General features: G+C 38.1%; 47 protein-coding genes and 1 pseudogene. 20 read left to right on the plus strand and 28 right to left on the minus strand.

What is annotated here, in order from left to right; genetic code table 11:
• The 3 genes from H4J59_RS12915 to H4J59_RS12925 form a co-directional block, all read right to left on the minus strand.
• Positions 1-913: hypothetical protein (locus H4J59_RS12915; protein ID WP_182239988.1), on the minus strand; the 913-nt coding region annotated here is incomplete at its 3' end.
• Between the two features lie 667 nt (positions 914-1580).
• Positions 1581-2768 carry a cystathionine beta-lyase gene (locus H4J59_RS12920; protein ID WP_182239990.1) on the minus strand — a complete coding sequence of 396 codons (1188 nt, stop codon included), beginning with the start codon at positions 2766-2768 and terminating at the stop codon, positions 1581-1583.
• A 619-nt stretch (positions 2769-3387) separates the two neighbouring features.
• Entirely contained in the window at positions 3388-5841 is a 2454-nt protein-coding gene (locus tag H4J59_RS12925) for a DNA polymerase II (RefSeq protein ID WP_182239992.1), read from the minus strand.
• A gap of 83 nt (positions 5842-5924) precedes the next feature.
• On the opposite strand from H4J59_RS12925, the gene dinG reads away from it, so the two are divergent.
• Positions 5925-8033 carry an ATP-dependent DNA helicase DinG gene (gene dinG, locus H4J59_RS12930; RefSeq protein WP_182239994.1) on the plus strand — a complete coding sequence of 703 codons (2109 nt, stop codon included), beginning with the start codon at positions 5925-5927 and terminating at the stop codon, positions 8031-8033.
• Positions 8034-8127: 94 nt separating this feature from the next.
• Here dinG and H4J59_RS12935 read toward each other — a convergent pair whose 3' ends face one another.
• Positions 8128-9099 (minus strand): magnesium transporter CorA family protein, encoded by a 972-nt coding sequence (locus H4J59_RS12935; RefSeq protein WP_220469820.1) that lies wholly within the window; start codon positions 9097-9099, stop codon positions 8128-8130.
• 299 nt (positions 9100-9398) lie between these two features.
• Between H4J59_RS12935 and H4J59_RS12940 the strand changes: the two genes are divergently transcribed.
• Both H4J59_RS12940 and H4J59_RS12945 read left to right on the plus strand, forming a co-directional pair.
• Positions 9399-10751: a magnesium transporter gene (locus H4J59_RS12940; RefSeq protein ID WP_182239998.1), complete on the plus strand. Its 1353-nt coding sequence runs from the start codon at positions 9399-9401 to the stop codon at positions 10749-10751.
• A 23-nt stretch (positions 10752-10774) separates the two neighbouring features.
• Positions 10775-11899 (plus strand): DUF21 domain-containing protein, encoded by a 1125-nt coding sequence (locus tag H4J59_RS12945; protein ID WP_182240000.1) that lies wholly within the window; start codon positions 10775-10777, stop codon positions 11897-11899.
• A 165-nt stretch (positions 11900-12064) separates the two neighbouring features.
• Here the strand turns inward: H4J59_RS12945 and H4J59_RS12950 are convergent, their stop codons facing one another.
• From H4J59_RS12950 to H4J59_RS12965, 4 genes are all read right to left on the minus strand, one after another.
• Positions 12065-12931: a universal stress protein gene (locus H4J59_RS12950; RefSeq protein WP_182240002.1), complete on the minus strand. Its 867-nt coding sequence runs from the start codon at positions 12929-12931 to the stop codon at positions 12065-12067.
• Positions 12932-13123: 192 nt separating this feature from the next.
• Positions 13124-13327 (minus strand): hypothetical protein, encoded by a 204-nt coding sequence (locus tag H4J59_RS12955; protein WP_182240004.1) that lies wholly within the window; start codon positions 13325-13327, stop codon positions 13124-13126.
• A gap of 265 nt (positions 13328-13592) precedes the next feature.
• Entirely contained in the window at positions 13593-14807 is a 1215-nt protein-coding gene (locus H4J59_RS12960) for a CaiB/BaiF CoA-transferase family protein (protein WP_182240005.1), read from the minus strand.
• A gap of 165 nt (positions 14808-14972) precedes the next feature.
• The gene (locus tag H4J59_RS12965) at positions 14973-16217 is read right to left on the minus strand and encodes a bifunctional alpha/beta hydrolase/OsmC family protein (RefSeq protein ID WP_182240007.1); all 1245 of its coding nucleotides are present in this window, start codon (positions 16215-16217) and stop codon (positions 14973-14975) included.
• Between the two features lie 191 nt (positions 16218-16408).
• On the opposite strand from H4J59_RS12965, the gene H4J59_RS12970 reads away from it, so the two are divergent.
• The 4 genes from H4J59_RS12970 to H4J59_RS12985 all read left to right on the plus strand — a co-directional run bounded on the left by H4J59_RS12970 (position 16409) and on the right by H4J59_RS12985 (position 19414).
• Positions 16409-17629 carry a Xaa-Pro peptidase family protein gene (locus H4J59_RS12970; RefSeq protein WP_182240009.1) on the plus strand — a complete coding sequence of 407 codons (1221 nt, stop codon included), beginning with the start codon at positions 16409-16411 and terminating at the stop codon, positions 17627-17629.
• A 373-nt stretch (positions 17630-18002) separates the two neighbouring features.
• Positions 18003-18305 carry a YciI family protein gene (locus H4J59_RS12975; protein WP_182190509.1) on the plus strand — a complete coding sequence of 101 codons (303 nt, stop codon included), beginning with the start codon at positions 18003-18005 and terminating at the stop codon, positions 18303-18305.
• Positions 18306-18330: 25 nt separating this feature from the next.
• On the plus strand, positions 18331-18735 hold the full coding sequence (locus H4J59_RS12980) for a lysozyme inhibitor LprI family protein (protein WP_182240011.1): 405 nt from the start codon (positions 18331-18333) through the stop codon (positions 18733-18735).
• 238 nt (positions 18736-18973) lie between these two features.
• Positions 18974-19414: a GAF domain-containing protein gene (locus tag H4J59_RS12985; RefSeq protein WP_182240013.1), complete on the plus strand. Its 441-nt coding sequence runs from the start codon at positions 18974-18976 to the stop codon at positions 19412-19414.
• A gap of 51 nt (positions 19415-19465) precedes the next feature.
• On the opposite strand, the gene H4J59_RS12990 is transcribed toward H4J59_RS12985, so the two are convergent.
• The 6 genes and pseudogenes from H4J59_RS12990 to H4J59_RS13015 form a co-directional block, all read right to left on the minus strand.
• Positions 19466-20218, minus strand: coding sequence for a DUF1461 domain-containing protein (locus tag H4J59_RS12990; protein WP_182240015.1), 753 nt, complete (start codon positions 20216-20218; stop codon positions 19466-19468).
• A gap of 6 nt (positions 20219-20224) precedes the next feature.
• Complete coding sequence (locus H4J59_RS12995; RefSeq protein WP_259369521.1) at positions 20225-20959, minus strand: hypothetical protein; 735 nt, start codon at positions 20957-20959, stop codon at positions 20225-20227.
• Positions 20959-21771: a hypothetical protein gene (locus H4J59_RS13000; protein ID WP_182240017.1), complete on the minus strand. Its 813-nt coding sequence runs from the start codon at positions 21769-21771 to the stop codon at positions 20959-20961. Before H4J59_RS13000 ends, H4J59_RS12995 begins: the two co-directional genes overlap by 1 nt.
• Positions 21772-21841: 70 nt before the next feature.
• Positions 21842-22207: pseudogene (locus H4J59_RS13005) on the minus strand (cupredoxin domain-containing protein); the annotation flags it as partial.
• Complete coding sequence (locus tag H4J59_RS13010) at positions 22207-23619, minus strand: cell wall metabolism sensor histidine kinase WalK (protein WP_182240021.1); 1413 nt, start codon at positions 23617-23619, stop codon at positions 22207-22209. The pseudogene H4J59_RS13005 and the gene H4J59_RS13010, both read right to left, overlap by 1 nt.
• A gap of 9 nt (positions 23620-23628) precedes the next feature.
• Positions 23629-24288: a response regulator transcription factor gene (locus tag H4J59_RS13015; protein ID WP_182240023.1), complete on the minus strand. Its 660-nt coding sequence runs from the start codon at positions 24286-24288 to the stop codon at positions 23629-23631.
• Positions 24289-24855: 567 nt separating this feature from the next.
• Between H4J59_RS13015 and H4J59_RS13020 the strand changes: the two genes are divergently transcribed.
• Both H4J59_RS13020 and H4J59_RS13025 read left to right on the plus strand, forming a co-directional pair.
• Positions 24856-25326 (plus strand): hypothetical protein, encoded by a 471-nt coding sequence (locus H4J59_RS13020; protein ID WP_182240025.1) that lies wholly within the window; start codon positions 24856-24858, stop codon positions 25324-25326.
• A gap of 192 nt (positions 25327-25518) precedes the next feature.
• Entirely contained in the window at positions 25519-26007 is a 489-nt protein-coding gene (locus tag H4J59_RS13025; protein ID WP_182240027.1) for a YchJ family protein, read from the plus strand.
• Here H4J59_RS13025 and H4J59_RS13030 read toward each other — a convergent pair.
• From H4J59_RS13030 to H4J59_RS13040, 3 genes are all read right to left on the minus strand, one after another.
• On the minus strand, positions 26004-26537 hold the full coding sequence (locus H4J59_RS13030) for a VC2046/SO_2500 family protein (RefSeq protein ID WP_220469821.1): 534 nt from the start codon (positions 26535-26537) through the stop codon (positions 26004-26006). The genes H4J59_RS13025 and H4J59_RS13030 overlap by 4 nt on opposite strands.
• Positions 26538-26660: 123 nt before the next feature.
• Positions 26661-27953 carry an ATP-binding protein gene (locus H4J59_RS13035; protein WP_182240029.1) on the minus strand — a complete coding sequence of 431 codons (1293 nt, stop codon included), beginning with the start codon at positions 27951-27953 and terminating at the stop codon, positions 26661-26663.
• A 75-nt stretch (positions 27954-28028) separates the two neighbouring features.
• Positions 28029-28745 (minus strand): winged helix-turn-helix domain-containing protein, encoded by a 717-nt coding sequence (locus H4J59_RS13040; protein WP_182240031.1) that lies wholly within the window; start codon positions 28743-28745, stop codon positions 28029-28031.
• A 392-nt stretch (positions 28746-29137) separates the two neighbouring features.
• On the opposite strand from H4J59_RS13040, the gene H4J59_RS13045 reads away from it, so the two are divergent.
• Positions 29138-30397 carry an MFS transporter gene (locus H4J59_RS13045; RefSeq protein ID WP_182240033.1) on the plus strand — a complete coding sequence of 420 codons (1260 nt, stop codon included), beginning with the start codon at positions 29138-29140 and terminating at the stop codon, positions 30395-30397.
• A 117-nt stretch (positions 30398-30514) separates the two neighbouring features.
• Here the strand turns inward: H4J59_RS13045 and H4J59_RS13050 are convergent, their stop codons facing one another.
• From H4J59_RS13050 to H4J59_RS13085, 8 genes are all read right to left on the minus strand, one after another.
• Entirely contained in the window at positions 30515-32815 is a 2301-nt protein-coding gene (locus tag H4J59_RS13050; protein ID WP_182240035.1) for a hypothetical protein, read from the minus strand.
• A 2-nt stretch (positions 32816-32817) separates the two neighbouring features.
• On the minus strand, positions 32818-35340 hold the full coding sequence (locus H4J59_RS13055) for a hypothetical protein (protein WP_182240037.1): 2523 nt from the start codon (positions 35338-35340) through the stop codon (positions 32818-32820).
• On the minus strand, positions 35340-37040 hold the full coding sequence (locus tag H4J59_RS13060; protein ID WP_182240039.1) for a BatA domain-containing protein: 1701 nt from the start codon (positions 37038-37040) through the stop codon (positions 35340-35342). Before H4J59_RS13060 ends, H4J59_RS13055 begins: the two co-directional genes overlap by 1 nt.
• Entirely contained in the window at positions 37040-37987 is a 948-nt protein-coding gene (locus H4J59_RS13065) for a DUF58 domain-containing protein (protein WP_182240050.1), read from the minus strand. The genes H4J59_RS13060 and H4J59_RS13065 overlap by 1 nt, the downstream gene beginning before the upstream one ends.
• A 15-nt stretch (positions 37988-38002) precedes the next feature.
• The gene (locus H4J59_RS13070; protein ID WP_182240052.1) at positions 38003-39037 is read right to left on the minus strand and encodes a MoxR family ATPase; all 1035 of its coding nucleotides are present in this window, start codon (positions 39035-39037) and stop codon (positions 38003-38005) included.
• Between the two features lie 73 nt (positions 39038-39110).
• Positions 39111-39818, minus strand: a complete 708-nt coding sequence (locus tag H4J59_RS13075; RefSeq protein WP_182240053.1) for a DUF4159 domain-containing protein — start codon at positions 39816-39818, stop codon at positions 39111-39113.
• A 97-nt stretch (positions 39819-39915) separates the two neighbouring features.
• Complete coding sequence (locus tag H4J59_RS13080; RefSeq protein WP_182240055.1) at positions 39916-41283, minus strand: TldD/PmbA family protein; 1368 nt, start codon at positions 41281-41283, stop codon at positions 39916-39918.
• A gap of 49 nt (positions 41284-41332) precedes the next feature.
• Positions 41333-42961, minus strand: coding sequence for a TldD/PmbA family protein (locus H4J59_RS13085; RefSeq protein WP_182240056.1), 1629 nt, complete (start codon positions 42959-42961; stop codon positions 41333-41335).
• A gap of 376 nt (positions 42962-43337) precedes the next feature.
• Between H4J59_RS13085 and xthA the strand changes: the two genes are divergently transcribed.
• On the plus strand, positions 43338-44147 hold the full coding sequence (gene xthA, locus H4J59_RS13090; RefSeq protein WP_182190530.1) for an exodeoxyribonuclease III: 810 nt from the start codon (positions 43338-43340) through the stop codon (positions 44145-44147).
• A gap of 116 nt (positions 44148-44263) precedes the next feature.
• Complete coding sequence (gene rlmA / locus H4J59_RS13095; RefSeq protein WP_259369524.1) at positions 44264-45088, plus strand: 23S rRNA (guanine(745)-N(1))-methyltransferase; 825 nt, start codon at positions 44264-44266, stop codon at positions 45086-45088.
• A 79-nt stretch (positions 45089-45167) separates the two neighbouring features.
• Here rlmA and yfbV read toward each other — a convergent pair whose 3' ends face one another.
• A complete protein-coding gene (gene yfbV, locus H4J59_RS13100) occupies positions 45168-45599 on the minus strand; it encodes a terminus macrodomain insulation protein YfbV (RefSeq protein WP_182240060.1) in 432 nt (143 codons plus the stop codon).
• A gap of 670 nt (positions 45600-46269) precedes the next feature.
• On the opposite strand from yfbV, the gene H4J59_RS13105 reads away from it, so the two are divergent.
• The 5 genes from H4J59_RS13105 to H4J59_RS13125 all read left to right on the plus strand — a co-directional run bounded on the left by H4J59_RS13105 (position 46270) and on the right by H4J59_RS13125 (position 49200).
• A complete protein-coding gene (locus H4J59_RS13105; protein WP_182240062.1) occupies positions 46270-46650 on the plus strand; it encodes an ACT domain-containing protein in 381 nt (126 codons plus the stop codon).
• A 13-nt stretch (positions 46651-46663) separates the two neighbouring features.
• Positions 46664-47008: an ArsC family reductase gene (locus tag H4J59_RS13110; RefSeq protein WP_182185461.1), complete on the plus strand. Its 345-nt coding sequence runs from the start codon at positions 46664-46666 to the stop codon at positions 47006-47008.
• Positions 47009-47023: 15 nt separating this feature from the next.
• Entirely contained in the window at positions 47024-48172 is a 1149-nt protein-coding gene (gene dapE, locus H4J59_RS13115) for a succinyl-diaminopimelate desuccinylase (RefSeq protein ID WP_182240064.1), read from the plus strand.
• A 1-nt stretch (position 48173) separates the two neighbouring features.
• Complete coding sequence (locus tag H4J59_RS13120) at positions 48174-48851, plus strand: M15 family metallopeptidase (protein WP_259369525.1); 678 nt, start codon at positions 48174-48176, stop codon at positions 48849-48851.
• A gap of 118 nt (positions 48852-48969) precedes the next feature.
• Positions 48970-49200, plus strand: coding sequence for a hypothetical protein (locus tag H4J59_RS13125; RefSeq protein WP_259369526.1), 231 nt, complete (start codon positions 48970-48972; stop codon positions 49198-49200).
• 51 nt (positions 49201-49251) lie between these two features.
• On the opposite strand, the gene bamC is transcribed toward H4J59_RS13125, so the two are convergent.
• Entirely contained in the window at positions 49252-50337 is a 1086-nt protein-coding gene (gene bamC, locus H4J59_RS13130) for an outer membrane protein assembly factor BamC (protein WP_182240068.1), read from the minus strand.
• A gap of 519 nt (positions 50338-50856) precedes the next feature.
• Entirely contained in the window at positions 50857-51096 is a 240-nt protein-coding gene (locus tag H4J59_RS13135) for a CDGSH iron-sulfur domain-containing protein (RefSeq protein ID WP_182240070.1), read from the minus strand.
• A gap of 545 nt (positions 51097-51641) precedes the next feature.
• On the opposite strand from H4J59_RS13135, the gene H4J59_RS13140 reads away from it, so the two are divergent.
• The 3 genes from H4J59_RS13140 (at position 51642) to bcp (ending at position 53169) form a co-directional block, all read left to right on the plus strand.
• On the plus strand, positions 51642-52169 hold the full coding sequence (locus H4J59_RS13140) for a glycine cleavage system protein R (protein ID WP_182240071.1): 528 nt from the start codon (positions 51642-51644) through the stop codon (positions 52167-52169).
• A gap of 131 nt (positions 52170-52300) precedes the next feature.
• Positions 52301-52474 carry a hypothetical protein gene (locus H4J59_RS13145; protein ID WP_182240073.1) on the plus strand — a complete coding sequence of 58 codons (174 nt, stop codon included), beginning with the start codon at positions 52301-52303 and terminating at the stop codon, positions 52472-52474.
• Between the two features lie 230 nt (positions 52475-52704).
• The gene (gene bcp / locus H4J59_RS13150; protein ID WP_182240075.1) at positions 52705-53169 is read left to right on the plus strand and encodes a thioredoxin-dependent thiol peroxidase; all 465 of its coding nucleotides are present in this window, start codon (positions 52705-52707) and stop codon (positions 53167-53169) included.
• Positions 53170-53363: the final 194 nt, after the last annotated feature.

Here is a 53363-nt window from a genome sequence, read left to right on the forward strand (position 1 = left end):
TTGTTTCATCTATACTGTTTGTTTCATCTATACTGCTTGTTTCATCTATACTGCTTGTTAATATTATAGCGAGGTTTTGCCCGTCTTCTGTAAGTTCTGCACTATCATTAAGTGCGAGAATATTTGCTTGTCTGGTTACTTCGGTTTGCTTGTTATTGTTATTCTCATTCACCTCGTCAAACACAGGCTTTGCTGCTATTGCTTTTGGCGCTAGTTTCTCTGTATTTATATTATTGACTAAATTGTTTGTGGGCTGTGTTGAAATATTATAAATATTTGAAAATTTTTCTAGCAAAGGCGCTACTTGCGGGCCTAAAAGTAACCCGGCCATTAAAGCAATGAACAGTTTAAAGTTAATTGATTTGAAGTTAAATAAGGCTATTTTAGACTTAAGGGTGAGGTTTTCATCAAGATTAATAGGGTAAATTTTACTTTGATAATATTGGCTAATTTCCCCTGAGCTATATAATTTTTCTAATAATGTATGACCCCATAATTCAATGGTCAATAATGAGCTACCATAGCGTTGCCATGCCAGTAGTTGTCCTAACAAATGATGTATATCAGTTGAAATCAAATCAGCATTTTCAAATGCCCAAATAGTGATAACTTCTTTGTCTTTGTTCTCAATTAAATATTGCTTGGCATTTTCAAGGAATTGTTCATTAGTTTCTATTGAGGAAAACTGATCGATACCCGCGGTTACTAAGACACGAGTTAAATCATCGAGGTGCTCAATTTTTCCTGGTAAAAAAACAACTTGATGATGTTCAGGGATATTTTCAATATAGGTTTTTTTTAAACTCGCTAACAGCTTTTCAGATTTGCTGGTAATAACGCGGCAAACACCTGTTTCTATCACAGAATATAAAAGTTGAAATAAACCTTTTCTTACGGGTGAATCATTATTCATTCAACTCTCTTATATCAAGTACTATACATAGAACAGGGATCACAACTTACTTTACCATAATGCTGACTATAATTATGATTTCTCACATATTACAACAAGGCGAAGGATGAAAACAAGTAAACTGTTTTGATCATCCCTCACTCGTTATGTTCGGGTATGTTTTAAAAACAGTAAAGCATCAGGCGTTTGATATTTGGCCTTTGATTTTTATAACCCGTATCAGGATCTGTTAGACAATAATATCTGCTGAAAGTAGGGCTAGACTCTGGCTAAACTCTGGCTAAACTCTGACTAAACTCTGGCTAAACTCTGGCTAAATGATAAGGTTCAAAAGTGCTTGCAGGCAAACACTTTATTGTACTTTATCAGCGCACGCCTGAAAAATGCTAACGTGTGCTGTTTTACCCTAATAATTAAGGAAAAAGATAATTCAATGAAAAGTGCTTTATCTTGCGATAAGTTGTAGCGATGCAAAACAGATCATGCAAGTAGCCACTAGAAAACGGCTTTGAATCGATTTAAGATTACATTCAAAGTCCGTTTAAAAGGCTTTATTTAACATCAGCCGTTAGACAAAATTTGCTACTAACGCTTAAGTTAAGTCACTTGCTATTGTTAAGTTCACTACTGTAATACTCAATTGACAGATTGATGATACAAAATGCTCTTAGCTACCTTGTTGCTCAAGCACTTGATTAAAATGCGCAAAGCCTTGTGCTAAATCATCAATTAAATCATCAACATTTTCCAAACCAACATGCAAACGAATCAAGGGAAATTGATATGGCCAAGTGGTTGCAGTGCGCATATTATTAACCTTTGAAATACCTAAAACAAGGCTTTCAAAACCACCCCACGAATAACCCATTTTAAAATGTTCCATGCTGTCTAAAAATGCCGTTAGTGCCGCTTGATTACCCTTGTTTAATACAAACGAAAACAAACCATTTGAGCCGGTAAAATCACGTTCGAATGCTTCATGACCCGGGCAAGATGGTAGCGCTGGATGCAAAATAGTTTCAACTTCTGCGCGCGTTGACAACCAATGCGCGATTTTAAGTGCACTGGCCTGATGCTGCTGTAAACGCACGCTCAATGTTCTAATACCCCGCATGGCTAAGTATAAGTCATCAGGAGAGGTACATTGCCCCATAATATAGCTGCTTTCACGCAATTGTGGCCAATGCTCAGCGTTTGCCGTTGCGGTACCTAACATGACATCTGAATGACCAACAATATATTTTGTTGCTGCTTGTATTGAAACATCAACACCGTAATCAAAAGGTTGAAAATTTACCCCTGCTGACCAAGTGTTATCTAACATCACGATACACTTGTGCCTATGAGCCACTTCAGCGATGGCGGGAACGTCTTGAACTTCCATAGTAACTGAGCCCGGTGATTCAAGAAACACCACTCGGGTATTCGCCTTAATTAACGCTTCAATACCTGAACCAATCAGTGGGTCATAATAAGTCGTTTCAATACCTAACTTAGCTAATATTTTATCGCAATAATCACGGGTGGGTTCATAGGTGCTATCGACCATTAAGATATGATCGCCCGTTTTAACAAAGGCTAATATGGCATTAGTGATTGCCGCCGTACCCGACGGATATATGGCACAACCTGCTCCACCTTCTAACTCTGTCATCGCATCACTAAAAGCAAACGATGTTGAAGTACCACGACGGCCATAAAACAACACCTGATTAGTTTTATTGGCTGTGGCATGCTTCATTTCTTTGACCGAGTTAAATACTACGGTAGATGCGCGCTCTACCGGTGGGTTAACGACACCGCGTGTCCATTGGCTTTTACGGCCAGCATTAATAAGTTTTGTTTCTTTTTTCATCTCTAGGTTACATTCCACGGTTATATTTTTTGGATATCGCTCGATAAGGAACTTATCCTTTTGAAATCAAGCAGCGCTGACCATTCACAAAGCGGCTAACTCATTTTTAATTTCAGCTTGCTAACGTTCACACTTTTCAAATTCATTATAGCTATCTAGCCATCTATAGGTATTTGTATCGCGAATTAAGTAAAGAAGCACGCTTTATTTTGTCATAACATAGTCGTGAACAGTATTAAGCACATAAAAGAGTATCATATGAGTAGTAGCCATTTGATTAATTAATACCAATCTCACTAATTATCTGATCATTTTTACTGGTTAAAATAACCAACTACTGCGTTATTTATTTAATAATTAGAACAACTAGTTATTAAAATAAATGCCTTATATTTGGTCATTTTTCTTGCGTATAAAGTAGACCACCTAATTAATGAAATTGGTATGATCAAATTTTTCTGAACTCAAATAAATACAAGCTATAACCAGTAGTTAGGCGTTATTCACCTTATAAATTTTAACCCTTAAGAACTTTCAATCTTAAGAACACAGCAAGCATTAACTGGGTATAACACTATCGGTTGCCACAAGTGTAAGTCAGTGGGCTCAAGTGTCAGTTTTAGCGCTCAAACAAACTCATTTGGCTATTGGTGATTTCATCAAAACTGGTATTGATAAAAGGTAAAATAGCATCAGCTACCGCGAGCAATTGTCGGTCAATGTAAAATTGATAATCCAAAGCAGCGCTTTGACAGCCTTTCGCTTGTGGGCCATTGGTGGTCATTAGATATTCAATCCACCCTTTATTTTGATACTTAAGAGGTTTTCCCTGTTGCTTATAAATTTCATCGGCTAGCCTTGCTGCTCTCACATGTGGCGGCACATTTTTAACGTAAAGCTCAAGCTTTCTGCGCAAACGTTTACGATAATAAAGTAAGTCATCATGCTTACCTGCTAAGGTATCGGCCACCATTTGCTTGATATAATCCGCAACCGGTTCGTCATTAAAAATTTTCAAATACAAAGTACGTTGAAATTGCTTGGCTAATTCGGTCCAATCGGTGCGAACACTCTCTAACCCTTTAAAAACAAGATGTTGTTGTTCGCCCTTTTGTACTAAGCCTGCATAGCGCTTTTTTGTACCTATATCTTGACCACGAATGGTTGGCATTAAAAATTGACTAAAGTGGGTTTCAAATTCAATATCAAGCTCGCTAACAATATTAAACTGTTCTTTAAGTAATTTTTGCCACTTTTGGTTAATGTAATCTTGTAAAATTTTACCAAGCGCCCTGCTCTGCTCTGCGCTTTGGTGATCACCGACATGGACAAATATTGAGTCGGTGTCGCCGTAAATAACTTGATAACCTTTTGCTTCAATCCATGATTTAGTAGTTTTTAGTATGCTATGGCTGCGTTTCGTAATAGAGCCAGATAACCGGGGATCAAAAAATCGGCAGCCGGTTGAGCCTAAAACACCATAAAATGAATTCATAATAATTTTTATCGCTTGTGACAAGGCGGCATTTTTATCTCTTTTGGCAATATCTCGCTCTTTCCAAAGCTCAGTAATGATATCAGGTAGAAAATGCTGTTCTCTTGAAAAATAAGCCCCGTCAAAACCCTCTATGGCTGTTTCTGGTGATTTTAAACCTTCAATCAAGCCCATAGGGTCAATATTAAAACTGCGGATAATACTGGGATACAGGCTTTTAAAATCTAACACCAGCACATTTTGATACAGCCCAGGGGTAGAGTCCATCACAAAGCCGCCCGGTGATTCAAACCCTTGATCGCCATCGCCCATATTAGGCGCAATATAGCCACTACGATGTAATTTAGGCAAATATAAGTTGGTAAAAGCGGCGACAGAGCCACCGATTCTATCAATGGCTAAACCCGTTAACTGCGCCCTGAGCATGGAAAATTCTAATAACTGCGTATGCTGAAAAATCAACAGCACTAAACGACAATCTTCTAAATTATAAAGCGCCAGCGCTGTTTTATCGTGATGAAAGTTATCAGTTATTTCTTGAATTCGGTGATCTACATCGTCAACTTTTTTGCCAATACCCAGTAAGGTATTCGCGACATTGTCGAGTGAAAAACTGGGAAAGTTATAAGTAGCACTTTTCAGTAAGTCGATACCATCGAGCACTACACGGCCATTAATTTCAATAAATTGCTGTTCACTACTTTGATTTTTACGCCAATGGGGTACTTTTTTATCTCGACCAATTGTAAATTTAAGATTATATAAATCATAACGTTTTTGTAATAAAGCAAAATCAAAATTAATCACGTTCCAACCCATAATAATATCAGGGTCGTGTTGGGTAAACCAAGCGAGCAAACTTACTAATAATGCTTGTTCATTAGCTTGCCAAACAATATCAATGTCGCTGGTAGCTTGTTGCTCGCGGGCTATTTCTTCTGCATTGGCAATCATCAACACTTGCTGACAATGCTCGCTATATAGCCCGATAGAATAGAGTTCACCCGACATTGAACATTCGATATCAAGCGATACGCTCGATAGTGCAATGTCAGTTTGTTGCGCTTTATCAATACGTTTACATTTAACCTGCTCAAAGCGCTGGTAAGCTTGATTATCGGCTGAAGTCAAATTTACTGCCTGACCAGCAAAGGTGAGATCGGCCGTAATAAAACGCTCCATTAAAAAACGATCATCTGGGCGAATGTCGTCTTCATAACACTTAATACCTTTTTGCTTTAGTAGCGCGCGCGCTTGGTAAAAATCACGTAAGGTCAAAAAATATACTGCCGCCACCGCGGCTTGGTTAAATGCTTTTAGCGCAAGTGCTTTTATCTCGTCAAGGTTAATGCCTTGTTTAGCTAAAACGTCTCTAACATGAGTAACATCACTAACTTCAACAAAAAAAACCGCACGTTCGTTATCAATAATCAGCTGCACTGACCCTTGTGGCGTTTTCAACCATAGGGTAATTTCAAGGTGATTGTTTCGGTCTGCCACATTTCGGGTCAACAGAAAACCACGAGTGCTAGCTAACGATTGAACTACGTCAGGAACATTTTCAGGAGAAAGTTGCATTAATGGTTCTAATTACTCATGACAAACTGTTAATATATACAGCAGTGTAAATCATCTTTTGTCGATAGGAAACTATAGCCGCAATGTTAAGCGATAAAATTAAACAAGTTATTAGAACCTCCTATAAAAGCATAGGTGAAAACCTCACCAACTTTAACCCGCGCCAACAGCAAACCTTTTTAATTGCTGAAATTGCCAAAACATTGGCGGGTGATTACGACAAAGTACGTAAAATTATCACTATTGAGGCGGGCACAGGTACGGGTAAGTCTTTAGCTTATGCGCTTGGCGCTATTCCGTTAGCGTTAAATCGCAACAAAAAAGTTTGTATAGCGACCGCGACCGTGGCATTGCAAGAACAACTGGTTGATAAAGACCTGCCCTTTCTAAAAAAACACAGCGGTTTAGACTTTAACTTTACCTTAGCAAAAGGACGCCAACGTTATGTTTGTCGGCAAAAACTCGCGCAAGCGGTGGCGAATGACGACAGCCCGCAAGCCGGTTTTACCTTTGCAGAAAAACCCCAAGCGAGTGATATTCGAACCTTAAATAAGATGCACCAAGCGCTCAATGATAATAGTTGGCCCGGCGATATTGACGCTTGGCCAGAGTCAGTTAATCATCATATTTGGCAACAAATACAAGCCGATAAACATAGTTGCTTAAAGCATGTTTCAGAGCATAGTCATTGTCCATTTCATAAGGCCAGAGAGACCATGGACGCTGCTGATGTGTTAGTAGTTAATCATAGTTTACTCTTGGCTGATTTAGAACTGGGTGGCGGTAAGATATTACCAGCTCCTGAAGACACTTTTTACATTATTGATGAAGCACATCACTTGCCAAAAGTAACACGCGATCACTCTAGTGCAAACCTGACGCTCAAGGGCGCGATTGACTGGCTTAATAAATTGCCAGAAACCGGTGATAAAATCGCAAAATTGGTTAAATCAAATAGTGCGATTTCTCCCTCAATAAAAATGGCTGACGATTGCCAAGATATATTAGCTGACATACAAAAAGTGCTGAGTTTTATTGATAATAATCGCAGCCTTTATTTTCACCAACCAGTGAAAAATAGCAAGCAGATGCAAAACCAACCACTGCAATTTCGTTTTGAAAATGGCATTATTCCGCAATCATTAAAGCATTGGGCCGAAGATTTAACCCAGAGCTCTAAAAAATGTTTAACGCATTTAAATAAGCTTTATAACTTGCTGATGGAATCGGTGAAAGACGGTGATACACAAACATATTTAGCCGAACCCTTGTTGGCCGAATCTGGCTTTATGATCCAACGCTTGGAAAATTTTAATGCCTTATGGCAAATGTATGCCAAAACGGATAGCGACAAAGGTGCCCCTATGGCGCGTTGGCTGGAGCAAATTGAAGGTAAACGTAGTGACTATTTAATTAGTGGCTCGCCTATCGAAGTAGGTTTCACCTTAGAAAATATGCTGTGGTCTAAGTGTGAAGGCGCCGTGTTGTGCTCTGCCACTATTCTTGCTTTAAACTCGTTCGATCATTTTCGCCGACAAGCGGGTTTAAGAACAGATGATGGCAGCCAATACCAAAAAGTTGATTCACCCTTTGATTATCAAAACAACGCGCAGCTGATCGTGCCTAAAATGCAATATGAGCCGAGTGCGGATCAGTTTACTGACGAATTAATTGCCAAGTTGCCTGAACAAATCAAACGCGGTAAAGCGACGCTAGTGCTATTTTCCTCGTATTGGCAAATGGACAAAGTGGTGACCGCCCTGCGAGAACAAACCAAGCTCAGTATTTTGGTGCAAGGTGAACAGTCTCGACAAAAAATCATTGAAACTCATAAAGCCCTTTGTGACAAAAAAGAAGACAGTATTATTTTTGGTACGCAAAGTTTTTCTGAAGGCTTGGACTTACCCGGTGATTATCTCACTAATGTGATTATTACCAAGTTGCCGTTTTCGGTGCCATCATCGCCAGTAGAAGAGGCTCAAGCAGAATATATCACGGCTAAAGGCGGCAATCCGTTTATGTCTATCTCAGTACCTGAAACCTCGAAAAAGCTGATTCAAGCGACTGGACGACTACTGAGAAACGAAAAAGATTATGGTGTTATTATACTAATGGACCGGCGTGTGGTGAATAAACGTTATGGTAAAGACTTATTAAACTCTTTACCGCCATTTAAACGTATTATTGAATAGTTTTTTATTATTATTGAGTGAAACCAGACCTAGTTAAGAAACTATACCGGTTTATTTGGGTATAGTTTCCAATAAATTAGCATTTAACTACTTACTACAACCAACGTTTTTTCTTAAATATCATCAGCAGCACCACTGAAACCAACGCCATTACCCCTAATAAAATAAAGTAACCATTAGCTGCTTTTAGTTCAGGTATATATTCAAAGTTCATCCCATAGATACCGGCAAGAAAGGTTAAAGGTACAAATAATGCTGTGATCACGGTTAGTACCCGCATAGTGGCGTTAAGTTGATGCGAGGTTACAGACATATAGCCATTGATTAAATCACCACAAATATCGTAATACATTTGCGAAAGGCTCAGCAAACGGTCTAAACGCTCGCGTAAATCATTAACCGTATGGATTTCTTTATCTGTGATTATATCCGTATCTTCATCATCTACATAAGCTTTTAGCCTTTCTCCCATGTTGACATGGTAGTTAAAAGTACGCCTTATTTTCACCAGTTGTGAGCGATATGAGGTAATTTGCTTCATCATTTTGTCATTACCACTTAATTGAAAGTCATCTTCAATTTTTTCTAGCTCAGCTTCAAAACTAAACATTTCTTTAAGATAATAACCACAACTGCTGTGGAAAAGCCTCAGTGCCAAATGCACAGGACTGCGCTTAAGGTATTTTTCACTGCTTTCGGAAAATAACTCGTTAATCGCTAATGAGCTTTGTGGGTGACGGGTAATGAGTACACGTTTACCGATAAACATACTGATTTGCAAATGAGCAAATCTTAGGCCATCGTCATTGGCAATAATGCCGCGGTACAGCATAAAAATATAATCGTTAAACAACTCAATTTTAGGCGGATGGCGCTCACGAAGCGCATCATTTATCGCTAAAGGATGGCAATTAAACTGCGTTAATAGCCGTTTCTCTTCTTCTAATTCAACGTTATCAAGATCAATCCACAGTGTAGTATCGTCATTTTCTTGCCATTGCTTGATTAATTCACTGCTACCAAAGATAGTTTTTTTAGTTGCTGATATCAACATACATTTTATCATTATATACTCTCAATATGCCCCGAGTTAAACGGGATGATTATTACCCCTGACCTTTGATTTTATTGTTATAAAGTCAAAAAAGCAGCAACAAGCCAAAGCTAAAAAAATAGTGAACTAAATTAGCATTAAAGCTAACTTATTTCCTCTTGATTGTAATACACTTGTTTTTAAATACGAATATAATTCACCGAATATAGCTCACTAAAAGTAATAACATAAAAGTTAAGCGTAAATGACAAACAGTTACGCTCCCACACAAGGTTATATGCCTTTATTAAAACAACTTTAAGGATAAATAAATGTTAGAAAATCCCATTGATAAATTATCCTTAGTCATTGACGACATTCTCATTGCAGAGCATACGCAAGAAATTGTCCAAGTGATGCACTCGGCCATTGAAACACTCGCGCCAGAACAATTTGCCCTGTTAATTGAAGCACTGCCACAAGATAAGCGTTTAAGTGTTTGGTCTACTTACCCTGAAACAATGCAAAGGTCTGCTTTTGTCGATATGGGACAAGGCACTCGAACCAGCTTAATTCAGGCGTTGAGCGACGAGGAATGTTTTGAGTTACTTGCCCAACTAGATGTTGATGAAGTAATTGAAATTGCAGAGGAAATACCAAGCCGCCTATTAAAATATGCGATAAAAAATTTAGATGACTCACAGCGAAAACTTTATCAACAGGCACAGCAATTTAGTGTTGATGAAGTCGGTCACTGGTTAGATTACAATTATGTTCGCATTTCAGAAAAACTTAAAGTCACTAGTGCGCAGCTACTTTTACAAAAAGGTCTATCGCCCTATACCGAAGACTTTTATGCGGTCAATAAAGAAGGTGTTTTAACCGGTACTGTCGCCATTAATACGCTAATACAAAGTGACGGCGAAAGCACGTTAAAAACACTTTTTTCTGCTGAGATAACAAGACTTAATGCTAATGAAGAGTTAACAACTGCAGCGGAAACGGTCATATTATCAGGTAAAATGTCGCTACCCGTTGTGGATGAAAACGAACATTTTCTTGGCCGATTTACTGTCGAAACCGCCTATCAAGTAAAGCAAGAGTCGCAAACAGAGCAAATGACTACCGCCGCGGGTTTAAGTACCGACGAAGACTTATTCGCTAGTGTACGCACCAGTGCCAAAAACCGTGGCATTTGGCTTGGTATTAACTTACTGACCGCATTTTTGGCGTCTTGGTTTATTGGTTTTTTTGAAGCAACCCTGCAACAAGTGGTAGCCTTGGCGGTATTAATGCCGGTAGTTGCCTCTATGGGAGGCGTATCCGGTAGTCAAACCTTAACGGTTATTGTTCGAGGCTTAGCCCTAGGGCAGATAACAGAACAAAATAGAAAAGTGCTGCTGCGAAAAGAGTTAAAAGTGGGCGGGGTCAATGGCATCATTTGGTCTATTGTTATCGGTGCAATTACTTATTTTTGGTTTGACAGCATCGAACTAAGTTTCGTTATTGCCTTAGCAATTTTATTAAATTTACTGACCGCGTCTGCCTCCGGCGTTATGATCCCGGCATTATTAAACAAATTAAATATCGACCCAGCCTTATCTGGCGCGGTTATTTTAACCACAGTAACCGATATTGTTGGCTTTGTGGTGTTTTTGGGATTAGGTAGCTTGCTGCTACTTTAGAAAAGTAAAAAAAGGAAAGAGTAATGCCCGTAGAAACTATCACCTGGATTGCCATTGCGTTTTGTATTTCACAATCTGCCATTTTTTCTGGATTAAATTTAGCGTTTTTTTCACTCAGTAGGTTACAGCTAGAAGTAGAAGCAAATAAAGGCAATAAAGCCGCCATAACGGTATTAACACTGAGAAACGATTCTAACTTTTTATTAGCGACTATTTTATGGGGCAATGTGGGTATTAATGTTTTGTTAACCATGTTGTCTGACTCGGTACTTGCGGGTGTTGGGGCCTTTTTGTTCTCAACCATAGTGATCACTGTGGTGGGTGAAATTACGCCTCAGGCTTACTTTTCTCGCAATGCCTTAAAAATGGGTAGCATGCTCGCGCCTATTATTCGCTTCTACCAGTTTCTGCTTTACCCCGTTACTCGCCCAAGTGCGCTAATACTTGACGCTTGGTTGGGCAAAGAAGGCATTACCTATTTAGCAGAAAGTGAATTAGGCAGTATTATTAAAGAGCATATTAGCGCTGAGGAAGCCGACTTGAATCATGTTGAGGGTATTGGCGCACTGAATTTTTTTGCTTTAGATGAAATTAGAGTCACAGAAGAAGGTGAAGTTATTGACCCTAACTCCATTATCGCCTTGCCAACAAAGCTTGATTTACCGGTTCTGCCAGATACTTATTCTGGCCCCGACGATCCATTTTTAACTATGCTAAACCATTCTGGTTATAGTTGGGTGGTGTTAACCAACCTCGAAGGTGAACCTTTACTGGTTATTGATGCTGATGGCTTCTTGCGTAGCGCACTATTTCAGTCAGAAAACTTTGACCCTTATAATTTTTGTCATCGTCCGGTTGTTATCACTGATGAAACGACATCGTTAAATGAAGCCATTTTGAAAATGAAAGTAAGTACCTCTATTGATAAAAACTTTGACGGCGTTATTGAACACGATGTACTGCTGGTATGGGGTGAAACTAAACGTATTATTACCGGTGCAGATATATTTGGCCGTTTACTTAAAGGTATGCTGCCCCCTATGCAAGATACCGATAATGCCACGGTAAAAAATAAAACCGAAAAAAGTAAGACTAAGCCCAGCAAAGCCAAGGTAAGTAAAGCTAAACCAAGTAAAGACCAGAATTAAGCATCTAGCGCTGAAGCATCTTTTTTCAGCACCCGTTTCGGCTATTAGTTTTGCCTATAGTTTCGGCTATAAATAGTATAGCCGAAACGCTTGGTGTTAGTTCTGGTCATAGTCCTGATCAAAGTTGTAATAAAATAGTGATAACTAAAGTTAAATACCCGCTAGTTATTCTGGTTTTAGTGCTAGCACGTCTGATTTTAACAAGCTTAAAATTTTCTCAGCGGTATTGCCTAACACTTTTGCTTTCAAACCTTTTCGACCAATAGTGCCAATAACCACTAACCCTGCTTTTTGCCGAGCCGCAATACTGGGAATTACTTTTTCGGGTTCACCGGCTTTAATAAAAAAATTCGCTACAGGAATGTCATATTCTGCCGCTAACTTTTCAATTTTATGCTTTAGGGTTTTCCCTGCTTTAATTTCTAATTCGTCTTTGTATTGTAAACCTAAGTCACGTAAAAACGTTGAAAATTGTAAGGTATAACAGACAAATAATTCTGCGTTGTTCACTTTAGCAAACTCTTTCGCTGCCGTTAATATCTGATGATTTAGTGTTTGTTTACTTTTACGCTTAGTCTCTAAATCAATAGCGGCTAAGACATTTGGCGATTTACGCCATTTATGATCACTGACAATAAATATCGGTGCTGGGCACGCGCGTAATAATTGCCAATCGGTAGATGTGTATAAAAAAGTCTCACTGCGATGGGCCGTTTTCACTACCATTGATAGTGGGTGTTGTTTTGCGTAGTCATTTATCCAATGGTCAATACGTTTTTCCCATACGACTTCATAACTGTAGTCAATATCGTCAGGCACTAAGGTCTTGAGTGATTTTTTTGCGTTATAGGTAACCGCATCGATTACCGCTTGTTTTATATTTTGTGGATCATCTTGAATATGACGTAAACTTTGATAACAAAAATAAACAATATGCAATGATTGGTTTTTAGTTTTAGCCAGTTCACAAGCTCGTTTTATCGCGACTTGTTTGCTGTCTGATATATCGGCAACAACGAATATTTTACTCATAACATCTTCTTTTATTTATAGGTATAAATTAAAAGTAGCATACAAAAATTTATTTACTTTGATATAAAACAACTATCTAAAAAATTAATGATAAGGAGTGATTGATCACGATAAATTTAACATCTGGGCAGATGATTTTAAGAGTTAAGTAGCTAATTATAGACGAGTATCATGCTTAACTTGCCAAGGTATTTAATCTTCAACTTTTGCTTTATGTTTTTTATTAAAATAAAGATATAAAAAGCCAGCAATAACAATATTTAATATACAACGCAATACCTCAGCGAGTTGAATATTTGCGTCTGATAAAGCATATATCAAGTCAACCGCAGAGCCAAACCCTAATATGATCGCTATAATAATAAATATTTTTTCTAAAGACATTGAATTAGACATGGGTTTCTCGATAAACATAATTACATTAAGCGACATAAAATGATGTTGGCTTTTTAAAAAAGTTCTGCTCTTAAATTTCACAATAAAACCGAACTAGCTAACGTCTAAACATACAGGTAATTACCATATAGATTAATGACTTAATTAACCTTATTCTCGATTTATTTAGCGTGAATTAGCGCGATTTATTTAAGATGAAAATAACAGAACCCACTGATTTTAGCTCTTTTTTTTACAAACAATACAAACGATGCAAACCATAAAATTACGCTACAACACCAGCTTGCAATAACGCGGCAACTTTCTCGTCATTATACTGTAAAAACTGCGTTAAAATCTGTTGGCTATGTTGGCCAATATTCGGCGCGGCGTGTTTATATTGTAATGGCGTATCCGATAAGTTAATCGGTGATGCTACGGTTTTAATTAACCTACCATCTTTATCTGGTACTTGTTTTACCATCTCGCGATGGTGTATTTGTGGGTGGTTAAATATCTGCTTTAAGGTATTTACCGGTCCACAAGGTACCGCGATTGCTTCTAATATCGTGACCCAATAATCTGTGCTTTGCTTAGCGATAATAAGCGCTAAAAGCGGCACGAGTTCAATACGATTTTCGACCCTATGTTGATTGGTGTTAAATAAGGCATTGTTTGCTAATTCTAAGCACTGAGCGGCCTGACAAAATCGTTCAAACTGTTGATCATTACCTATCGCTAATATTAAGCTGCCATCATTAGTTGCGAAGGTTTGATAAGGCACAATATTGGGATGAGCATTCCCTAACCGCTTTGGGTTTTCACCTGTGGCTAAATAGTTCATGCCTTGATTAGCCAGCGTTGCCACTTGTACGTCAAGCAAAGCAATATCTATGTGTTGGCCTTTGTTGGTATGCGTTTTAGCGAGTAATGCCGCAAGAATAGCATTAGCGCTATATAGTCCGGTCATCACATCAATCACGGCCACACCAACTTTCATCGGTTCGCCATCAGCAGCACCGGTTAAACTCATTAAGCCACCCTCACCTTGGATCATGGCATCGTAGCCGGCTTTATGTGCGTATGGGCCATGTTGACCAAAGCCTGTGATTGAACAATAAACTAATTTAGGGTTGAGTTTTTTCACTTGCTGATAACTCAAACCATATTTTTCAAGACCGCCCACTTTATAGTTTTCAATTAAGACATCGGCTTTAATAATCATGTCTTTTATCACTTGTTGCCCTTGTCGCTGGGTTATATCAATAGCGATTGACTGTTTGTTGCGGTTTGCACTATGGTAATAGGCAGCTTGGGCAGGTTCATTATCATGCGCCGGTTTAATAAATGGAGGACCCCAATGACGAGTATCATCACCTTTTTTTGGTCTCTCCACCTTAATAACTTCAGCCCCCATATCAGCCAGCATTTGTGATGCCCAAGGCCCAGCCAAAATTCGACTTAAATCAACGACTTTAATACCCTTTAACGCTTCAGACATATCCCAAACTCTATACTTTACATGTTTTTATAACAATGATGATCTTCTATCTGCCAATGATAATTTATCATCAGCAGATAGAACAGCCTAACTTGAAATAAATAACTCAAATTCATTCACTTTAGTGAGTTATTTAGCGTGAGTTATTTCAAGTGAGTCTGATTTTTATGCTTGATTAAGCAATGTACTCACCACTTTGACATTATTGTGCAGCGTTTTATGTACTGGACATTTATCTGCTATGGCTAAAAATCGCGCGTATTGAGCTGTTTCTAGCTCGCCAACAAAGCTAATTTTCCGCACTATGGCTTCAATGCCCTGACTTTCACTTTCACATTCTTGGCAGTCTTGTTGATAATCTCGACTGTGTGTTAGCTCCACTTTAATATGTTTAATGGCCAAATTTTTACGCTCGGCGTACATACGTAAAGTCATGGCGGTACAAGCGCCTAAGCCCGCTAGCAAATGCTCGTAAGGATCAGGTCCCATGTTATTACCACCAACACTTTCTGGTTCATCAGCAAGCCAATAGTGACTATTAGTGCTGACATGTTGAGTAAATTTATGGTTTTTTTCTTCTACAATAACGTGGCCTTTAGCGACCTCATTTTTGTCAGGCTTACTGCTAGCAGTTTCAGCAATAGGGTTAGTATTGTCCGCGTAAGTAATATATCGCCCTGCCCACGCCGCTATTACATCAGCAGCATATTCAGCATCACGTTTATTGGTCAGTAAATGGTCGGCATCATCTAAACTAACAAAGCTCTTAGGATGTAAGGCGGCTTGGTATATTTTTTCCGCTTCACTGATATTTACCGTGCTGTCGATTGGCGAGTGCATGACTAAAAGTGCTTTTTTTAGTTGACCAATATGACGGGTATCGTAGCGCTTTATATCATCTAAAAATTGTTTTTCTATGGTAAATACACGCCCAGCTAAATTAACCTCTGCTTTACCATTTTTTTCAATATCATCAAGCTGCAGGGCAAAGTTTTTCGCGACATGCGCTGCATCTAATGGCGCCCCAATAGTGACCACTGCGCTCGCTTCTTCAACATATTGAGCAACGCTAAGCACAGCTGCACCGCCTAAACTATGGCCAATAAGCAGTCGTGGTGCTTGATATTCTGTGCGAAGAAAATCTGCCGCCGCAATTAAATCTTGTATATTTGAAGAAAAATTACTGTTAGCAAAATCACCATCACTATTACCTAACCCGGTAAAATCAAATCTTAATACCGCAATACCTTTTTGCACTAAAGCTCGGCTAATACGTGATGCCGCCGCGATGTCTTTGCCACAGGTAAAACAATGAGCAAATAAGGCATAAAACTTAACCTCAGATTCAGGACTTTCCAGTAAACCACTTAAGCGGTGTTCACCACTGATAAACTCGACTTTTTTACGCATAGCTATTCCTTGGGTTAATGGAGTTAATTGGGCTTGTGATCTTTCTGGGATTACAATATTTGACCGCTTAATTTGACCGCTTAGCGGTAGGATAAATTTCTTTATCATACCGCTAATTTATTTATTACGATACATGGCTTATTTTTTTGTATAAAATATACCAGTATTAATTAAATTTTTTAAGGAACCATATGACTATAGGTGTTGGCGGCTCTACCGCAAAAATTGAACTTGAGAAGTTAGTCAATATGACGAGCAAAGTGCAAGCAATAACAGAGGCTGAATTAAAACAGCGTATTGTGAAAGCGCAAACAATTATGGCTAAAAATAATATTGAAGCCACCTATATCAACGCCGGAACAAATTTATATTACTTTACAGGTACGCGTTGGTACGCCAGCGAACGTATGGTTGGCGCTATTATTCCTCAACAGGGTGAGATTAAATATATCACGCCATTTTTTGAAGTGAATACGCTTGAGCAATATATGACCATTAAAGGCGAGATAAAAGGCTGGCAAGAACACGAAAGTCCTTATCTGCTATTTAAACAAACCTTGGCTGAGTGTGGCATTAACTCAGGCCAAGTAGCCATAGATGAGTCTACCGCTTTTTTTATTGCCGACGGTATTAAAAAAGCGGCACCGCAGTTTGAACTTGTTGATGCAAAATGTGTAACCGCGGGTTGTCGTGCAGAAAAATCAGACACTGAAATAGCCTTATTGCAACAGGCAAAAAATATGACTATCGAAGTGCATAAAGCTGTTGCTCGGATATTACATGTGGGGATTACTACCCAAGAAGTCACCCACTTTATTGACCAAGCGCACCGCAAAGTGGGCGCTACTGCCGGTTCCTATTTTTGTATTGTGCTATTTGGTGAAGATTCATCTTATCCACACGGCGTAAAATCACCAAAAACACTGGAAACAAATGACATAGTTTTGATTGATACTGGCTGTCAGGTTGAAGGATACAACGCTGATATTACTCGTACTTATGTATTTGGTGAGCCTAATCAACGCCAACGTGAAATGTGGCTTTTCGAAAAGCTAGCACAAAAAGCGGCCTTTGATGCCGCCAAAATTGGCGTAGCTTGCGGTGATGTAGATGTTGCCGCCAGAGCTTATTTAGCCAGCCAAAGTTTAGGACCAGATTACGAAACTCCAGGCTGTCCACATAGAACAGGCCATGGTGTTGGCTTAGATATTCACGAATGGCCTTACCTAGTGCGCAGTGATAGAACGCCACTGACTAAAGGTATGTGTTTCTCAAATGAGCCTATGCTGGTATTGCCGAATGAATTTGGCGTGCGTTTAGAAGATCACTTCTACATGACTGATTCTGGAGCAAAGTGGTTTACTGAGCCTTCTTATTCCATTGACGATCCGTTTGGCTATCAGCAAACTTAAGCCAAGCTATAATCAAAAGATAAATACAAGGCGTTAACTTCAATACCAGTACCATCTAGTAAAAGCTGAGTAACGTTAGGGATAAATGAGCGTTTATCCCTAACTTATCAACACTATTACAACTTATATCCTTAAATAGTTTGGCGTATGACTTAGCTTTGGATAGAATTGTTATCTTATCGTTTTAATACGAGCTTATGCTCGCACTTTTAGAAGATATCCCGTTAGTTATTTTCTTTGTTTTTATTTGCTATTGGCTCAGTGTTGTCTTGGTATAAATACATGCCTGAGATTAGGAAGAAAGAAAATAAACAAGAATAATTTAACTTGGCCGCTACTTGCGGCTTTTAATTAATAATAATTTGGATGTAATATGTTTTATCTTATCTACAGTGAAGATGTTGAAAATAGTTTAGCTCTGCGTATGAGCGTGCGTGAAAATCATTTAGCTCGTTTACGTGTATTGCAAGATCAAGGCAAGCTACTTGTGGCTGGCCCTTGTCCTGCTATTGATAGTGAAAACCCTGGCGACGCAGGTTTTACCGGTTCACTTATTATTGCACAGTTCGACAGTTTAGCTGACGCTCAACAGTGGGCAGATCAAGACCCCTACATAGCAGCGGGTGTTTATAAAAAAGTGACCGTTAAACCTTACAAAAAAGTACTACCGGCATAATGATTAATCATGAATAATATTAATCATGAATAATAACTGTTTTAGTAAATACCTATTGCTTAGCTTGTTGGGGTTTTCTACTGCAGCAATGGCTAAAAATACCATAGCAATGTGTGAAGCCAATATGGAAACTATTGCTCAAGTGTCACTTTGCTTGGATGGTATTAAAAAAAATAAAGATCGTGAGCTGCAAACTTGGGTAAATAATCAGACTTTTATCTTACAAGAATTGGCTAATAATAGCGGACAGAGCACAGCATTAAATATGTTTAAACGCTCACAGCATAATTTTATCCGTTATCGTGAAGATAACTGTCGTTGGCAATATTTAGTGCTAGCGCCTGATGCTAGCGCAGCTATTGCTTATAAAAGATGTTATAATATTGTGACAAAATACCGTATTGAAGAGTTAACCCAACTCAATAAGTAAGTATTTTGACATTAATGACCCATTTTAAAAACGCACAGCAATAAAAATTATGCCTATGTATTAATTTCTTGGCTCATGTCTAAGCGATTTATCTATTTTGTCTTTCAGCATAATTTTTATTGATTTATCTCAACTTACAAACTATTAATTGATGTAACTTATCGAAATATTATCAAACCTATCCCTTTATTTAAGTAATCCGCGTACCTCTTTAAATAATAAACTATTAAAAATTTGCATGTCGATTAAGTCTACTGTTCCTAAATGTGATCGTGTGGGTATTTGGCTATTTCACAGTGACTATTCAGCGATGTTTTCATTAATGTGTGTAGATGAATTTGGCAAACGATCAACAGGTGAACATTTACTTGAAAGTGATTATAAAAATTATTTTTCTCATATAGTAGAGAATGATGTTTTAGTAGCTTGTGATGCAAGAAATGACGAAGTCGCAAAGTGTTTTAACCATGGGTATTTTGACGTCCACAATATTCATTCTTTATTGGATGTTACCTTCAATAAAGACTTTGTTCCATTAGGTATTATTTGCTGTGAACGTACGGGGAATAAAACAGAGTGGCAGCCACAAGATATACAAACACTAAAAAGCATTGCCGTTAAAGCCTCTTTATTTATTAGCAATAATATCTCTGATATGTACGCTAGTAAATCTCAATAAAATAATAAAATGAAGTTGTTAATTTCATATACGTTTAAGATTAATTAAACTTTATTTTTGACGCTGATAACGGCTTAATATTACATCAATAATTAGCGCTAATAGTAAAGCGGTTAAGAGCAGTTGTCCGGCTATAGCAGCAAAAATATCAGGCGCTTTCATAAGCGAAGACATTAACGAGTCTTGGTAATAAAAAAACCACTGATGATCGTTAGGAAATATAACAGTATGTAAATAATAAAAAACTTTTGTAAAACCCCATATCCCCAAGATAGCGATAACCAAAAAAATAAAGCAGGCTAAAGCGATTAACTTCTGCTTTGCTGTCGGCATTGCTCTTATCGACTCTGTTGTTAATTGCTTAGCTTTACGGCTATAAAATATCAATAAGCTGAGCAAAAAAAGTAAGTTACCCCACCACAGTTTAGTTATATTATCGAGTAAATTAGCCACATCTTGCAAATGCTGCACTTCACTTTTAGTTAATAATTTTTGTAATATCCCCTGATGATTTAAATAACTAATTTCTGTTAAACCATCACCGTGATGGTGGATAGACTGCACAATATCGGCAAACTTTTTTTCGTGTAATTTCACATCGTTAATGGGAAAGTCACGCTTACCTTGGGTGTTTTTTGGCACAGTTTTACTAATCAAGGTATTTATTTCTAATGTTTGGTACCAAACATGATATAAAAAGTTTGTCGCTTTACTCACTTGCCAACTAACACCTAAAGAAAAAACCAGTAATGCTAAGGCAAAAACACACCAAAATAATTGTCGAATCAATAAATGTTTCAACATGATTTTTTAAAATTCATATTCAATGGAAGCACGTAAGATATGATCTTTGTCATCACCATTTAAACCGGTTATAAAACCCAATTCCCATTTCAATTGTTTTTGACCATCAAACCTTTGTATGCCCATAAAAGTGGGACCAATACCGGTATAGTCTTCGCCAATATAAATTTCAATAGCTGGCTGAACTTGTGGTAGCCACCGATAGCGGTATTGCAAACGAAACTCTGTTTCAAATTCATTTTTGATATCGCTACCACTTTCATAAATTAAAAACGCATTCAACGCTAAGCTATCACGACCAAATTCTTTTTCAAATAACAAACCGGTAGTGACGTCCCAAATATCCAATTCATGTACTTTTTCGACTTCAAATGACAAGCCCCAATCGGCCCAATATTCGCCTTGATCTGTCATCATCCAGCGCGTTTCAACTTCATAGGCAGACAAGCCAAAGTCACCATCTCTATCTCGCTCACCCACAATATAAAATTCAATCATAACATTGTCGGTTATCGATTTTCCGTAGGCTATTCGTTGCCCTAAACTGTTACCCGCGTCATTTTGATGTGACAGCATACGCCATTCAAATTCTTGCTCGTTAGGTAGTACATAGGGATGATATACCTTATCAACAACAACACCGTCAGCCCGCGCAACTTGACATGTCAGCGCTGAAAAAGCAGATAAAATCAACAGTAATAAGCTAAATCGTGTTGATCTTTTAAAGATTAGAAAGTTCATCAAACCGTCTCCTTATGACTCACTATAGTGCGTGTTGACTTTGAAAGCGTCGAGCAAAAAAAAGTCAAAGCAATGGCAATCACAATGGCCGAAATATAAAGTAATAGTTGCAGTAATGTTGGCGTGGCATCATAGCCAAAAAACACCGTAAACAACTGCCCTAGTTCGGAATTTTCCATTATTAAATAATTAGAGTCCCACAAAAGCCTATTCCCAGGTAAAACATCGATTTGGATCAATAATTTTGTCGCTTTCATCAATAGTCCAACACTAAAAACTATCAATAGTGCTTCACGAATAAGGCGACAATAACGTTCAATAAACGCCATTAAAAAATACAGCAATACAGCGATACTCGCGCAAATACCCACACCAAGAATAACACCTGCCACCAAGGCATTAGATGCATTATTTTGATGCCAAAAGCCAGTGATATAAATTAGAAAATTCGCACCATTGAGTGTCATAACAATAACGGTTAAGGCCACTGCACAAAGTCGAATAAGGGTAAGTTTTCGGACGCTTACTGGTCTTTTTACGATTGAAAGCTGGCTCAATAACAACAGCGATATAAAATAACAAACAATGTAGAGACAAGCATAAAGCCATTCTCGCCCCGTATCATCTAGTGTATGTGCAATTTCATCAAAAGTATTTAATAAAACTAAGCTTAACATTACGCTAGTCAATAACGCGAGGTAATACCACCGCAACTTAATACCTTGTTGCTGTAGCATCGAGATCAAAATAATACTAATGACAAATATCGGTAAAGCATCTCTTAAAAAAAGAATAACGGTATTAATTAACATGTAAAATCTCCTTAAGCAGAAGGCTATTCACTACTAGCGGTGCAGTATAAGCTAGCGCTAAAGTCTCTATATTAGCATCAGCGGCACTCTTTTTAGGGATAACAATAATGGTGCCTTGAGCGCTATTAGGGTTAAATTCACCAAAAAATTTGTAATGACCCGGAGGTAAAGGTCCAATAAAAATCACAGATTTTTTTTGTGGAAAAATCACTTTTTCTCTATTAAGGTCAAAACTATCAAACTCTTCAGGAGTGGTATCTCGATTATAAATAACTAATTTTACTTTCGTGTTGGCTGGAATTTCTATTTCAGCCGGATAAAACAAATGATTTTTAAGTTCTAACTCGAATTCCGGCCGATTTGCCAAGCTAGCAAATGACAATAGCGTGAAAAAGACCATAACGCTTTGCATAAGTTTGACAGAAAATTGGCTCATTAATAATCTCCCTTTGCTGGTGAGCTGGATAATTTATTGCCATTAATAGTTGCACCGCTGTTACTATCCGCCATAGAAAAAACAACCTTTACACATAAGCCAAACAAAGCCTTTGAGCGACTTAAGCTGATGTTTGCTTGATGCAATTCTACAATATGTTTAACAATCGACAAGCCTAACCCACAGCCAATAACTTTTGAATTGTGGCTATCGCCGCCAACACGATAAAAGCGGTCAAATACCCGTGAATATTCTTCCGGCGCAATACCCGGGCCGGAGTCTTCAACACGTAATATAAGCTTATTTTTGTCTTGTACGCACGAAACTAAAATATTGCCATTATCCGGGGTATATTTAGCAGCATTAGCAATCAAATTTTTCAATAGTATACCTATGGCAAACCTGTTGCCCAAAATGTTCAATGGCGCACTATTCAGTTCGATATCATGGCCTCTGCTGGCAATATAAGGATAGAGCTCACTAATACATTCTTGCAATAGCTCTTGTAAATTAAGCACCGCACTTTCAGCCAATATTTGTTCCGGATTAGTCCGGTTCAAGGTCAATATTTGATCAACCACATGTGCCATACGCTCAACACTTTGCTCTAATTGCTGAAAGGGTAATACTGACAGCGCTGTTGAGTTTTTATCACTGTCAACAAGGGTGACATCATTAAAGCTTTGTTGAAGGTTATAAACATTAATTTTCAATACACTTAATGGCGTTCTAAGTTCATGGGCAGCATCTGAGGCAAATTGCTTTTCACGTTCAAACGATAATGACAGTCGCAGAAATAATTCATTTAAGGTTTCAATCACTGGCGCAAGTTCTGTGCTTGAACTAACCGTTAACGAGCTAAGGTCATTTGCTTTTTTATTTTTTAGTGCTCTAGTTAAAAAAGTCAACGGCTTCAAGCCCTGCCGCACCGCCAATGAAATGATTAATGCGAGTAATGGCATGACTAAAATAATGGGGGTAACTGCAGATAAAATTATACCTTCAGCAAGGTCAAATCTTTGTTTTAATGGTTGCGCAATAATGACCCAAGCATTTGTTGCTGAGTTATTTGTTATTTTATCGGTATAAGTGCGCCAGCGTTTACCTAAGAAATTAGTTTCTTTAAAACCAGTATTTAAGGTATTTATTAGTGTATTTGGTGCATTCTCACTACGTGTTACTACCTGGTTATCAAGCACTATTTGATAAGAAAAATTGCTAGTTGCTTGGTGCGTAATGACACCTTTAGGTAGCTTAACGGCCGTTATAACCTGAGCTAAAGAGACTAATTCATTATCAAAGACACTTTCTGCTTTACGCATACTAGCTTTGTAACCCTGAATAGCAGAAACAAAAATGACTAAGGTAATAATTGATAACAGCATTAGCACGAGATAACGACGAATAGGCATAATAAACTTTTAAGCCTTATTTATGGTGTAGCCAACACCACGAACCGTTTGGATAAACTTTTCAGGTAACTTTTTGCGTAAATTGTGAATATGGACTTCTACCGCATTACTCATCACTTCTTCACCCCAATCGTAAAGACGTGATTCAATTTGCTCTCGTGACTGAATTCGGCCAGCATTTTCCATTAATACTTTTAGCACCATATATTCTTTTTTTGAACAGGTCAGTTCTTTATCTTCGACAAACACTTTGTGGGCAGTCGTATCAAGCTTTACCAATGCAATGGAGATTACTGCGCTATCAGCAGTGCCTAATCTGCGTTCAATCACTCGTAAGCGAGCAAGAAGCTCGTTAATATCAAAAGGTTTAATTAAGTAGTCATCGGCGCCAAAGTCTAGTCCTTGAACACGCTGCTCAATAGTGTCTCGCGCGGTCAGCACAATAACCGGCGTAGTTTGCTTTTTAGCTCTAAGCTTTTTTAGCACTAATAAACCATCCATATCAGGCAAGCCTAAATCTAAAATTACCATGTCATGATCAGGGATAGTCAATGACGTTAAAGCGTCTTCGCCGTTATCAACGTGATTAACCAAGAAGCCCTCATGTCGTAACGACTGTTGTAATGCTTGTGCTAATGGCAGATCGTCTTCAACGAGTAAAATTCTCATATTGTTACTTTAGAACCTATTTAACTTATTTAACTTATTTAACTTATTTCAAGCCAGACTGTGGATAAAAATTTAGCTACTGACATATAACGAACCGTAATAGTTTTACCCGGTAAACTCAATGGCTTGGCTATACAGTTCGATATAAAATTAACAACGTAATTGGATATGTATTGGTTAATATCCTTGATTATTGTCGTTAGTTCTGTAGAAGTTTTATTTTAAATCAATTTGCACCAGTAACATAGCAGAATGCGGTGTTTATCTTTTCATCTTTAATGTTTAGAACAATTATTTAGTGTTCAGAGCAATTATTCCTTAAAATTTACCCGTGTCGGTAAGTTACGCGCTGTAATTTAAATAGCGTTGAACAGTATAATTAATCTCTAACTATTAAGCTCTAGCTATGCTTACTTTACACATAAAAAATTAGATTAACTTCGCTAAATTATCGATTAAAAAAAATAATTTTTCTTATAGCTTTGAGCAAATATCAGTAAAATAATGCTTGAAATAGCATCAAAAGCGACATACTGTACATCCATACAGTAAATCGAGGTAGGCACTATGATTAACACTAATAAAATAAACTTAAAATTAAATAACAATAGCTTAGCTATAGCCCCCAGTATTAATTTACCACCTCAAATTAATTTATCTTCTGCTTGGTGTAATATTATTAGTGTAAATAGTCTCGGAGATGTCTCTGAAAAGTATCAGGACATTTGTCAAAATCACCATGATGATAAAAAGTGGATTTTAATGATTAACCCAGAAAATGCTTCTCTAGAACAACTCTCTAACATGGGTAAAATTAATCCAGCAAAAATACTAAAAGTGAATGCAAATAAGGTTAATGTCAGCTTAGAGCATATCAAAAACACGTTATTAAAAGGCACATGTTCTGCGATGATTCTATCAAACGCCAACTATAATCAAGCCGAATTAAAAGAAATATCTCGCTGTGCTGCCTTAGGAAAAACTCAATGTATTTTATTACAAAAAACAGATTTTAAAGCGATAAACCAACTGCATTAAATAACTATATTTAATCAAAGTTTTAAAACAAAAATAAAGCAATAAATTGTGCTGAATCCGACGACTTAATCTAAAACGCAGAAACCCTTGGGTTAAGTTAGATTAACTGCACAATTAAAGCTATAAACCATGCAATGCATAATAACTGTCATGATAAACTAAACATAATTGCCCTTTAAATAGTTTATCTAGATGTTATGTCCATGCGGCTCAGAACGAAGCTTTGCACTGTGTTGCCAACCTTTAATAATGGCAACAAAACCTGCTAACTCTCCAGAACAACTTATGCGGTCACGCTACTCTGCTTACGCAACACAACAGGCCGAGTATATTTACCTTACTTATGCCCAATCAAGCCAAGCTGAACAATCCATTGATGATATCGCACAATGGGCTGCAGAAACAAAATGGCTGAAGCTCATTATTCACTATGCCAGTGATCACGAAAAAGATTTAGCTAACCGTAATAATGCTCAAGTAGAGTTTTCCGCTTTTTATCAAGTTCACAGACAAATTTGGCAAATGCGAGAACAATCTAATTTTGTGCTTGAAGATAGCGCATGGCGATATCTTGATGGTGAGGTGTCAGATAGCAAAGCATTAAATAAACCCAAAAAAAATGAGTTTTGTTTTTGTGGCAGTGAGAAAAAGTTTAAACATTGTTGTGCTAAGATTTTTTAGGCAACCGCTGCCATTAATGGTGCTTTAACAATAGTAGTTTGCACTGCCGCTAACCAAGCCTTAGCATTGAAGTCAGCTCTTTGCTGTGTTTTTGCTAATGATATGTCTTGATTTTTTTGCTGGCAATATAAACTGGTATTAGTCATCACCTGTTGGTCTATATGTTTCACATCATCACGAAACGCTAATGGTTTAGGATTAAGTATGTTTGCTAGTCTTAGGCCTTCTAACTGCTGTTGTTCAAGTAAACTTGCCTGATTATAGCGGCTTATGTCGGCAACATCTTTTAATGCTAAAGGGGCTTCATCAGGTAATTGAAAATATTTTCGTAACTGCTCTGATGAAGTGGTTTTTTCAGGTATTTGTGAAAGTGGTAGTGTAAATTGGCTATGCGCTCGAACATCGTCGGTTAGCATGGCGAGTAACAGCGAAAAATCAGAACGACGCTCATGATGAACACTTTTATTAAGCTGTTCGCCTAACTGAAGTTCATGAACAAGTATGTCGTTTGATAAAGCGTTTAGGGTCAAAATAATCTACTTTTTTGCTACCGATAATATTTTTATCGGCAGCAACACAGTTTACTTTAACGCTATACGTAATTAATTATTAATTTTTATAGTAAATACAAAGTATTGACTGATTTTTATCCACTAAGCAGAAATTTGTTTAATGGGCCAACGAAGTATGAAGCTCGCGCCACCATTTTTGCTATCAACAACAGATGCACTGCCGCCATGCCACTCCATGATTCGACAAACGATGGCTAGACCTAAACCAAAACCTCCTGTTTCACGGTTACGAGATACATCACCACGGGAAAAAGCATCAAATATGGTACATTTGAAATGATCACAGACTCCCTCACCATTGTCTGTAACGCTTATCTGACAGTAATCTTCACTTTTTGTAATTGTGATGTCTATTTCACCGTTACCGTATTTTATGGCATTAGAGATATAATTATTCAACGCTCGACTAATAAAGTGTCGGTCAACCTCAACCCGTTCATTTCCAAGCAGGTTAACAATGTTAAATTTTTGTTCAAACTGTTGGTAATTACTGACCTGTTTTTCGACAATATCCACCAATGATTCTTCACTAAAATTTAGATCGGGTTTGTCATTATCGAAACTAGCGTAAATCAGCATCTCACTAATGAGTTGCTCTAACTCACAAACATCTTTACTAATGGCTTTGCGATATTTCTCTTGTTTGGCTTTATCATCGGTGCAGGCTAGCATTTCTAAGGCAAACTTAGTGCGAGCTAAGGGTGTACGTAATTCATGTGCAACCGCAGTTGATAATTCCTTATGAGCATCGATTAAACGTTTAATACGACTGGCCATAGTATTAAACGCCGTAACCATAGGCGCTGCCATAGTCGATCTTGCTTGTGGTGCAACAACATCAAAACTTTCTTGACCAAACTCTATTGCGGTTTTTTGCAACTGATCCAAGTCTCGAGACAAAGGCCGTAACCAAAAAAATAGTATACAGGCTAAAGTTGCCAGCAAAATAACACGAATGAGTGCCTCTAGCCTCGGCTGGGTTGGCATTTTAGCAGGCCCCAATACAATTACAGTGCCCGCATTATTGATCCTGTGATGAATTTCTACCGCGTTATTATCATAATAAATATGCGTGTTTTTTTCTTTGATGACAGCATGTTTTTGATGGCTGATGGCATTTACTTCTTTTGCTGACATTAACTTTAATGGCAATTGCCACTGTTTTCCAGCTTTCGATAGTATTTCTTGCCATTGATCTTCTGGGTGCTTTTCTAAATAGTTAGATAGCGCCAGCAACATACTTTTATAACCTGTGTAAGACTCTATGTCTTGTTCAATGTATGAACTCCATGCTTCATCGAGCATCCATGAAAATACGATGAAAATAGAAATAATAAGAAAATATAAGCTGAAGAATGAGCGACCAAGTTTCATAAAATGCCTAAATAAAGGAAATAAATACTGATGAGTCGCTATAACAGCTCACCAGCTTACACACTAAAATAATAGTTAACTCCATGCATCTGGAACAAATAAATAGCCTTGTCCCCAAATGGTTTTAATACGAAAAGGAGTTTCATTACTATCGTGTAATTTTTTACGCAAGCGTGATATACGCACATCAACACTTCTATCCATGCCGTCGTATTCGCGACCAACAACCGCTTTGTAAATATAATCACGATTCTGTACTTCGCCTGAACGACTAGCTAATAGCCAGAGTAAGTCAAACTCTTGGCTAGTCAGGTCAACATTTTCTCCGTGCAATGTCACTTGTCTAGAACCACGGCTAATATGTAGTTCACCACAATTAATTTTAGCATTCTCTTTACCATCTGTTGGCAACTGGCCACGACGCAATAGCGCATTAACACGGGCAAGCAATACTCTTGGCTCAACAGGCTTAATCACGTAATCATCCGCACCAATTTCTAAACCTAACACTTGGTCAAAGTCTGTGCCTTTCGCGGTTAGCATTAAAATTGGACCTTTAAAGTTAGGCCGTAAATCTTTACAAACAGCAAATCCATCTTTACCTGGTAGCATAATGTCTAAAATAATCAAATCAGGAACGAATTTATCAACTCGCTTTTCTACCGTGTCGCCTCTAAACTCTTGCTTAACGTGATAACCTTCATTTCCTAAAAACTCAGCGACTAGATCCGACAACTGATGGTCATCCTCAACGAGTAATATTTTTTTAACTAACAATTCACTATCTGACATTAACTGCTCCTACTTTATTACGCTGTATTAACAGCATTTTCATGACTGGTTTACGAACACGGTCAATGTTTAGTCTAGCCAATAAATAACAACCATTGAAAATATGACTTATCGCACAAGCATAAAATGTTTATTATTAATTAACAACACTATGTACAAGGTGTTACGGCAATAGTACAACTTACTGCCCTGAAATTACAATTAATTACACTAGGACTAACAAGTAGAGTTTTATGATACTTTGCTGATAAACAGTGCTTATCGCCCCTATCAATGCGTTGAAAGAAATAGACGGTGCATTGAGAGAAATAGAAACTTTTTACTTAGTTATAAAGCTAACTTATTATATAATCAATAGGCATTATACCCACGGTTTTATATAATAAGTTGTTATGACGATTCACGCTGCTAAAGTTAAAATACCCGCACAAAATACCTTAATTACTGAACAGTTAAAAGCAAAAAAAACCTTATTTTCTGTCATGCTGGTAGTGCTGTTTAGCAGTGCCGGCATTGCCTTACCTTATCCTGTATTAGCACCTCTTTTTCTTAATGAAGTTAGCCCTTTAACCACTTTCGCTGATTTACCCAGTAAAATATTACTCGGCATTATACTGGCGATATATCCTTTAGGGGTTATTCTAGGAAGCTCAGTTTTAGGTGCTGCCTCAGGTATTTACGGTCGCAAAAAAACCTTAATCATCACCCTGATTTTAACTGCTGTTAGTTATGTGTTATCCGCTTTAGCTGTTATGGCTGAAAGTTTTTTACTGCTGATTTTAGCGCGTTTTGTTACGGGCATTTTTTCTGGTAATATCAGCATAGCGAAAGCGATAGCGGTAGATTTATCGCCCACGCTAGATAAGACCCACACCTTTAGTCTAGTAAATGCCACCAGCTATTTAGGTTGGTTGCTCGGCCCTTTAGCCGGTGGATTACTGGCAATATACGGCTTAGATACCGTCTTCTACTTCGCCGCCGTCGCGATAGTTATTGCCCTTATCAGCGTCGCTTGTGTATTACCTGCGGGCAAGAGTAAATCTAATCAGCCAAAGATAAATTTTTCGCAACTTTTTAGTAAGCAAAACTCATTTGCCTTACTCGCTAATAAAAAAATTAGACGTATCTTTTTAATTTATTTATTGGCAACACTTGGCCTAAATGCCTATTACGAATTTTACCCCGTTTGGTTGGTGGAAAATTTTGACTTCACTAGCCCAGGCATTGGTTATATAACGGTTGTTTTAACCTTATTTATGACCATAACCAGTGTGTTTTTTGTTAAGCAATTAAAATACTTATTGGGGCTTAAATTGGGTGCCATTGTTGGCATGATGTTAATGGCATTGTTGTTTAGTTTACACCTTGTATTGTCAGCAACCAGTGTTTGGCCTATTTATGCAGTAATAGGCATCGCCATCGCACTTTTCAATGGCTTATTACCGGTTTATATTTCCGAGCAATATGCTGATATTGAACAAGGACAACTTATGGGCTTAATTACCACCACCTTTAGTTTAGCTAATATGCTGATGGCGCTGATTGGCAGTGTATTAGCCTTATTTGGCGCACACTGGGCCATACTATTTGGCGCGTTTTTGCTTATCATTGCCTCCATCGACTTTCACTTGAGTCAAGAAGATATTCGCTAACTCATTTCACGCTAAAGTTATTCGCTATCTAAGCACTAACCCTATTGTAAATTGATGATTATTGTTAAGAGCAATAGGCCTGCTTAGTGATTTTGTCGCATCAGCGTTTAAGCAAATTTAATTTGTTTGCCATTTACGTTCAATCCACAACAGGCCTAGCGAGATAAACATGAACAGCCAAAGGTAAAGTTTATTTATCGGTTGATAAGTATCGGCTGCACTAAAATCATCACGAGATAAAGCCATACTTTTCATAAAACCTTCACTGGTTTGGTGTTTATCGGCTTGTTGCCAGGCTAAAAAGTTTTCAGCTGGATAAAAATATTGTGCTTGCTTTGCCAATAACGCTTGATTATCGTCCAAAGCCTGAAACATGTACCAACCTGCTTGGTCAGCCGAAAATTGACCACATTTTTTATGGTTTGATAACACCAATGCCATTAGTTGCATTTGCGGAGAAGAAATCGCTTCTAATGGCGAAATTAAACAAATATCTTGATATTGATTTACCTGCGCTAACGTTGTTGGCATGGGTGATAACCAGCGAGTCGTGCTTTCACTGCGAGATATTTTCGACAATATATATTGCCAATAATGACTATAAACCTCGGAGCTTGCTTGCAATGACCATTGGTACGTTTGATTAAGCGATGATATGGCAAGGCTACCGAGTCCTAATGATTGTTTTGCTACTAAGGTTTGCCCTGTTGTTGACTCGACAAGTGGTTCGACAATTATTGAGTTGATATTGCCCCCCACTTTGGCGTTTATCGCAATAGCAGCGGTTTGCGGTGTTATTGTGTGATTTATCTCTACCCTAGGTTTGCCTGGCCAATTGGCCATAATCGCAGTCAAAGATTCATCAACAGGCTTTATGGAAAATAAACTCAACAGTCTATTGAGTTTATTTACCTTAGATTTTTCGAGTTTTAAAAGTGTCGCATCAGCCTTGATCAGCAAACCTAACCCCTGGTTTATCGCACGATATAAAGCTTCAACTTCACTCTCTTCTAAAGCGAGCAACATTCGACTGTCGATTATCAAGACATCATAATTATCTAACAATTTTGTCTGCAAAATATGGGCTTGTTCAGCTACTTTTTGTTGCTTGTTGTTATCTTCATTGTTAATAACAGCGTTACTTTTAGCTACATTATCTTCATGGGTATTTTTGACATTGATGTGCTGCTGCGACCATTTATTTTTACTGATCTGGCTAATAATATGAACTTCACTATTTGCCTGACTTAACCATTGTTTTAAGCGTCGGGTTTCAAATGAAGGTGCTGACTGTTTAATTAACACGCGTGGTTGATTACCCATCACAACGCTAAAAGCGATATCTTCGCTAATATCCACTCGTGCTTTTTTACTCGATAAACCTCCACTTGAAGGACCTTCACTGGCTACACCTTGTTGTAATAAAGTTTTTTCTCGCTCACGCAAGACTAATTGATAATTGAATAAACCAGAAAACTTGCTGGTTGTGGTGAGCGAAAAAGGCTCATTACCAGCAATATTAATGCTGCTGAGCACATTATTATTATTGACTAAACTCAACTGGAACTGAGCATTATTGTCAATAGGTTGCTGCAACTGCCCAGTTACAGTCAATGCTTGCCCTAATATTAATTGCCTTGGCCAAGTTAAATGGCTTAAACCTATGATGGTTTTACTGGCAAAGAACCTAAAGTTGACACTTGCTAATCCTTGATTGTTATTTTCTTGTTGAATGCCTTCTTGTTGAGTACCGTCTTGCCGGCGCTGTTGAATACCTTGTTGTGCATTGAAAGTTTGAAAATGTTGCCATTGTAACTTTGTTAGTCCGTCGCCAAACACCTGTACTAATGACGGAACATTGTTATTGTCTGGAAAAAGCATCAGCTTTTTATCGGATCTTTTTGACCAAAAATCAGTAACTTCTTGCACTGAACTCGTGACAAAAACTTTATGCTGATAATGTTTAGCTAACCATTGATATAGGGGTTCATCAGCGCTTGAATTACCTTGCTCGGCCAACAACCAAATACGTTCAGCAGACGTTAGCGCTTGCAGTATTTTTGCCTTATCTATACCGACAAGATTAAAATCATCACCATTAGCCGTGTGTTTAAAACCTGGGGTAAGGAAAACATCGAATGATGGTGTTTGTGCTTTTTCTTCGAAAGGTAAAACAAATAACAATACACTGATAAAGGCAATAATATTGCCGAACAGCAATAAAAAAAAATGTAACTTTTTTCTAGCACCCAATGGCGCTATTTTTTGTTCATCATGAAAAATATCGTTTTTAAAGCGTCGATAAATCAGTAAACAGCTAATCACCAAACCTATAGATGCCAATATCACTAATGCCCAGTGTAATGGGCTATTAAGTGTTAATCGATAACTAGCCGTTAAGAAATCAGTTAAAAACATAATCACAAATTATCCTTTAAAAATTGACTATAGTTTTTAATTATCGGTTGTTGGTCATAAAAATCTTGCTCTTTACCATTAGGCGCGGCTGTCGCATTAGGTATTAACTGCTCCAACTTTGCGGCTAATAACACAAGACAATTACCGCACTGCGTTAATTTTAGTTGTCGTTCAAGTAATATACGCTCAATTACCACTAGCACCTGAACCAATGCCGGTCGTTTATCAATAAGCTTTTCTATCCCTACCTTAACCATATTAATAAGCGCTAGCTCGTCAACCGCTAACTTTGCATTAATGTTACGGTGATTTTGCTCCGTGTTTAGCTGATTAACATCAGAAAAAACAGGCGATTTTACAAATGAAGGTACAGATAACACAGGTTGGCTAAATTTATTCAATAATTGTAAAAGCTGAAGAAAGGCCAGCTGATCTTGATTAGATAACTGCTCAGTTTCAAAACGAGATACCTGTAAGGTTTTAGCTAAAATATCTGTTTGTTCTCCTTGATAACGGCGCTGCTCGGTCACTGGTGGCGGTTCAAAGCCCAAACGTTTTGTATAGATGCGCTCAGCTGTTTTTGCCAAGTTTAGCAACTTAAGTGCTTGTTGTTCAAAAGGTAAGGCTAGTGCTGGCTCTGACAACATTAAATGCAGCTCTGCTTGCCACATATTGGACAGGCTTTTTTTCATTAAAGCTCGCGGATCTTGGCTGGTCATTACCCCGACATCACTATCTTCATGGTTATGACCATAGCGATTAATCAGCGCTATACGCCCAGAAACATCAGTACTGTTGCGGTTCTCTGCGGTATCACTGGCATGATCATGGTTCGTCATATCGTCATGCTGTTGTTCACCCGCAGCGGTGATCACCGCGTTACTACTGCCACCAAGTTCATCGTGCACTTGTATTTGTGGTCTATGCGGCTCAGCAGTACTATGACTTTCATCAAATGTCACACCAACATTATTTGGCCCTTCAAACTCATCGCCTAAGTATTGGCCATATTTTTGTTTCAGGGCACTTTGCGCTACGCCCAACAACTCTGAGCTTTCAGTAAACGTGCTTGGATCAAGGCCAGTTTTATCTTCAATAAGCGCTATAGTTTCAATAATAATTTGCCGCTGGCTTTTAAAATACGCTGGCATAAAATCAATCAATATACCGTCGGCATTAATGCCTGTTTGATCTTCCTCTAGCCAACGGATAATTTTTGTTGCCGATCGGGTTTTCTGAGGTCTAGGCTGACGATTGTCAGTGGCTAAAATACTAAAATAGAGTTCATCGCCTGGTTCCATAGCCAAGTCAGTCAATGACCAGTTTTTATAATAATGCATTTTGCCATCAAGCAGTTCTCTTCTCTCGAAGCTAAAACTTTGATCTCTAAATTTAACCCCTTCGCCGGAGCCTTTTGCTATTGAGGCTAAAATTTCAACCTTGGTAACGGAAAAATCATCTGATATTTGCACTTGAGCCATTAAGCTCGGTGTACTTTTTTTACCATATTCTGTCACCGTGCTTTTTGGATTAATAAAACGAATTTTTGGTGCTTGATCCGCGGTTAGTTGAATACGTTTAATCGCGGCAAAATTTTCTGACACTGGCTGTGCCGTATTTTCGACAGCTAAATGGTAAACCATACTTTTGATTAATTTACGCTTAGCACTATAGCTGCCGTTTTTTTGTTGAGTTAATTGCTGACGTTCTCCATTAGAGAAAACAATATAATAATCCATTGTTTGCTCTGAAAAATAAAAAACCCAGCTTGCATAACTGCCAACTAAAGCGTCAATATCAAGTGACGCTGACACTGACATAACGGCTTGATTCTTTAATAAGCTATAGCTAGGCGGCTCAATAATGACTTGCTGTGACAAAATATCAACCGGGGGTTTATTGCGCTTAATTTGGCTGTTTCTTTCTACTACAGGCTTAAATTTTACAGCCGGCTGAAACCAAGATGCGGCTTTATCAAACAATTGCAAGCTATCGGCAAGTGCTAGTATTAAGAGTAAAACGGCCAGTAAAATATTGGCTACAACGAATTTTTTCTTCGCAAACTGAGGAGATAATTCGAGATAATTCACTTGAGCTTGTTGTTTTAAAATATGGTCTAAACGGCGCATAATTTTACTGTGTTGTAGTTTTTCTAATGCTGACAACTGCTGTTCAGCACGTAATAACAGTTGTGCACTATCTTCAAGGGCTGCAAAGCGATCATTAAGGTGAACAATAAGATTACTGAGCGTAATACTAGCGTAATTTTTACTTCGAATCGTCAGTACTCGCTTAATAAACAGACCAACAAAAAATGCGCTTAAAAATATCACCACAGCACTTTCAATGCTTAAAAGATTAAAGCTTACTAAAACAAACGCCGCGGTAATGACGACAGCTAAAAGTTTTGGAAAAAATAACAACATCTGCTGCTGTAAAAACTGCCCTCGCCAACGCGCTAACAGATGATTTAAATGGCGATTAATCGCGGATTTGTTCTGGTTATTGTTATTAACATTAGACATTAATCAACAACCTTAGCTGATTTCACTGCCTGCGCGTTTACAACTTGAACATCATCATTTCGCTGATTTTTGCTTTTGCTATCAATAGGCATTCTTGGACGAAAAAACTCACTTAAAACACGCTCTAATGTCCAAAGTAAAATTAATAAAACCACAAGTAATTCAGTCCAAAAATCAGCGTTAGCTTGCTGCTGTACTATTAAGGCGTTAGCCGTTTTTAACTCGGTAATGACTAACGGAGTAGCTTTAGCAAATGCTGCTGATTCAGCGTTTTTGGATTTAGGCAGAGGTGATTTAGTATTTTCTGATTTAGTGCGGTCTGGTGAATAAATCAGCTGACTCATTTGCTCTCTGGTTAGCGTTTTTTGCGCCGCTAAAGTGTCATTTTGCCACTGGCCAAATAATAAGTTTTGTAGAAAAAGTGGGAATTGTTTCGTGACCAATAAATTGCTCCACGATGGCGAGTATCTCGAATAGAGTTGATAGATATAACTTGCTTGCTTGCTGCTTTTTACTGGCCCATTTTCAGTAACTAAATTTTCTCCCTCTTCGTGATGATAATTCATAGTCGATTTAGTCAACATAGGCAACTTTAAGCCATCTTGCTGAGTAAATTGCCAAAGCACTTCATCGCTTTTTGTAAATTTTTTATCCTTGAGTTGCTTAGCTACTGCTAATGGCAAGGCGCGTTGATAAAAAACCGCCTCAGCGCTGAGCAAATAAGTACTGTCTTGATTGATACTCAACGCAGAGCTGAGCATTAAATTAACTTGGGTATTTTCGGCATCAACAAAAAGGTTTGTCCCCGCCGTCATCGCGTTAACAATATAATGATCAACCTGCTTAGAACTTAAATAAAACAACCAATCGGGTTGCTCTTGCATAGCTTGTTGATACGAAACTGAATTTTCTAAACCTTCATTTAGCCAGTGTGATAACAGCAATTTTGGTGCAATTTGTTGCTTAATTAAGCTCAAGGCGTGTTGAAAATATTTCAGATCTGCATAACGGTCTTGGTCATAAACAATCAGCACTTTTATCGCTTTGTTATAATGTTTTTCACTCTGGCTAACAAGGTTTTTTATTTGCCAGTCAATGGTGTTGGTTAGCCTTATGTTTGTCTTTAACTGATTAAGCTGATATTGACTGGCTCGGTCAGTAACAAACAGTTTTATGTCAGTTTCTGGTGCCAGTAACTGACTAAAGTAATCAAGATGTAGCAATATATTTTGCGGCGGTGAAGTTAACTTGTTTTCAGTACTATTTGCTTGTCTTTGCCAAGTCAGTATTTTATCAGCACTGATAAGTTTGGTGTTACGGGCTAACAGGTATATGGGCTTGTTTAAATGCTTGTTTACTAGCTGTTGCCGCTCAGCGTCATCACTTTGGTTTAACCAATCAGGGCTAACCAAAAACACGGTTTCATTTGAAATTAAAGGCTGAGTGATCATAACGTTAGCTAACAGTAATATCGATACAACCAGCAACAAAATGCGTAACAGCAATAACCAAAATTCAGTTAAATGAATATGTCGCATATTTTTTGGCTGCAACGAGTCAATTAATGCAATATTGGCAAATTTAACCAGTTTGGCCTGACTTTTACTGATTAAATGCAGCACCAAGGGTACAGCTAAAGCCAGTAACATGGCAAAAGCCCACGGCGACTGCACGACTATTAATGGCAGATTACTCGCCATCACTGGCGATTTCCTCTGGCTCTGGCCCTTGCTCTTATACCAAGAAACTCCACTAAAGTTTGATCTAAAGCTTGATCAATATTAGCCTTAAAATAATGTATATTTTGCAATAGCAATTGTGCTTTTAAGGCATCATCTGAGCGTTTTTTATTCTCCAGATAACCTGCACGTACTTGCTTTGTTGATACATTACGCTGTTCGCCCGTCTCTAAGTCTTGAAACTTAACTACGCCTTGATAGGGAAAGTTGATCTCATCATCACTGTCCAGATGAAATGCCACGACATCGGTATGCCGATTACTCAATTTTGCAGTTAAGGTCAGTAGTTCATCATTTAATTGATGAAAATCACTAATGACCACAACCAAGCCGTTTTTTCGCACTGCCCCCAGTAGCGTTAATATCGCCTGAGTATCAGGAAAAGTGCCACTGGCTTTTAATTGTGTTAATGCCAGTAATAATTTTTGCCAGTGACGCTCTCCAGGTAAAGCCGCTACTTGCTGTTTTTTTTCGCCAGACAGGGCTAAAAAGCCAACAGCATCACCCTGTTTTTGTGCCAAATAGGCAATAGTGGCCGCTAAGTAGCCAGCATAATCTAATTTATTCCACTGGCCAATTATTGATGACTTTTCTGGGTTTTGTCGGGTTATCGGCGTAGATTGTTGTAGCATAGACTCACTGCAATCTAGCACTAACCAAACATTTACCTCGCTTTCTCGTTCAGCTTCACGCACAAAGTATTTATCTGAGCGCGCAAATAATTTCCAATCAATTTTACTGAGCTCGTCACCCGGTTCGTATGATCTAAATTGGCTAAACTCAACGCCAACACCACGGCGTTGGCTAGCATGGGCGCCATGTAAAAAACCTTGTGCTAGGGTTTTAATTGCCAGCGGCAGATCTTTAATACGTAATAAGGTTTTAGCATCAAAATAAGGTTGTTGCATACGTGATGATCCGCTTTATTGCAGTGGACTTGTTGGCACTGCAACAAATGCCAACAGGTCAGCAATAATATTATCTGGGGTAATATTTAACGCCTCTGCTTGAAAGTTAACTAAAATTCTATGTCGTAATACGGCCGGTGCAACAAAGCGAATATCGGCGATGGTAATAGCATAACGTCCTAACATTAATGCCCGTGCTTTTGCACATAATATAAGAGCTTGTCCTGCTCTAGGACCTGCGCCCCAGCGCACATGCTCATTAACACTTTGGCAAGGCTTTGTCTGTTCATTAATATTTTTATCCTGCTCACCTTGGTGCTTATCAGGCCGTGTCGCTCGCGCTAATCCTGCGGCGTAAACCAGCAATTCATTCGATGCCGTGACACTGCGCACAAGATTTTGCAACGCGATAATATCGTCAGCACTGAGTATAGCGCTAAGTTCATTATGATCGTTGCCTGTGGTACGTTTAATAATTTCAATTTCTTCCTGCTCCGTTGGGTATCCAACACGAATAAACATGACAAAGCGATCAAGCTGAGCTTCAGGCAATGGATAAGTGCCCGCTTGTTCAACTGGATTTTGCGTTGCTAAAACAAAGAAGGGTTTAGGTAGATCATAAGTGGTGCCCGCATAACTTATGCGACGCTCTTGCATCGCTTCTAATAAAGCTGCTTGGGTTTTAGGTGGTGTGCGGTTAATTTCATCCGCTAATAAAATATGGGTAAATACGGGGCCTTTTTGAAATTTAAAAAAGCGTTCACCGGTTTCATGATCCGTTTCCAAAATTTCGGTGCCAACAATATCACTGGGCATTAAATCTGGCGTAAACTGTACGCGTTTAAAATCAAGGGCGAGTGTTTTTGCTAGTGAGCTTACCATCAGGGTTTTGGCGAGACCTGGCACACCTTCCAGTAAACAATGGCCGCCCGCTAATACACTGATCAATAACTCATCAATTATGTCCTGTTGACCCACAATAACTTTAGCTATTTCATCACTAACTTGGCTCAATTTATCGAGTAATACGGTTATTTGTTGTTCTTGCATTGATTTTCCATTTTATAACTTGTTTATTGCTAGGCACCATTAATGCGAGTTCGCTCTGAGTTGATGCTAGCCACTAACTCTTCATTGCATACATGACAATATTAACCGCAAAGCGAGTATTATCGACCTTTAGCCAACGCTTGTTGCGAAAGTCATAATCCCATTCACAGCCTAAATCTTTATTACTGTACAACACCGCAATACGGCCATCTATTTCTATTGCTTTTAGGTGGTTATGCACTAAATCATCCCCCCAACCATTAAGTTCAACTGAGGTTCTAGGTGGGCCTTCAAAGTTAAAAAAGGAGGAATATAGGGGGTGATCGTTAGGAATTTTATTTAATGCTTGCTCACCAAATATATCTCGCATTTGCCGCTCAAAACTTTGAGCAAACATGCCATCAATATCATGATTACAATCATCGACAAAAACAAACCCACCATTTTCTACATAACGTTGAAAATTTTGTTTTTCTTCAATATTAAATTGCACTAAGCGATGGCCCGCTAAATAACAAAAGGGTGCCGTCAGCATTTGAGGGTTCGATAACGCTATAATACGTTCTTTAATATCAACCCGTAAACTTGTGTATTCAATTAAAGAATTCAATACATTCGCAGGCATTCTTTCATCAACCTCCCAATCACCTGACTCATAACTCAAGCGAGTAAAAAAAAAGTCAATTTGCTCTTGCGCACTCAAACGTAAAAACGGTGTGCTAAAAGCGCCAGCAGAAAGTAACGAGAGGGTGCGAATAAAATTACGTCGATTCATAAACATCCGAGAAAAAACAAGGGTAAACGTAACTTACTCGTTTACCCTTTTGCTGGTTAGTCTTTCATTAAGTTTTATGCTTAACCTGAATTATTCAGTTTAACTACACAGCATCTGACAAGCTGCTAAAGGTGAAATCACGTATTTTCATCGGCGGTATCATACTGCCATTAATACGCAGTGGTTTACCTAACGCTTCAATATTATTGAGCATAATGATTGGACTTTCATTGAAACGGAAGTTTTTAATTGGATGTTTTATTTTACCATTTTCAATATAAAAAGTGCCATCGCGCGTAAGCCCAGTGTATAAAAGCGTTTGCGGGTCTAACGCACGAATGTACCATAAACGGGTCACTAGAATTCCGCGACGTGTGTCTTTGATCATATCTTCAATACTGTCATTACCACCTGCCATGATAATTTGCGCTGGACCACCAAATAAACCTGAACCTGTGTAGGCGGTAGGCGCATAATCTACACCGGTTTTATTGGCCCAATAAGGTGAGTTTGGCATATTGATCACTCGACCATCTTTTATCCAGTCAGTTTTAGCAACGCTATGCCCGTTAGCCGCAAATGGCGCTGAGGGTGCCTCACTGTTCATTGGATCTGAATAGATATGAACCCGTTCATCAAAAAGCTTTTCACCTAAGCGATTAGTTGGCCCACCTTCTTTATCTTCTTCTTGCTTTTTGCTTAAAAAACTACGGCCTTCATCAGCTGCACGCTGACTCATGCTGCCAAACATATTACTCAACAGTTGCACACTGGCTGCAGGCTCTAGAATAACGGTGTATTTACCAGGTTCCATTTCTTTTGCATCAGCCGACCCTATTGATTTTTCAATAGCAACTTGCGATGCTTTTTTGGTATTTAAGCGTTTAACGTCACTGTAGTCTCGACTGACCCAACCTGAGCCTTTGCCGTCTTCTGTGCGAATAGTCACGGTAAATTCGACATTGGTTGCTTTGTTATAAGCAAAAAGTCCTTTGTTGTTCATAATCGCCACAAAGGTTGTCGCGTCTTGTAAAAAACCTGACGAGACCAATTTATTCGCTTTAGAGGGTTTAATGCTATTTTGTGCTGCTTGTGCTCTATCATCAGGCGTAACATTTGAGGTTGAGTCAAATGCGCTATCAGGTTTACTGTATGTCTGTTTAGAAAATATTGGCATGTTTTCTGGATTTTCAGGTGCCAATTTTGCCAACTCTTCAGAGCGTTTCACGACTTTCATTAATGAAGCATCGTCAAACTCATTGATGGTGGCAACGCCGGTTTGCTTACCAAATGTAGATTGTACAGCCAAGGTTAAATCGCTTTGTTCACCGGACGTAGAAACCGTATTGCGGGCGGTTCGGATGTTACCACCTACTTGTCCATCTAAACTACACTCACATTCATCCGCTTTAGAAAATGAAAGTACTTTTTGCAATAAATTTTTCGCGTGTTGTTCTGTTAAAATTGTCATGACGCTTTGCTTCCTTATATGCTTATTTTATCGTCAAACATGAGTTGAATTACACGTTACGAGCGGTATTGATCACGTTGATATTATTAAAACGTGTCGTTGGACAACCATGAGAAACCGCGCTTACTTGCGAAGGTTGACCTTTACCGTCAAAAAATGACCCACCTAGGCGATAATCAGACTTACCCGCTAGCTGAGTACAGCTATTCCAAAACTCTTGAGTGTTTGATTGATAAGCAACATCTTCAATTTGATCGGTAATTTTACCGTTCTTTATTTCAAAAAATAATTGACCACCAAATTGAAAGTTATAACGCTGTTGGTCAATTGAAAATGAACCACGCCCTGCGATATAAATGCCATTTTCAACCTCTTTAATCACATCGTCAGCTGACAAATCTTTTTTATTCGGTGTTAAGGAAACATTAGGCATACGTTGAAACTGCACATCACGCCAACTTTGTGAGTAACAACAACCATGGGATTCTTTTTGGTCGATCATATGCACTTGGTCACGAATGGCTTGATAGTTGACCAAGGTACCGTCTTTAACCAGATCCCATTCTTTTGTCTTAACGCCTTCGTCATCATAACCGACATTACCTAATGAATAAGCTTGAGTCTTATCAGCAAATAAATTAACAATATCAGCGCCGTAGTTAAATTTTCCGCTTTTCCATTTATCTAACGTGGCGAAACTGGTGCCGGCAAAATTAGCTTCATAACCTAATACGCGATCAAGCTCTAATGGATGCCCGACAGATTCATGAATAGTTAACATCAAGTGTGCAGGGTCTAACACTAAATCATATTTACCCGGTTCAACAGATTTTGCCTTTAACTTAGCTTGCAGTTGTTTACCCGCTGCTGTTGCATCTTCGAGCATGTCGTAAGAGTTTTTATAACCGACATTAGCACCTGAAATACGTATTTTATCTTCTTCTTTACCGTCTAAGTATTCAAAGCCCATACCCACAGGATTACCTAAACCGGTCCGTTGTTTAAAGCCAGACTTGCCAACCGCAGTAGCAAAAAATGGCGCCCATAAGCGATGCACATCTTGATCAATATATGAGCCGTCTGTTGAAGCAAAATACTTTTGTTCATTGACTAAAAATAAAATAGAGGTGATGTAATTGGCGCCATTAGACATTGCAGCGTCATTAACCGACAACAACAAATCGACTTTATCTTTAATGGGAATTTCAAGCGCATTCTTTTTAATCGGTGTATTCCAGCTGACCTCTCCAACCCCTTTTACAGGGGCAAGTTGCACCGGAACTGTTTGAAATTTAGCGTTAGCCATTGCCACTGCTACAGCTTTCTCCGCTGTTTTAGCAATACTATCAGGAGTCATATTCGATGTTGAAGCGAATCCCCAAGTACCATTGGCGATAACACGAATGCCAATACCAGCAGATTCTGTATTAACAATATTATCAACCCGCTTTTCTTGTGTCGTAACAAATTGATTGAGATAACGACCGATGCGCGCATCAGCATATGACGCACCTTTGGCTTTTGCGGCGTTTAAAGCAATATCTGCTAATTTTTTCTTGTAAGCCACATCCATTGGTTTATCTAACAATTGCTCTGCTGACACCGTGAAGCCAGACATAGGCAACATTAATCCACCCGCGCCTACGCCAGTAAGCTTAATAAAATCACGTCTTTGCATTTCCATTCCCTCGGTTAATTTTTAGTAGATAAAAGCACCACTAATCGAATATAGCGCAATAATGCAGCTTATAACAAGGGTAAAAAACATACTGTAATCGTTCATTACAATTAGGTAAAAAATACTTTGATACTCGAAAATCAGTTTAATTAGGTTTAGATTTGCCAAGCGTCCTTAAAAAATGACTCAAGCTGTAATATATTTACCTCATGAGTGCCTCTTATAATCGGTTGTTGTGCGATGCTTATTCTCACCTTTATTTAAGGACTAATTGTTGATTGAATTTAGCTATACTCATTGAATTTCATCGCAATATGACTACTGCTACTGCTTAAGTTCTGGTAGCATAAGCGCAAAATCATTATCGAGCTTCAATATGAAAATCATCTCATTTAATATTAACGGCCTGCGCGCTCGTTTGCATCAGTTACAAGCTATTATCGATAAACATCAGCCCGATATTATTGGCCTACAAGAAATTAAAGTTCATGATGAAGTATTTCCGCTCGCTGATGTTGAGGCGATGGGCTATCACGTTTATTTTCATGGACAAAAGGCGCATTATGGCGTTGCTATGCTGTGCAAAAAAGCCGCTGACGTGGTCACTAAAGGCTTTCCAACCGATGATGACGAAGCGCAAAAGCGCATGATCATGGTACAAACCACCGATGAGAATGGTGAAAAAGTTACCGTATTAAATGGTTATTTTCCACAAGGTGAAAATATTGCCCATGAAACAAAATATCCTTACAAGCGTCAATTTTATAAAGATTTAATGCAATACTTAAATGAGCACCATACCCCTGATGAAAATATTGTGGTGATCGGTGATATTAATATTTCACCTGCTGATTTAGACATAGGTATTGGTGAGCCAAATAAAAAACGCTGGTTAAAAACCGGGAAATGTAGCTTTCAACCAGAAGAAAGACAATGGTTAGCCACCTTAATGGATTGGGGCTTTATTGATACCTTTAGGTCATTACACCCAACTCGTGAAGAAAGATATTCATGGTTTGATTATCGCTCTCGTGGCTTTGATGATAATCGCGGTTTACGTATTGATGTCGTCTTAGCAACCAAAAAGTTTGCTAGCCGCTGTATTGAATCAGATATTGATTATGAACTTAGGGCTATAGAAAAGCCGTCTGATCATGCACCAATTTGGTCTACGTTCAGTAAATAAAGCTTTCCAAGTAACATACTACTTATAATTTTAAAATCAAACTTATACTGTTAACACCATACTTGTAAAAAGGGGCTAGCCCCCTTTTTTGTTAAAAATAGACATTAATGATCCCTATGACTGCAACCCACTATGCATGCCCTATATGTAGTTTTCCTCTGCAAAATCAAGAAAAGCTGTTTCGCTGTGAGAATAATCATAGCTTTGATCGCGCGAAAGAAAATTACTTAAATTTATTGCCCGTGCAATTTAAGCATTCAAAAAACCCTGGTGATAACAAGGCGATGGTCAATGCTAGACGAGAATTTTTAGAACAAGGTTATTATCAACCCTTGGTTGATAGACTCGTCGCTTTATACCAAGAAAAAGTGCTTACTGATGCTAGCAAGCCAACGATTGTGCTCGACGCCGGTTGTGGTGAAGGTTTTTATACTCATCAACATAAAAATACTGAAAATACTGTTTACGGTGTTGATATTGCTAAAGAAGCAATAAAAAAAGCTGGCAAGAAGTATCAACAATGTCACTTTAGTGTCGCGACGTTATCAAAATTACCTTTTAGTGACAGCCTATTTTCTTGGATTATATCGGTTTATGCGCCTATTTTAGAAAAAGAGTTTACGCGCGTATTATCAGCCGGTGGTTTTTTGTTAACGGTTACGCCAGCAAAACAGCATTTGATGCAACTAAAGCAGCATATTTATCATGACGCTAAAGAGCATGATGAAGAAAAATTGCCCATTGAACATTTAGCACTGGTGCACCAAGAAAACATCTCTTATCAAATGCACTTAAAAACGGGTCAAGACACGCTAAATTTATTGGCTATGACACCCTTTGCTTTTAAGGCGAGTAAGGAAGCCAAAGACAGCTTATTAAGTCAGCATGACTTTATCTGTCAGGCTGACTTTCTGATCAGGCTTTATCAAAAATCGAACTAAAAAAATGCGCTACAGATTAGCTGTATCGCATTATTAGTCATAACCTTTCCTGATAAATTTTACTTATCAGCCTAAAGAATTAAGAGGTTTTATAGCTATTTTTATAGCTTAAGTTTAATAAGTGAGCTAAGTCTAAATAACGTGGACGTTGAGTTGACAACTTGATGTCACCACCGCTTTGGTTAACACGCGCGACACTTTCTTTGTACCAATTAGCTAACGCAGGCGGAAGAAATTTATCGGCTTTAATCCCCATAAAAATCAACGCTTGTAATGGAAAGCTCATAATACAAAGTGTATATAATAGCGCCTGAGGTAAGGCAGCCATAGAGCCAAAATACAACTGTAAGATTAAACAAAACACGGCTAAGCCGGGCATCACTTTACACACCAAACGGCTCACTTTAACCGCATGATACTCCATAAAGTATTCACCGAGTTCAACGCGTGAGGGCCATAAATTCATGTACTTTCGGCCAAGTAAAATAATTTCTAATATAGATAACTTCATAAGCGATACCCTACAACAGCGGTTGATTAAAAGATAGTACCTTTTTATATACGATGGTATTAAGTAAAATGACCACAGTTGATGAGATTTTATTATACAGCATCAGTATTTATCAGCAATTCCTAGTATTTATAAGCTTATATCTGATGTCTTGGTTGGCGATATAACTTACCCCCTTTTATTGGTTGTAATTTCAACACACTTGTAGTCTTCCAACAATATAATCAGTAATTACAAAGATCTGCCCTATAAATAAGTAGATCTTTAGCTGTTTTACTCCTTAATACGGCGTTTTAACAACTTATCTATGACTTTTCACACAGATTATTAGCTGGTATTTTTTAACCAGCAAAATAAATAAATAAAAAACAATTACTTAACTGTTTAAACAATAGTTATACACAATGATACCCACAGCTTATGTGGATACATTAAACGTACAATATTATAATTTATACAATTAATTCGCTTTATATAGCCAAATAGACTTAGAAATACACTAGTTTGATAGCAATAATCAATTTAATGCGCAGTAAACACAGGTTAACCAGTTAACTTAAACCAAATATTTAGTGACTAAATTCAAACCCACGCGAGTATAACCCCTAGAGTTAAACGCTATTAAACGCTATAGTGTCGACATCAGCATTTAAACAAGCAAAGTCGACTTATGAGTAACTTTACCCTACGGCGCTTATCTGAAACGTTTGCTATTCATAGTTTACGACGTGAGGGCTCAATACCCGACGTGGTATTTAATGCCCCGATATTTTTTTTAGCAAAAACCTATGACGAAATTTCAATTGTTATTCCAGAGCATATTGAAATTGACAGTGAAGAAGTCGAACTTGGCTGGCAAGCATTTGAAGTGGTTGGCCCACTCAACTTTACCTTAACTGGTATAATGTCAAATATATCAACAGTGCTAGCAAATGAAAAAATCAGTATTTTTGCCATTTCTACTTTTGACACTGACTACGTTTTAGTAAAATCAGATAAGTTTGCCGCCGCTAAAGCCGCGTTAATAGAACATAACTACCAAGTGATATAATTCAGGAAATAAAATGACAATACTTTATGGCATTAAAAACTGCGATAGCGTAAAAAAAGCAAAAAAATGGTTAGAGCAACAAAATATCCCTTATCAATTCCACGACTTTCGTAGCGATGGCCTCAGCCCACAATTGCTACAGGAGTTTATAAAGTCTGCCGATTTGACTCTGCTGTTAAATAAACGCAGTACTAGCTTTCGTAATTTAACTGACGAGATTAAAAACAACCTCACTGACGATGTGATGACCGAGATTATTTTAGCGCAACCCACGCTAATTAAACGGCCACTACTTAAGCACAACCAAGCATTTTTGGTTGGCTTTAAAGATAGTCAATATCAAGAAATTTTACTTTAGGTATATAGTATTCTCATGATAAAACATAACAATTGCACCATTTCATTAGCACAAGCACTGATTGAACGCCCTTCTGTTACCCCTGAAGATTTTGGCTGCCAACAACTCATGTCTGAGCGTTTAGCCAAGTTAGGTTTTAATAATGAAAGCATGGTATTTGAAGATACCACTAACTTATGGTCTCGAAGAGGCACTTCAGGGCCAGTATTTTGTTTTGCTGGCCACACCGATGTTGTGCCAGCGGGCAATTTAGAAAGCTGGAACACACCGCCATTTGATCCCGTTATCGTTGACGGTATGCTTTATGGCCGCGGGGCCTCTGATATGAAAGGCAGTTTAGCGGCGATGATAGTAGCAACCGAGCGATTTGTTACCGACTATCCTAAACACCATGGCTCTATCGCATTTTTGATCACCAGTGATGAAGAAGGCCCTTTTATTAATGGCACAACACGTGTGATTGATACGCTTGAAGCCCGCAATGAAAAAATTGACTATTGTATTGTTGGTGAGCCTTCTAGTACCAATAAATTAGGCGACATAGTTAAAAACGGCCGTCGTGGTTCAATTTCTGGCGAATTACACGTTCATGGTAAACAAGGGCATGTGGCTTATCCTGATCACGTTATTAATCCCATTCACAAGGCCATGCCGGTTTTAGCCGAGTTAAGCGAAATGCATTGGGATAATGGTAATGAATATTTTCCACCAACGAGTTTTCAAGTGTCTAATATTCAATCTGGCACTGGCGCTACCAATGTCGTGCCGGGTCATTTAACCGCATTATTCAATTTACGATATAGCACTGAATTAACAGCCGAAATGATCGTTGATAAAGTTGAAGCCTTATTAACTCGGCATCAATTAAACTTTGAAATTAACTGGATATTTAACGGCAAGCCATTCATTACAGAACCAGGTACATTGGTTGATTCTGTTGTACAAGCGATTGAAACTTGCTGCAATATAACAACCGAGCTTTCCACCAGTGGCGGCACTTCAGATGGACGATTCATTGCACCTACTGGCGCACAGCTTGTTGAGCTTGGTCCTTGTAATGCTACTATTCATCAAGTTAATGAATGTGTTGCGGTACAAGACTTGATTTTATTAACTGATGTCTACTATCAAACCTTGGTTAATGTTTTAGCCAACGATGCGTAAAATGTCAGAACTTGAGTTAATATTGACCGGGAAAACTGAAAGTCATATTCATTGGCTAGCGCCTAATGTTGGCATTCATACTGAAATGTTGTCGGCATTCAAACAACTACAGCTGGCCGCAAAAAAGGCCGGGATAGAGTTGCGTATTGCCAGTGGCTTTCGCAGCTTTGACCGACAACTCATGATTTGGCAAAATAAGTTTTATGGTAAAACAGCCATTAAAGATGGCTCAAATCAAATTTTAGCGGTTAAACAACTCAGTGAAGCTGAAAAAATACACGCCATTATGTTATTCTCTGCGCTGCCGGGAGCCAGTCGCCATCATTGGGGCTGTGAAATTGACGTTTATGCGAAAAATTTATTACCCGCAGAGCAATCTTTAGCATTAGAGCCATGGGAATACCAAGCTTCAGGGCACTTCTATCCCTTAACCCTTTGGCTAGCTGAACATGCGAAAACGTATGGCTTCTTTTTACCTTACGATAAGTTTCGTGGCGGTGTTGCTCAAGAACCATGGCATCTTTCATACTTGCCATTATCTAAACACTACCAACAGGCTTATACTGAAGCACTTTTAGCAGAAACATTATTAAATAGTGAGATTCAAGGTAAAAATTTACTGCTCGCGTTGTTACCTGAGCTTTATCAACGTTATATTGTCAATGTAGCTGATGCTTAACTCGTATTAGCTATTTACTATTAAGCGCTTTTTGAAACTATCATTAAAGGTTTAATTATCAGTATGATTGAGCGTATTGTAGCCATTTTATTTACACATTTAAGCGGAGCGTTAATTTATGACCAGCATGTTAAATGAAGGCTGGATTGCCCCAGTCATCGTTATTATTGCATTAGCTATTTTAATTGGTAATTTAAGTACTTTTCAAAAAAGTGCAAAAACACCTTTACGTAAGAAAAGTTTAAACGATTTAAAAGAAACCATACCAAGAACACAAAAGTCGCCTCATAAAATGGCAACCGTTGGTAAGACTAATGATATTACCCATAAAATAAAAAACTCCGATTAACGGAGTTTTTTTATTGTTCTATAAGTAACAGTCATTGCTATTATTTGAGTATTAAAAAACGTCTTTAAATGACAAGCCCGCTTCCATTACCTTAAATATTTTCTCTAAAGTTGCCTCAGATAACGCTGTACCTTCACCATCATATAAAGTAACAACAGATTTTTCGGCCATTTTCTCTAGCTGAAATTTATACTTACCATTAGGTAAATCTATAACATCTATACTATCTCCCCAAATACTATCCCACAGACTAGATTCAGGTTTTACGTAATCAACATAATAAATTTTAGTGGTTTCATTAAGGTCGGTAATGCTAAAGCCATGATCTTCAAAAAATAAAGGTAAATTAGACCAGAATAGCTCTATATCCATTTCTACAATATAGGCCGGCTCCCCAGAAGCATTCTCACCTAAGCTAACAAAGGTTTGATTAGCACGTAATAAGCGATTTTCTTGCTGTTTTAAACGATATTGAAAATCAACTTGCGCTATAACTTCATTAAGCATATTCATTTCAGCACGTTGTTGATCGATAATATCGATAACTTTACTGCCACCGGCTGCATCTGTTTTCATGTAATCAAGTAATTCAACAATTAACGCGACACTTCGACCATGCGATTTACTTTCAAGTGTATAGCGATAACGAATACTCTCCGATATTGCTATTGATTTAAAAGGCCAAGTGCCTGTTTCTACTTCTTTGTTATACCAATCAGACTCAAAAACTAAACCTTCATCGTCTACTTGTTTTAATTCAACTTTGTCTGTGGTTAACTGGCTTTTTAAGGCTTTTAAAATAAAACTTTTTAGATCATCGTCATCAATTACTTGGTCAAACCATACTTTTGCTGCAGCAGAAGTGCTCTCTGTGCGTGTTGACGCCGCGATAGGTAAAACGAGTGAAGGTGCACGTACATCTACATCACCACCAATCGGACCTTCATGGTTTATTTCGTCACTAACAAAAAAGGTCTCAACTTGTTTAGGTTTATCTAATCCTGCAGGTATTTTTAACGCTGTTGCTTCTTTTTGTTGCGCGTATTCAAAATCGCCTACCGCTTGCTTATTATTTACAGTACCGCAGCTAGCAACAGCGACACTTAATAATGAAAAATAAAATATCTTGCGATTCATTAACACTCCCGAGGATACAAATCTGAATCTTTCTAATTTAATTTTGCTTGTTTAGTTTTATTAATACCCATTGGTATAAGTATTATTTTTAGTCATTACGACAAACTGATAAGTTAACATCGTAAAGTTCAAGCAATACATCAATAACGTCGTTTTGATTACTGAATCCGGGCTAAGTTCCCCAAAATCATCTCATTTATTTAAAAGCCGTCAAATTCATGGTAATAGGGCTAAATTGAGCAGCGCACCATGGTACTTGCCTGAAAATACAAACACAAGATATTGCCGCATATTTATCATAAAAAATAGTAAAATAGTGACGTATGTTGATGGTTACTGATCTGCACTTCTGATCTTACTAACGGCTTCATTACGGCTAACGGTATTAAAAATATAAGTACTATTAACAACCCCTATGTTCAATTATATGCATCATCATTATAAAGCCCCTTAAATAAAAAGTTGATTACAAAGCAAAGCGAAAATAACCAACTATTCAAAGTGCGACTATAATTAGAATTAATTACTCTTATGGCTACCGTCACACATAGGCTGATTTTTGGTTGATTTACAGCCACAAAAAAAGACTTTACCGGACTCTTTTGCCGTATATTTTACCGGTGTAAAGTCAGAGCCTTTATGTGAACCGTCACAAAAAGGTTGTTTTTCACTTTTACCACATGCACACCAAAAATAATTTTTTTTTGCCTCCACTTCAACGCCATAAGGGGTATCTGAAGCACGTTCTGGTTTACTCATAATATATTCTCCATGATTAATTCTTCAAAATTTAAAAATTCAGTTAGAGTATCAATTCAGTTTGGTCATAATATACCCGGCACCAAGCAACCATGTATCCTGCATAAGCGGGTATATTCTTTTACATTATCGTAAATTCAACGGCATGTACATTAGTTAGCTTTACCTGTTATTTTAACCGTCAAAAATCTCGTTATTTTAAAGTGGAACGGCTATATCGCGAACCCACTTTGTCCTGTTCAGCCTAACACTTTAGATAAACCTATTATCGTTTCAGCGGATATTGCTCTCAGCGCTTTAAGAACATAATTAATTAGAACAGGACTATCACTGGCACTGGCACTGGCAAAATAAAATAAATATACACGCCTAATTACCCCTGATCATTACAGCCTTTTCTCTATATTTTTAGGGTAACTAACTTTATCCTATGTAAATAAATCTAGTTTTTTTAAAAGGTAAAAATAAACACTAAGCATGCTGTTAGCTTTAGTCGCCTGACATGCGTTACAATAGCGTTTTTAATATGATGGCTAGGTTTATTGATGAGCGAATATTTAGTATTAACGGCAATGGGGCCAGATCGCACAGGCAGTGTCAGTGACTTAACCAAATTAGCCAGCGAGTGTGGCTGTAATATCTTAGACAGTAGAATGGCAATATTTGGCCTAGAGTTCACCTTAATTATGCTGCTTACCGGCAGCAACAAAGCTATTCATCAATTAGAAAGTAAATTACCGGCTGTCGCTCATGAACTTGAGTTGATCACTATGATGAAAAGAACCTCAGGTTATCGAGAGCAAGATTATGTTCATCATTACCAGGTTGATTATGCTGGTATCGATCAACCCGGTATTTTAAAGGCTGTTACGGCATTTTTTGCGACGCGTAATATCGATATATCGTCATTGAAATCTGAAATTAATCAGAAAAACAATCACATAAGTGCCTCTATATTAATCGCGCTGATGGAAGAAACCAGTATCGAACATCTTGAAAGCGACTTCTTGCAATTGTGTGAACAATTTGATGTGCAGGGTTGCCTAAAAAAAATTCAATCAAACTTATTGTAGAGGCTTAAATGAAAACATTAATTGCCGGTGATAACGCGCCACTTTTCACTGACGTGGTCAACTAAATTCAGTCCACCTAGTTAAGCAACCATTTATAATTTTCTATCCACTGATTCAAAACCGTTAGGACTTTGATAATCCAGATACAACTGTCGGTAGGTGCTCTTCGTAACCATGAAGATATAAAGGACATGGTGAAGGCTAAATCGCTCGATAACCGTGTTGAGCAGAGCGAGTCAGCTAAAAGCCATAAAACAGCGCTTGCTGCTCAAGCAGCAAGCGCTGTTTTATGGCACAATAGTTAATGAAATACTGCCAGTTTATGAAAGAGAAATGGCTATGGTCAAGGTTGTGAGAACGCGACCAGACAATGTGATTGACGGTAAATTTAGATAAAGATCATCCTACCTAGTGTTTACTCTAGACAAGACATTTTTAACCACCTAAAGTAGCCATCTTTAGCAGATTAAAAATGTACCAAATAGGACGGGGATAAGTCACCGTCTATGCAAACATTGAGATAAGGACAAATTTTATGGCAATCGAACCCGGACAAGCTGCACCAAATTTCACTCTAAATGACCAAGACAATAATCCAGTTACGCTCTCTGAGCTGCAAGGAAAGAAAGTACTAATCTACTTTTATCCACGCGCTTCAACGCCAGGTTGCACTTTTCAGGCTCAAGGGTTACGAGATACTAAAGCTGAATTAGATGCACACAATGTTGTAGTTCTTGGTATTAGCCCTGACACACCAAAGAAACTAACAAACTTCATTAATAAACAAGAGCTGAACTTCACCCTGCTTGCTGATGAAGATCATGCTGTTTGTGAAAAGTACTATGTATGGCAGTTAAAGAAATTTATGGGTAAAGAGAATATGGGCGTGGTAAGAACAAGCTTTCTAATTGATGAACAAGGTAATATTGAGCATGTGTTTAACAAGTTTAAAACAAAAGACCATCATGAAGTTGTTATTGACTACCTAGATAACAAGTAACAGTTTGCCTATATTGGCGTGGAGGCAAATGAATATCAAAGTGAAACACCAAACTTCGGGCTGTATTTTGACCCTGTAACAGATTTTGTGTAACTGCCAGGTTTAAATAACATCTTTCAAACGGTCTTCAAATTCAATCATAAAACGATTCAAGGCCGTTTTCCAATTTCTTATCGGCATCGTCCACTTTTTAG

The sequence above is a fragment of the Colwellia sp. MB02u-10 genome (assembly GCF_014077185.1).
Lineage (GTDB): Bacteria > Pseudomonadota > Gammaproteobacteria > Enterobacterales > Alteromonadaceae > Cognaticolwellia.

Bases quoted from the DNA above. Each gene is read 5' to 3' on its own strand.
- H4J59_RS13035 (WP_182240029.1), bottom strand. From the start codon at position 27,953: ATGAAACTTGGTCGCTCATTCTTCAGCTTATATTTTCTTATTATTTCT.
- H4J59_RS13065 (WP_182240050.1), bottom strand. From the start codon at position 37,987: ATGCAACAACCTTATTTTGATGCTAAAACCTTATTACGTATTAAAGAT.
- H4J59_RS13015 (WP_182240023.1), bottom strand. From the start codon at position 24,288: ATGAGAATTTTACTCGTTGAAGACGATCTGCCATTAGCACAAGCATTA.
- H4J59_RS13070 (WP_182240052.1), bottom strand. From the start codon at position 39,037: ATGCAAGAACAACAAATAACCGTATTACTCGATAAATTGAGCCAAGTT.
- H4J59_RS13075 (WP_182240053.1), bottom strand. From the start codon at position 39,818: ATGTTTATGAATCGACGTAATTTTATTCGCACCCTCTCGTTACTTTCT.
- bamC (WP_182240068.1), bottom strand. From the start codon at position 50,337: ATGAATCGCAAGATATTTTATTTTTCATTATTAAGTGTCGCTGTTGCT.
- H4J59_RS12990 (WP_182240015.1), bottom strand. From the start codon at position 20,218: ATGTTGAAACATTTATTGATTCGACAATTATTTTGGTGTGTTTTTGCC.
- H4J59_RS13045 (WP_182240033.1), top strand. From the start codon at position 29,138: ATGACGATTCACGCTGCTAAAGTTAAAATACCCGCACAAAATACCTTA.
- H4J59_RS12995 (WP_259369521.1), bottom strand. From the start codon at position 20,959: ATGAACTTTCTAATCTTTAAAAGATCAACACGATTTAGCTTATTACTG.
- dapE (WP_182240064.1), top strand. From the start codon at position 47,024: ATGATAAAACATAACAATTGCACCATTTCATTAGCACAAGCACTGATT.
- rlmA (WP_259369524.1), top strand. From the start codon at position 44,264: ATGACTGCAACCCACTATGCATGCCCTATATGTAGTTTTCCTCTGCAA.
- H4J59_RS13010 (WP_182240021.1), bottom strand. From the start codon at position 23,619: ATGCCTATTCGTCGTTATCTCGTGCTAATGCTGTTATCAATTATTACC.
- H4J59_RS12960 (WP_182240005.1), bottom strand. From the start codon at position 14,807: ATGTCTGAAGCGTTAAAGGGTATTAAAGTCGTTGATTTAAGTCGAATT.
- H4J59_RS12925 (WP_182239992.1), bottom strand. From the start codon at position 5,841: ATGCAACTTTCTCCTGAAAATGTTCCTGACGTAGTTCAATCGTTAGCT.
- H4J59_RS13125 (WP_259369526.1), top strand. From the start codon at position 48,970: ATGACCAGCATGTTAAATGAAGGCTGGATTGCCCCAGTCATCGTTATT.
- H4J59_RS12980 (WP_182240011.1), top strand. From the start codon at position 18,331: ATGAATAATAACTGTTTTAGTAAATACCTATTGCTTAGCTTGTTGGGG.
- H4J59_RS13120 (WP_259369525.1), top strand. From the start codon at position 48,174: ATGTCAGAACTTGAGTTAATATTGACCGGGAAAACTGAAAGTCATATT.
- H4J59_RS13080 (WP_182240055.1), bottom strand. From the start codon at position 41,283: ATGACAATTTTAACAGAACAACACGCGAAAAATTTATTGCAAAAAGTA.
- H4J59_RS13050 (WP_182240035.1), bottom strand. From the start codon at position 32,815: ATGTTTTTAACTGATTTCTTAACGGCTAGTTATCGATTAACACTTAAT.
- H4J59_RS13020 (WP_182240025.1), top strand. From the start codon at position 24,856: ATGATTAACACTAATAAAATAAACTTAAAATTAAATAACAATAGCTTA.
- H4J59_RS12935 (WP_220469820.1), bottom strand. From the start codon at position 9,099: ATGATAAAATGTATGTTGATATCAGCAACTAAAAAAACTATCTTTGGT.
- H4J59_RS12945 (WP_182240000.1), top strand. From the start codon at position 10,775: ATGCCCGTAGAAACTATCACCTGGATTGCCATTGCGTTTTGTATTTCA.
- H4J59_RS13040 (WP_182240031.1), bottom strand. From the start codon at position 28,745: ATGTCAGATAGTGAATTGTTAGTTAAAAAAATATTACTCGTTGAGGAT.
- H4J59_RS13055 (WP_182240037.1), bottom strand. From the start codon at position 35,340: ATGTCTAATGTTAATAACAATAACCAGAACAAATCCGCGATTAATCGC.
- H4J59_RS12955 (WP_182240004.1), bottom strand. From the start codon at position 13,327: ATGTCTAATTCAATGTCTTTAGAAAAAATATTTATTATTATAGCGATC.
- yfbV (WP_182240060.1), bottom strand. From the start codon at position 45,599: ATGAAGTTATCTATATTAGAAATTATTTTACTTGGCCGAAAGTACATG.
- H4J59_RS12970 (WP_182240009.1), top strand. From the start codon at position 16,409: ATGACTATAGGTGTTGGCGGCTCTACCGCAAAAATTGAACTTGAGAAG.
- H4J59_RS13140 (WP_182240071.1), top strand. From the start codon at position 51,642: ATGAGCGAATATTTAGTATTAACGGCAATGGGGCCAGATCGCACAGGC.
- H4J59_RS13000 (WP_182240017.1), bottom strand. From the start codon at position 21,771: ATGTTAATTAATACCGTTATTCTTTTTTTAAGAGATGCTTTACCGATA.
- H4J59_RS12940 (WP_182239998.1), top strand. From the start codon at position 9,399: ATGTTAGAAAATCCCATTGATAAATTATCCTTAGTCATTGACGACATT.
- H4J59_RS12950 (WP_182240002.1), bottom strand. From the start codon at position 12,931: ATGAGTAAAATATTCGTTGTTGCCGATATATCAGACAGCAAACAAGTC.
- H4J59_RS13060 (WP_182240039.1), bottom strand. From the start codon at position 37,040: ATGGCGAGTAATCTGCCATTAATAGTCGTGCAGTCGCCGTGGGCTTTT.
- H4J59_RS12985 (WP_182240013.1), top strand. From the start codon at position 18,974: ATGTCGATTAAGTCTACTGTTCCTAAATGTGATCGTGTGGGTATTTGG.
- dinG (WP_182239994.1), top strand. From the start codon at position 5,925: ATGTTAAGCGATAAAATTAAACAAGTTATTAGAACCTCCTATAAAAGC.
- H4J59_RS12975 (WP_182190509.1), top strand. From the start codon at position 18,003: ATGTTTTATCTTATCTACAGTGAAGATGTTGAAAATAGTTTAGCTCTG.
- H4J59_RS13135 (WP_182240070.1), bottom strand. From the start codon at position 51,096: ATGAGTAAACCAGAACGTGCTTCAGATACCCCTTATGGCGTTGAAGTG.
- H4J59_RS12920 (WP_182239990.1), bottom strand. From the start codon at position 2,768: ATGAAAAAAGAAACAAAACTTATTAATGCTGGCCGTAAAAGCCAATGG.
- H4J59_RS12965 (WP_182240007.1), bottom strand. From the start codon at position 16,217: ATGCGTAAAAAAGTCGAGTTTATCAGTGGTGAACACCGCTTAAGTGGT.
- H4J59_RS13110 (WP_182185461.1), top strand. From the start codon at position 46,664: ATGACAATACTTTATGGCATTAAAAACTGCGATAGCGTAAAAAAAGCA.
- H4J59_RS13085 (WP_182240056.1), bottom strand. From the start codon at position 42,961: ATGCAAAGACGTGATTTTATTAAGCTTACTGGCGTAGGCGCGGGTGGA.
- xthA (WP_182190530.1), top strand. From the start codon at position 43,338: ATGAAAATCATCTCATTTAATATTAACGGCCTGCGCGCTCGTTTGCAT.
- H4J59_RS13025 (WP_182240027.1), top strand. From the start codon at position 25,519: ATGTTATGTCCATGCGGCTCAGAACGAAGCTTTGCACTGTGTTGCCAA.
- H4J59_RS13105 (WP_182240062.1), top strand. From the start codon at position 46,270: ATGAGTAACTTTACCCTACGGCGCTTATCTGAAACGTTTGCTATTCAT.
- bcp (WP_182240075.1), top strand. From the start codon at position 52,705: ATGGCAATCGAACCCGGACAAGCTGCACCAAATTTCACTCTAAATGAC.